Genomic DNA, 57,671 nt, shown 5'->3' on the forward strand with positions numbered 1-57,671 from the left:
AACATGGCTCAAGCTCAACGTCTTGCTGGCTTTAATTTTAACATCCTCAAAGACTTGTTTAGAATGAAATAGCCCTGCTATTATGCCAGCCATAACCGCGCTGTAAATTGCAATCCTCGGCAGCAAACTGGATACTGGCAATCTCGATTTTTTACTGACTTTAGCTACATTGACTGACATTTTTTTAACTGTCATAAAGTAAATTTGCCAAGCTTGTAGGGTGCGCCACAAGCACCCTACAAACTATAAATTATGCAGTTTCGTGCTGTTTGCGCCATGCGGGGTGCCACAGCAATTCGGCAGTCGATCGCTTCTCGACCATCTCAGGAGTAATCATACAGTGAGCCACATCCTTGCGAGAAGGCAACTCGTACATGACATCGAGCATTAACTCCTCTAAAATGCTGCGGAGAGCTCTCGCGCCAGTTTTGCGACGATAGGCCTCCTGGGCGATCGCCCGTAGCGCTTCCGGCTGGAATTCCAACTCCACGCTGTCCATCTTCAACAGCTTTTGATACTGCTTCACCAGCGCATTCCGGGGCTCAGTCAATATCTGCATCAAAGCTGCTTCATCCAGCGGCGAAATCACCGTCACCACCGGAATCCGCCCGACAAACTCAGGAATCAAACCAAACTTGACTAAATCGTCGGGCTGTACCTGCTGCAAAATATCAGCCGCCCGCTTGTCTTTCGCCGGCAAAGTCGAGTTGCTGTCGCTTTCTGTTGGCTGAATAAAGCCCAAGGATTTTTTACCCAAACGCTGTTCAACTATTTTTTCCAAACCGACAAAAGCACCGCCACAAACAAATAGAATTTTGCTAGTGTCAACTTGAATAAAATCTTGGTAAGGATGTTTGCGGCCGCCTTGTGGGGGCACGTTAACCACTGTTCCTTCCAACATTTTTAGCAGCGCTTGCTGTACTCCTTCTCCTGATACATCTCTAGTGATCGAAGTGTTTTCGCTTTTGCGAGCAATCTTGTCAATTTCATCAATATAAATAATGCCACGCTGCGCCGCTTCAACATCAAAATCCGACATTTGCAACAGCCGCAGCAAGATATTTTCTACATCGTCGCCGACATATCCAGCTTCTGTCAGAGTCGTCGCATCGGCTACCGCAAACGGCACTTCGAGCATTTGCGCCAAACTTTGCGCTAACAAAGTTTTGCCACAACCTGTGGGGCCCACTAGGAGGATGTTGGATTTTTGCAGTTCTACATCGCTGTCAGGGGAAGACTTGTCGCTATCTTTAGCTTGGTCAACGCTCAAGCGCTTGTAGTGGTTGTAAACTGCTACAGAAAGGACTTTTTTTGCTGAATGCTGGCCGATGACGTGGTTGTCTAAATGCTGCTTAATCTCTGTTGGTTTCGGAATTTGAGCTAAAACGATTTTCGATTTATTCGATCGACCCGGGCGCCGCGTTCCTTGTCCCTGAGACTCTCGCACCTCTGATTGGGGAATCTGTTGACCAATTGTTTTACTGGAGTCAAAGAACTCCTCCTCTAAAATTTCATTGCACAGTTCCACGCATTCATCGCAAATGTAGACGCCGGGCCCAGCGATTAACTTGCGGACGTACTCTTGCGACTTGCCGCAAAACGAGCATCTGAGATGGGAGTCATATTTTGACATATTTGCCTCTTACTTTACGGTTGCGGTTGCTTGTTTCGACTGGGGAAGTTGCCGCGGGAGCGACCTTAGCTTTGCCCTAGAAGGGTTTCCCGAGCGGACACCCAAGCCAGTCAAGCTTCGCGATCTCTATTTCTAAGTTAACACTTTTGAGGCTTCAGTCATTAGTCATGAGTCATTCGAGCAAATTTGAATTTTTATTTTTCACTTGAAAGTAAAGCGGCCCGGGCTTACCATTTTTTGTATTCCAAAAATTTTCCCGACATAATTATTTTCACTCGATCGCCTTTTGGGTCTGCTTCTTTCTCGACATCCATAGTAAAGTCGATCGCGCTCATAATCCCGTCACCAAATTTTTCCTGTATCACTGCTTTGAGCGGCATCCCGTAAACCTGAATTATTTCATAGAATCGATAAAGCAGAGGGTCAACTGGAACCGAGGCATCCAAAGAACCTTTTAACGGAGGTTCACAGAGAACCGCAGCCGTCTTGCTATCTAGTCCCAAAGCCGAGACAATTTTCTCGGCTTCCTCTTCTGATGCGGTAGCTTGACGGTAAATAACCGCAGCAATCCAAACTTCGTCGCGCCCCAAAACTTTTTCCAAATCTGCAAAACTAATTCCCTTAGCTTTTTTAGCCGCCAAAAGCTTTTCTGTAATTCCTGAAATTGCCATTAAATATTCTCCCTTTCACTTCAGTGTCAGATGTGCAATATGTCTCACATTTTGGTGATTTTGTCAATACTAATTTGAGAATAAAAATCGAATTGATAGCTCGGAACTTCAGCAAAAGTTGGTCTCGTTAACCCCCACAACTCATACAATTTGAGATTTGAGATTTGAGATGTTAGATTGGCAATGACTGATGACTACTAGGGTTGAGAGCTAGTCAACAGTTGCATTCTTTTTGCCAACTGGTACCACAACTGATACAACTGAGAAATCCTAAAATAACTCATAACAGCCCTGCGACAATGGTACAGTTGGCAGTATATGTAATAAAAGTTACACACGCAAAGGCCTTCGGCATTCGGCAAACGGCTGAATTTTGATCGTGCTAGCCTGAAGCTCAATCCTCGCTCACGCAGGCAAAGCCCCTTTACACTCAAAACCGGCAACTGACAAAAGTATGGAGATTCAGACCAAAGATTACACGCTCCAGTACGATCGCGCTACGCAAACAGTCACCTGTAGCGGCTCGTTCCGACTCAGCCAGGTGGAAGAATACGCACCGATCGTCGATCTGCTCAACGAAGTGGCTGACTCCTGCCCAAACACGGTGACTCTAGACTTGCGAAAGCTAGAATTTTTAAATAGTTCTGGAATGAATATTGTCTCAAAATTTGTGATCAAAGTGCGCCAGCAAAAAAATATTCAAATCGCCATCAAAGGTTCTAAACAGATCCCCTGGCAGATAAAATCCCTGAAAAACTTGCAGAGGCTGATGCCTTCCTTGCACTTAGAATTGGAATAGTAGCGAAAAAGGTAAAGATGAATCCCCGGCTAAGTCCGGGAACCAGGATGAGGGTGGCTGAAGTTAATCGGAATAAGTCATAGTTAAACTAGCACAAAACCGTAAAAAACTTCAGAACAGACTAAAAATTACCAATTTTCAATTGCTATGCAGGAAGAACCATCGACAGAACAGCTACTTTTCGACGTTCAGCGGCTGAGTGCGGAACTTGAAAACTTGAAGCGCGAAAAGGTTGACCTAGAACTTTTGCTGGAGACTACCACCGAACATTCAGATACGATGGAAGCTCACTTGCTGAGCAAAGCTGAGTTGGCGCTGCGTTCAAGCGAAGAGCAGTTTCGGGCGATCGCCTCGGCAACTCCCGTGCCGATATTAGTTTCTCGCCTCTGTGACGGCTTAATTATGTATGCGAACGCTCAATTGGCTTCTCTCCTGAACATACCCCTAGAAAAATTGATCGGCTGCAGCACTCCAGACTTTTACTTCAACCCCGCCGATCGCCCAAAGGTACTTGAGGCACTTGCTCAAAACGGATACCTCCAAAACTACGAACTCCACTGCAAAAAATCAGACGGCACCGCTTTCTGGGCGATGATCTCGGTTCAGTCGCTGGTGTTTAACGGGCAGCAGACGGCATTGTGCGCCTTGTACGACCTCACCCAGCGCAAGGAAGCAGAACAAACCCTCCAAGAGAGCGAAAAGCGGCTCCGCCGCCAGAGTTTGGCTTTGTTGCAGCTAGGTCGGCAGAGGACTCTCAATAGCGGTGCGCTGAATGTGGGAATTCGCGAAATTACCGAGGCTGCAGCCCGGACTTTGGATGTGGAAAAAGTCAGCGTCTGGCTTTACAACCAGGGAAGATTTGGAACTCGCTACCCGAGCGATCCCCAGCTAAATTTTACCGAGAGAGTGCTCGCCCACAGCCAAACAGGGCCACTCGATAAAGAGGCCGCTGCCCCAGAGCAAGACGAGGGGGTTAATCATTCTAAGTTTAAAACCCCCAACCTCAAATTAGTTTGTCTCGACTTGTACGATCGCACCCAGGAGAATCATTTGAGCCGGGAGTCCATATCGGCAAGCGATTTAAATTTATCAAGTTTAGATGTTGAAGGCGACGCACCGGGCGAAAATTTGCGATCGGACAATGCTTTAGAACCTACGACAAAGACTCAAAAATCTCTACAAACAGATTTGTCCCACTCATCTTCGGTAGCCGAACATTCCGCTGTGCTGCCAAATGCCAGCAAGCCCAATTCATCCATATTAAATGTAGCAATTAGGCTCGGCGGGCAGATCGTGGGCATCCTCTCTCTCGAACATATCGGCGCGCCCCGCCAGTGGGCTCTGGAGGAGCGCACCTTTGCTGATTCTTTGGCAAATTTGGTAGCGCTGGCGATCGAAGGATTTGAGCGCCAGCGGGCTCAGGAAGCACTCTCCAAAGCCAAAGCGCAGCTAGAAATGACCGTCGATCAGCGCACCGCTCAACTCACCACCGCCAATAAACTGCTCCGCATCGAAATTGCCGAGCGCAAAAGAGCCGAAATAGCCTTGCAAGAAGCCTTACACAAAGCTGAAGCAGCTTCCAGAGCTAAAAGCACTTTTTTAGCCAATATGAGCCACGAGCTGCGGACACCGCTAAACGCGATTATCGGTTACAGCGAAATGCTACAAGAAGAAGCACGGGAATCGGGACTCGAAGACATCATTCCCGATACCCAAAAAATTTATAACGCCGGCAAACATTTGCTGACTTTAATTAACGATATTCTAGACCTTTCTAAGATAGAAGCCGGTCGGATGGAGCTTTATTTAGAAAAATTTGACCTCAGTAATTTAATAGAAGAAGTCGTTGCAACTTTGCACCCTTTGGTCGAAAAAAATCACAATCAATTGCAAGTTTCTTGCTCTGAAAATTTGGGAGTGATGTATGCAGATTTGACTAAAGTCCAGCAAATTCTGTTTAATTTGCTATCCAATGCCCTGAAGTTTACCGAAGGTGGAACGGTGCTGTTGAGCGCGACTCGCGAACCAGCAGGCGGGAGCGATTGGGTTTATTTGCAGGTATCTGATACGGGGATTGGAATGTCGGCCGAACAGCAGCAGGGTTTGTTTGAACCTTTTATTCAAGGGGACGCTTCGACTACTCGCAAGTACGGCGGCACCGGTTTAGGATTGGCCATTAGCCGCTTGTTTTGTCAGATGATGGGCGGCGATATCACGGTTGAGAGTCAGTTGGATGTTGGCTCTACTTTTACTGTTCACTTAAAGGCAGAAGTTGATATTAGTTAAAAGTAAGTTTGGCAACTAGAAATGTAGGGGATTTAAGGGATTTAACGGGTGGGGTTTTGCCAGGAATTTTGTACCGAATTTAACGGATTTAACGGATGGCAAAAGAGGGAATAATTTCCCAATTACCCATTCCCCCCTTACCAATTAGCCATTACCAATTACCCATTCGCTTTTTAATTGTGACACCGATCGCGATCGACCTCTGTTGTCGATCACACAGTAGCATTTTTTTTCAGCCTAGAATACGTATATTATCCCAAAATTGTCCTGCAGGCACGATCGGGCGCCTCGCTGCATTTACAAATCCCACCTCAACCTAATTAAGGGGGTGGGGGGTTGCTTCCAGAAGGGCAATTTGGTAAAAGTAATGCTATGGTCGCGAAGCAGTAGAAGGCAAAAGTTAACAGGAAATCAGGAAGTTTCAAAAGTCTCTGGACGCAGAAACACAATTCTGCTTTTTACCTTCATACTGCTTCTACAGGCGAGATAGCACTGCTGCTGAAAGCAATGCACAATTTCTCAGAATCAAAGGAGTGCATCTACATGATTAAACCTTGCAGTCAACCGCTACAAATAAATCCTTTTACTTGTTATCGCGATCCGGCTACAGGCAGGTGGACTACTGTAGTTACAAGTGTTCCAAACACTTGCGAAACAGACTCTAGTTTAAAAGCAGAAGCCGAAGGCGAAAACGAAGGTAAAGCAGAAACGATCCTTTCTGCTCCGCCTGCTGTCTCGGTGTCGAAAAAAGTCCTTTCTTTCTCCGTGCCTCAGTTTAAACACCGTGCCAAAAAATCTGCTGTTAGTGTCAGCAGGTAGCTATCGCAGGGGTCTAATCTAGTTTCCACGGTTAGTCCCCGGCGCTCGTCAAACCAAACAAAACAAACTTATCCATAGCCTAAACAGCCAAAAAGCGATATACTGGCAGCAAACTTTCTCCTTCAATATCCGTGAAGTATTTGCTCGATCGCTGCCTCCGCTTTGTATGGACAGAGCGACCAATTCGCCAGCGGGGAACAGTCATCATTGCTATTCCCATGATTCTTCTGTTTGCTTCGCTGCTAGCAATTGCACGCCTCCGGGAGATTACTCTAGGGATAAGAGAGCGAGCAGATACTAATAGGGAAATACTTCAGGAAACTAACCGCTTGTTAACCCTCGTGGTGGATGCGGAAACGGGCATTCGAGGTTACGGGTTGACGAAGCGCCCCGAATTTCTCTCACCCTACTCAGAAGCCAAGAAGAGTTTGCCTCCGCTACTGGCTGAACTCAAGGTTATGCTTCAAGAAAACAAACTGCAAGCTCAGCGATTTGAAGGTATAAAAAAAAGTACCGAAGAGCATATAAATTTCTTGCAAAACACTTTGAATAAGCTCGACAGTTCGGCAACAAGCGTGCAGTCGCCGGAAATAATTGAGGTGTTCACTCAAGGCAAATTGAGGAGGGATAACCTGCGCGCAAGAATTAATACCTTTTATGAGGCCGGCGAAGCCTACCAGAAAGATCTAGATCAGCAAAGACGAGGTTTGATAGATTTCACTAATTTTGTGCAAGTTGCGGGTTTGCTTTCCGGCTGTTTGGGTGCAGGGGCTTCCTGGTATTTATTTGATAGTTTAGAGAAGGAATTGAGGAAGCGCGAAGCTGGCTTGCAAGAAAGTAAAACTCGCATTCAAGCTGTAGTAGACAATGCGGCTGACGGTATTATTACTTTGGACGCACAGGGAAATATTGAGTCTTTTAATAGGGCAGCAGAAGAGATTTTTGGCGAGAAAGCCGATCGAATAATTGGCTCAAACCTGCGGCGGCTGATATCTCAACCGCAGCCGTACAGCAGCGTGGGGGATTATTCAATCGAATATTTTGTGTTACATCCCGATACTACGCTGAAGACTTACCAGCAAGAAACAGTTGGACTTCGCCACGACGGAACTAAGTTTCCGATGGAATTGGCTGTCAGCGAAATGCGTCTGGCCGATCAACACTTGTTTATTGCAATTTGCCGCGATGCCAGAGGACGGAAACAAGCCGAGGAAACTCTGCGAAAGCAAGCGCAAATGCTGGATTTGGCAAACGATACGATCGCGGTACTAGACTTGAACGGGGCGATTTCTTATTGGAATTCGGGGGCGAAGTGGCTCTACGGCTGGCGGAAGTCGCAAGCCATAGGAAAAAATATTCACAAGCTTTTACAAACAGAATGGACTCAACCTTTTGAGGTAATTCAAAAAGTATTTTTCGAGCAGGGTTCTTGGCAAGGAGAACTGGTGCGAACCAAGAAAGACGGCACAAAAATAACGGTGGCAAGCCGATGGACTTTGCAGCATGACGATCAAGATCAACCCGTGGCTATTTTGGAAATCAGCAACGATATTAGCGATCGCAAACGCTCAGAAATTGCTTTGGCCCAAAGCGCGCAGCGGTTTCGCGCTACTTTTGAGCAGGCGGCAGTCGGCATGGTTCAAACCAGTGTGGAAGGCAAATTTCTGTTAGTCAATCAAAAACTTTGCGAAATTTTGGGATACAGCCGCCAAGAATTGGGGGAGAAAAGATTTCACGACATTACTTGGCCCGGAGATTTGGCAAGCGAACTGGAACTTTTGCGCCAATTATTAGCAGGAGAAATTGAAAATTTCTCTCTGGAAAAGCGCTACATCTGCAAAGATGGAGAGTTGGTGTGGGCAAACTTAACGGTTTCGCTGCTGCGAGAACAAGATGGCAGTCAGTTTCTGATGGGTGTGGTAGAAGATATTAGGGAGCGCAAAAAAGTAGAGGAATCCCTGCGGTTGCGCGCTCAAGAATTGAGGTTGACAGCCCAAAATCTGGCTCAAACCACGAATGTTTTAAGAAAGCGGAATCAAGAATTAGACCAGTTTGCTTATGTAGTTTCTCACGATTTGAAAGCGCCGCTCAGGGCGATCGCAAATCTCAGCAGTTGGATAGAAGAAGACCTCAGCGAGTCGATGACAGAGGATACTCTGCACCAAATGAACCTGCTGCGCGGCAGAGTTCACCGGATGGAAGGTTTGATTGAGGGACTGCTGCAATATTCCCGCGTCGGACGGATTCAAGTGCCTTCAGAAATGGTAAAAGTTGAGAATTTATTAGCAGAAATTATTGATTCGTTGGCGCCGCCGCCTGAATTTGAGGTGAAAGTTGAACCGGGAATGCCAACTTTTGTCACCGAAAAATTGCCGCTACAGCAGGTTTTTTCTAATTTAATTAGCAACGCAATTAAGCATAACCGAGCTGAATCGGGTTCTGTAAAAATATCGGTTAAAGAGTTAGATAATTTTTACGAGTTTTCTGTAGAGGATGACGGGCCGGGGATTGCTCCTCAATATCACGATAAAGTTTTTGTGATTTTTCAGACCTTGGAAGCTCGCGATAAAGTAGAAAATACTGGGATTGGTTTGTCGCTGGTGAAAAAAATTGTCGAAGGTCAAGGGGGCAGTATTTCCCTCGAATCTGCCGAAGGTGAGGGAGCAACTTTTCGGTTTACTTGGCCGAAGCAACCTATTAGCCAAGATGGAAAATAAAACAACTTTAAAGGTAGGATGTTTGCGGATCGCCGCGCTCCACAGAGTAAATGTAGGGTGTACCCGGACTGCCAAGAACCAGATAGCGACTGTTTAAACTGCATCACAACGGATTTCGATGATAAATCCATCAGGATCGTAAAAGTAAATGCCGCGTCCTGTAGCGCGAGTGACGGGGCCGCTGTCGATCGCAATTTGATTTGACTTTAGCACTTCCAGAGCGCGATCGAACAAATCCGGCTCTATATCGAAGGCTAAGTGGTTGGCGCGGGTAAAAGCTTTCTCCGGGTCTGGGTTTGGCGGTTCTAAGTCGGGCTGCCAAAATAAGTCAATAACTGTGCCGTCAGGGGTAACGAAATTCGCGACTTTACCAGCGGCTACCATTTCTGTTAAAGTTGCGGGAATTTCTGCACCTGTTAGTTCGTGCAGGCCGAGAATTGTACCGTAGAAGTGGCGGGAAGCTTTCATGTCGCGCACGTTTAAAGCGATATGGTGAACGCGGCGCAAATTCCCCGGCGCGAGGGCAATTTTGACGTTGTTTTGGGTAGTTTGCATGATTTTCAATTGCGAATGTTCAAATTGAATGTAGTTCGATTTATTCAGATCCTCTGCTGTAAAATAAGCATTTTAAGTGGGTAGTGAGGGCTGGAACCCTCCGATTTCTAGGAGGACTTCAGTCCTCGCTACAAAGACTTTTATTCAGGTCGTGCGATCGCACATCATATCGATTAGTATTATTTTTCTTTAGGAAACGATCCCACGCCTACAAATAGCATTGCCAGACCACCTGCCAGAATTGCGAAGGCAAGTAAACCTACCACTAAATCTAATCCCGATGTATTTTCCATTAAATTAAACCGTTCTCCAATTAAATACAATTATCGGTATTTGTTCATGGTTGAGTGCTTGCACACAATGGGGAAGATCGTAAGAAAAAAATTAGCTCTTAACTTCTTAGAAAAAAAGCCTATTAATTTCTTCCGTCTTCCCTAAACATCCATCCGTTAAATCCGTTAAATTCGGTACACTGCTTATTTGCCGAACTGCTTATTTTGCCAATTCTCGATCGATAGCAGCGATCAGTTCGGGCGAATCGGGGCCAACACTGCTGCGGAATCTAGCAACCACTTCACCCTGTTTGCTAACTAAGAATTTCTCAAAATTCCAGGAAACCTCACCCTTGGGATCGACTGCATTCGTAAGCTTAGCGTACAGCGGGTGCTGCTGAGTGCCTTTAGCGCGTACTTTGTCAAATAATTCAAAGGTGACGCCGTATTTTGTAGTACAAAAATTGACGATTTCTGGATTACTTCCGGGTTCTTGACCTCCGAAGTCGTTACAGGGAAATCCTAAAACACGGAGTCCAGCCGCGCTGTACTTCTGGCTCAATTCTTCGAGCCCTTTGTATTGAGGTGTATAACCACATTTGGAAGCTACATTAACTATCAAGAGTACCTGGCCAGCGTACTCTCCTAGCTGCTTGTCTTCGCCTGCGATCGTTTTTACTTTAATGTCGGAGATTGTGCTGGGCATTTTCAAATACTTTTAAATTTGACCACCACAATTTTACCGCAATTCGCTACAATTTTGTCTAGAGGTCGATTGCTAAAAATTTCAATATCCCTGTGGGGGCGGGTTGACGGATCTCGCACTTACATTACAGATATGGGTGAACCCGCCCCTACCAAAATTACGGTTAATTTACCGAACACGATCTCTTAGTAGAAGGCGGTGAACTTTCTCCCCAGCACGACTCGCCACAGTCCGCTCTTAGATTTAAGTTTCTCCCTAATAGCTAAAATCTACACCCAAAAGGACGAATATTTTAACTCTCTGAGTGGTGTTCCGTCATCCATTTTTGGTAAGTATCCTCAAGTTGCTTGTCTTCCAGAACGAGTTCTAGGCGGACTTTGACGCAACCGTGACGGGGTTGAGAGGCGATCGAATTTAAGATCTTGCTAGCTTTCTGGACAGAGGTAAATTCAGCCTTAACTGTCGGTTCTTGCCGATCGCTCTTAATCTCCGTCAAATCTATACCGGTGATGTTTCCCTCACCTAAATCTATTTCGGCCAACACCTTCGGATCGTCGCCGACTTGTTCGACAATCAGCTTTTCCCACTGGATGGGTACTTGGACCATCCTAGTTTCAATTTCTTTACGCACTATGACTTCGCCGACTTTGCGCTTGCTGCGATTGATCACCAATCGTTCTTCTAGCAGGCGAATTACTTCTTGATCGACAATATCGAAGTTTTCCTCATCCTGATCTGTCTCCAAATTTGCATCTGTGCGATCGGCATCTGTTAGATTTGACATATCTGTTGAGGGATTGGTTAATTCACTGTTGTTAAATTCACTAGGCGTTTCAGAGGCATTTTCTAAATACGGATTACCCCCATTTGCCGAAACTATCGGCAGCAGATCGACTTGATCCGAATTAATAGTTACAAACAGCGACTTTTGGTGATAATCGACTTTTTTGAGCAGCTTAATACTTAATAAAAAAGTGCGGGGATTTTCGCTACCTAGTCCGGCTACTACAAAGTTTAACTGACCTTTAGCATCAAAATAGACATCTTTAATTTTGCCTACCAAGTGACCTTTGTTGTCTTTGACGGTAAAACTTTTTAGCTTAGTTCTGACTTTTTCAGGCACCCGGTTGAGACGGGTGATTGATTTGGCAGTTGCTATCTTTTCTGCTGATGCTTGACCGTTCATTTTTTAAACTTTCCTGCTTAGGGATTTTTATTATGAAGTGGTAAGGGGAAATTGGTAAAGGCGGGGAAAGGGCATCAACTTTGCCAAAACTAGACAAGTGTTGTACCCCCGCCCCCGCTCACATAGGAATTGCGCGATCGCTACCCATCAAATCAAGCCCGCGCCCTGACAGAATTATGTCATTAAGGCGAAATTCCTATGCAATACCTGTTGCGGTTGGTTTAGATATTTTTATTATCTACAACCGCAGTTCCATCGGTCTTAACCTCTAATTCTTCACGACGCAAGGTTTCTTCGCCCTCAACAGTGGTGCGAACAACTTCTTTTCTGACGTTGACTTCTTCCCGGACGAAAGCTTCCTTGTGGATGTCGGCCGTTTCTTCGTAGACTTCCATGCGTGCAACTTCCCCTGATTGGAAGTCAGCCTCACCGACTGAAACTACTCGACCCGCTTCTACCGGGGTTACTCGATCGATTACGACTCGTTCTTTTTCAATGGGGACTGAAGCTCGCGCTGTTTCAGTTTCGACGCGCTTGCCCACTGTTACTTCGCCTGTTTTTGCGCGGTGTTTGTTGGCAATCAAGCGTTCTTCATAAAGCTTGAGATTTTGGTGCTGCTGTTCGTTGGTTTCGTAGAGGGGGCGGTCCATATCGTAGTTGTAGCTGCTGCGATCGTAGCTAGACGCAGTTGCAGTGCTTGGAGCGGCAGTTTCTTGATTGCGGTAGACGCCTCTTACCTGTTCTTCGCGATCGTAATCTACTGCTTCTAATTCATTGTAAGCCGGCAATTGTTCTGCTTGAGCTTTGTTGCGAAGGCCTGTGGCGTGGACGCGACGGGCTCCGTAGTCGAAGCGAGCCGAACCGATGGGCAACAATACTTTTTTGCCAAAAATCCAAATACCGGTATCAATTACCAGATAGCGGAAACGACCAGTGTCATCAACCAAAGCATCATAAACAGTGCCTACTTTTTCATCAGAGTCGCCAGCATAAACATCAAATCCCTTGATGTCGTCTCCAGCAAAGATCTCTTCCTGATAGTTAGGATAAAATTCTGCTAATTTTTGAAGTGCCATGTATTTTTTCCTCTTTGCTCTACTTACATTAATAGTAGAAATTAATTCGTTCAGTTCCCTCTCCCTAAAGTCAGAAGTGTATAATTTAGGTTGTTTAATACTATAGGAATACTACGGCATCTCTTCTGGTGTGGTAGCGCACTCAGCTATTTTAAATATTCTAAAACTTTACAATCGTCAATCTTATAACAAGTATTAAAACTCAAAGCCAACCGTAGGGACACCGCATTGCTGTGTCCTACTCCCCCTCCAGGAGACTCCTTCGCGGTGTACCTACTGTTAATAATTGTTAACTAGATGGTGAAAAATCAACATTACATAGTATTAGCCAAATATCAAAGCCCCTCATCTTGCAGGAGAGGGGCTTGCGGAAAGCTAGAAATTTTAAGTTCAGAGTTGATTGAATTGAGTTCTGATAGCTTCTATCCGACTGCGGTTAACTCCCATATCCGACTCTCCCAGACGCGAAGCCGATCGCACATGGATGACTTTTGCTTCATCATCTACCAAAAATTCAACGTCATCAACAAACCCCATCAAAGCACTGGTGAACTCCGCATAGAGGTAATTATCAGTTGCCGTGATAATTTTAGTTTTTCCATAGGAGTCGATCGCCCCTTGGAGCTTTACCATCGCTTCACTCTGGGACGAAGTGTATCCCAAAGGCTCAATTTTGTGTTCGGCATCTTGACTGAAGCTGCTGACGCAGTTGGGGGAACTCGGGCACGCTGCGAGTTTTCCTGACTGAATGCCGATATTGGCAGGTCTTGTTCCAGCAAACATTGTTTTTTCTCCTGGAATAGCGATAAAACTAGCGATCGACAGTACCGCTACTGCTAGCAGCGATATTAAAATAACCAGAACTTTTTTCCATGCTGTCGGGGATTTTGTTTCAAATGTTTGCAAAGGATTAGCCCTCCTAAAAGTATAAATGCGGTCTAATTTTCATCTTAATTTAAATTAACATCAAAAAATTAAAAAGATTTCTTTTGTTCTTCAATTAACCAGTAAGTCAGCATTCTTCCTTTACCTTTAATCGGGATATAACCCCGTTTTTCCAAAACAAACTGCTCTTTCAAACGCTCGTAAGTGGCCGCCGTCACTTGAATTTTACCAGGCAATCCGTTAGATTCCATGCGTGAAGCAACATTAACAGTATCCCCCCACAAATCATAGCTAAATTTACTAATCCCAATAATTCCAGCCACCACCGAACCGCTGTCAATTCCGAGCCTCAATTGAAAATTTTCTCCCATTTTGGCATTAAACCTCCTCAAAGCTGCCTGCATCTCCAAAGCTAAAAGTGCGATCGCCTCAGAGTGATCCTCCCGCGGCGTCGGCAAACCCCCAACCACCATGTAAGCATCCCCAATCGTCTTAATCTTTTCCAACCCGTGCAATTCAGATAACCTATCGAACTCCGAGAAAATCCCGTTCAAAATTTCTACCAACTGCGTCGGACTTTTGTGAGCCGAAAACTCTGTAAAACCCACCAAATCAGCAAACAAGACGCTCACCTCATCAAAATGATCCGCTATCAACTTTTGCTCTTTTTGCAAGCGATCTGCAATAGGTTTCGGTAAAATATTCAGCAGCAATTTCTCGGTTTGTCCTTGCTGCACTTTCAGCGCTGCTTCAGCTTGTTTCCGCTGAATCAACGAACCTAGCTGCGTAGCAACCGCGCTCACTAATTCCAACAAGCGCGGCTGACATTTCAGAACTTTTTCGCGATAGAAAATCAAAATAGCTAACACTTGGTTGTCCGCCAAAATTGGCACTCCAAAAGCCGCTTTCAATCCCACACTCACCGCAATTTCCGATCGTAAAAAAACTTGTTCCGGTGCAGTAGAAACATCATCGATCCACTCAGACTGCTGCGACTGCCAAATCCTGCCTGGGAGTCCCACACCGGGAGCAAAAATCAACTGCCAACTTGTTTGTCGGAATTGGGCAAACCTCAAGTCGCTGACGTACCTCCCTGTAGCGCATTTTAAAAAGCCCTCACTGCAAGGAATCCAAGCTTCGCCCAGATTCCATTCAATAGTTTTGCAAATTAAACCTAAAATCACATCTATAGCCGACTCAAAATCCTCAGATTTGCTAATAGCTTGAGTGGCCTGCAGCAGCAATCTTGTTTCCATTTCCACCTGGTGGCGTTCAGCGATTTCTTGGTGCAACTGGATATTTTGAGCGGTCAATTTTTGATTTTTTTGTTGCAATTGTATTTGCAATGAACGCACAGTAAGCTGATTGCTCACTCGCGCCAATACTTCTTTCACTTGAAAAGGTTTGGTGATATAATCTGATCCGCCCACTTCAAAAGCTTTTGCTTTATTTATTCCTTCTTCTAGCGCGCTGAGAAAAATGATGGGAATTTCCCTAAATTGCGGTTGTGATTTTAATTTTTTACATAGTTCGTAGCCGTCTATATCCGGCATCATAATATCGAGTAAAATCAAATCGGGTGCGCTAGATTGAATTGCATCTAACGCCGAAAAACCATTAGTAACTGGTCGAACTTTATAGCCATTTTTTTGCAAAAGTCTAATCAACAAACGCAGATTATCTGGCGTATCGTCAACTACTAAAATATCTGCTTGATAGTTTTCAGTTTGTTCCGCCTTCATCTGCATGATCTGATTCCTCCGCCTCGGCAATTAAATTGAGAATTTTCTGGTAATCAAAATTATCGAGATGACCCTGGAGGATTTCCGCCAATTCAGGATGAGGCTCCCTTATTTCGTCGATTGTCCTGACAATTAACTCAAAATCAGCACTGCGGATTACCTGCTTCATGTTGTCTATCCATTCTGCGGGAAGTGTAGGTAAATAAGCAAGCGCAGCATTAGGGAGGGAGTCAGATAAATTATTTCGATCGCCTGTTGAGATAAAGTCCGTTGAGTTAGAGTAGACATACTTCACCCCCAAGTGTTTGCTGAGGGTATCAAATATATCTGTTTTGCGGAAAGGTTTGCTAATAAAATCGTCGCAGCCGACTAATAAAGCAAACGATCGCTTTCCTTCAATTGTACTAGCTGTCAAAGCAATAATCTTCGGGAGCGCGGAGTCGGGATGGGAAATATCCATTTCCCCATTTCCTTGCTGCTCTTGCTCTCTCTGCTTGATTCTAGCCTTAATTTGTGTAGTAGCTTCGTAGCCGTCCATCACTGGCATTCGCACATCCATCAAAATTAAATGCGGATGCCAATTTTCCCACATTTCTATTGCTTCCTGGCCGTTGGTGGCTTGTTCCACCACGAAACCTAAAGGAGAAAGCATTTTGACTAAAAGTTGGCGGTTGTCTTCGCGATCGTCCACAATTAAAATCCGGTAGCACGGTTGATTGGGTTCCAACCCACTAACTTGGCGGTTAAGTTGCGGATCTGGAAGCTCAGCAGCATAAACTGCACCGACTGGAATTTCAAATTTAAAAGTGGTGCCGAGTTCCAGTTGACTTTCTACGACAATTTCTCCTCCCATCAGGCGGACAAATTGACGGCTGAGCTTCAATCCTAAGCCCGTACCTTTCTGATTTTTTTTACCGGAATCTGTTTGCACAAAAGCCTTAAAAATATTGCCCAATTCTTCTGGACTAATGCCAACTCCTGTATCTTCAATTTCAAACAGAAGGAAAAAAGCATACCCACTTGAATCCTCAGCCTCATCCCTCCATGGAAGCGTTGCCAAATCACTGCTACTTCTCGAAAAATCCCGAATACTTCTTGTGGTATCAAAGCAAGCTGTGGGACTATCCAATAAATCCAGAGATGCCGATTTTTCTAACTTTATAACTCTTAAGATGATTTCCCCTGTTTCCGTAAACTTAATCGCATTACTCAGAAGATTAATCAGCACTTGCCGCAGTTTAATATCATCGGTTCGCACGTACTGAGGAACGTCAGCATCGCGGTGGAAACGCAACTGCAACTCTTGATTCTCTACCCGCAGTTGAAACATATCTTGCAAATCGTCAAGCAAGCGGTAGAGGTCGAAGTTTTTCGGGTAGAGCGTCATCTGCCCCGCTTCGATTTTTGACAAGTCTAAGACTTCATTGATCAATGTCAGCAAGTGTTCGCCACTACGCCGAATAATTCTCATATTTTCTCGGTTTTCGACACTAAGATCCGGGCTGGGTTCCATGATTTGTGCAAAGCCGAGTATAGAATTGAGAGGGGTTCGTAACTCGTGGCTCATATTGGCCAGAAAGGTGCTTTTAGCTTTGTTTGCTGCTTCAGCAGCTAATGCGGCTTGTTGCAGTTGTTCTGTGCGTTCGTCAATTTGGGCTTCTAAGGTGTGGTGATATTCTGCTAGTATTTTTTCGGCTTGTTTGCGATCGCTAATATCTTGAAAAGCTGCGATCGCATAAACAATATTTCCGCTAGCGTCAAAAATCGGCGTGGTATTGATCTCGATCGCAATTCTTGTGCCATCTTGACGGATTTCTACATCGTCAACCTTGACAGATTCTCCTTTCAGTGTCCGCAAAATTGGCAGATTATGCGGCGGGTACAGCTCATCAGTATTGGCAACATAAAGTTGATAAGTGGCAGCTAATTGTTCCGCAGTGCTTTCCGGGATAGTGTCTGCACCCAGCAAATCCCGCGCTGCCTGGTTGAAATAGGCGATCGAGCCATCGGAATGATAAACAGATACCCCCACTGGCAAAGCTTCTAAAAATTGACTCAGGCGGCTTTCACTCGCAGACAGCGCCTCATTTACTAGCTTTAACTCCTCGTTTGCTTCTTGGCGCTTATGAATTTCATCTGTTAACTTTTGATCTTGCAAGTAACTGTGAACCGCTTCTACTACCGTTAATTTTAAGTCTTCATTTTGCCAAGGTTTAGGAATATAACGGTACAATTTAGCATACTTGATAGCATTACTCAGGGCTTCCAAATCTGCTTGCCCCGTGAGCATAATGGTCAGAGTTTCCGGCGAGTTCTCGTGAATTCTTCTGAGCAGTTCATCCCCTTTAATATCCGGCATGATATAATCGGAAAGCACCAAAGCAATCTCGTATTCATCTGCCTGCAAATCGGCCAGCAACTCTAAAGCATCAGCCCCCCCTTCAGCGGTTTCAATTATACACCGATCGCCGATCGCCTTTTTCAGTTCAATCTTTAAACTATTCAAAACGTCAGGTTCATCATCAATACAAACAATCACAGGTTTTTTCATAACTTAGCCAGCCCAGATTTTATAATCTCTATTAAGTCTTTGCTTTGCCAGGGTTTGTACAAACAACAGTATAAATCTGCTTCTTCTACTGCCCGCTGAACTGCCGCTGCATCAGCTTGTCCAGTCAACATCACTTTAATAATTTTAGGATACTTTTGGTGAACTTTAATTAAAAGTTCGTCACCTTTAATTCCCGGCATCAGCCAATCAGAAACAACCACAATCACCTGAGCTTTTTCTTGAAACTCCTCCAGTAAATCTAAAGCTTCATCCCCACTTTCAGCTAATTCATAAAAGTAATCATTTTTAAATTCATTTTTAAGCTGCATCTTGAGAGTATTCAAGATATCCGGTTCATCATCAACACAAAGAATTATAGGCTTATTCATCTTTTCTTATCTGCTTAAATTTTAGTAGGTTTACTGACATGACTTGCTTTTACATTATTTATTTCGGGCAAGGAAGCAGGATATCTGTCCCCTATCTTATTTTAATAGGACTTCCGAAGATCAACCCGGTTTCTTGTAATAAATCTTGTATTTGTCAGCGAGACAGCGACGAGTGTCACCGGGAATCAGCCCCCAGCAGGTAAGTTTTGTTTAATAAATAGGCAGCGAGACTGTAAAAGTTGTCTGCCCCGGTACAGAATCTACAGCAATTGTGCCTTCGTGTTTTTCCACAATTTTTCTCACAATATCCAATCCCAAACCGCTACCTTCGCCCGCAGCTTTAGTCGTAAAAAACGGCTGAAAAATTTTGGGAATAACTTCTGAGGGAATACCTTTGCCGTTATCAGTAAACTTGAGGAAAATAGTTGCCTCTTGTTGCCGAGTTTCAATCGTCAAAATACCTTTATAATCCATGGCTTGCAGGGCATTATGAACGAGATTAGTCCAAACTTGATTTAAGTCATCGGGATAGCACATAATTTGCGGTAAATCTCCATAGTTTTTAACTACTTCTATACCGTGTTTCAGTTGATTTTGATAAAGGGTTAACACCGTTTCAATGCCATCGTGCAAGTCCGCCTGGACTTTTTCTAGTTTGCTATCAAAATGAGCGTAGGTTTTTAAGGCAAATACTACTTTCCCAGACTTCGCTGTTGCTCTTTGGATCAGGCTAATACTTTTTTTAAAGCTCGCAAACTGGTAAGCACTATTTAAAACTACTTCCCAATCCGGCGATTGAAAAAGCGGCAAGAACTCTTCTATTTTTTCGTAGATTTCCATGTCAACTAAAGTATCCGCAATTTCCTCATAGTTTTCAACAGATTCTGCCATCAAATCCGCCGCCAACTGCTGCTTAAATTTCCGTTTCTCTCTGCTTGTGAATAAAACTTCTTGATGGGTGGCTCTGTACAGTAAAGCTAAAAAATAAGCTTTGCTTTCGGCAGAAAGTTGTTGATAAATTTCAGGGAATTTTTCTAAAAACTCGTCGGAAAAATTAGCTATATTATTAACAGAGGAACCTATAATGCCCAGGGGTGTATTGATTTCGTGGGCAATGCCAGCAATAAGTTGTCCCAGGGCTGCCATTTTTTCCGATTGAATCAAATGCTCTTGGGTGGCTTGCAGTTGCTGGAGCGCCGTTGCTAAATCTTGATTTTTCTCTTGCAAAGTTTGTTGCAGCGAACAAATTTTTAAATGAGTTTCTATCCGGGCTAAAACTTCTTCAACCTGAAACGGTTTAGTAATAAAGTCAACTCCGCCAACTGCAAAAGCTTTAACTTTATCCAGCACGTCATTAATCGCACTAATAAAAATAACAGGAATGTCTTTTGTAATTTCAGAAGCTTTGAGTTGCTGACAAACTTGATAGCCGTCCATTTCCGGCATCATAATATCCAGCAACACTATATCCGGGGGTATTTTTTGAGCAGCCGACAATGCTAGCTTGCCATTGGGTACGGGGCGAACTTGATAGCCTTTTTCGCTCAAAATTCCGGTCAGCAGCCGCAGGTTTTCTGGCGTATCGTCCACTACTAAAATATTAGCTCGATTGGTTATAGGTAAAGTTGAAGTCATCGGGTACTTACTGTTTTTCGCTAATATCGATTATGTTCAAAATTCTGTCATATTCAAAATTATTAATGCAATCTTGAAGCTTGCCCGCAAGAGAGGGATTGACAGTGCCGATTTGTGCGATCGAACTAGCGATCGCCTCCATGTCCACACTCAAAATACTTTGCTTGAATTGGGCCATCCAGTCTGGAGAAAGAGAGGCAAAAGCCTCCGGTGTCAGCACCTCCTGACTTGACTCCTCTACACCAGCAGCACTTACTGCGGTTGGATCTTCATAAATATAGCGTACTCCTAAATGTTTTCCCATTGCCACAAAGATATCCTCCTCTCGGAACGGTTTCCGCATAAAATCATCGCAACCCGCCGAAAGAATCACCGCCCGTTCTTCCTCCAAAACGCTAGCAGTTAGGGCCACAATCGCCGTTGCTTGCCCGCCAGTTGTAGTTTTAATCTGTTTCGTTGCCTCATAGCCGTCCATGACAGGCATTCTCATGTCCATCCAAATCAGATGCGGTTCCCACTCCCTAAAAATATCAACCGCTTCTTTACCGTTATTTGCTTCTCTCAACTCAAATCCGAGTGGACTGAGAAGTTTTACTAACAGTTGGCGATTCAAAGGTTTGTCGTCCACAATTAGCAAGCGATAACTCGGCTGATTCGGTTCGAGGGCAACAACTCGACGTTGAGTTTTTTTGCTTTCAATATCACTAGCTTCAACCAGATGAACTTGGATGTCAAACTGAAATAATGCACCCTTTCCGATGTCGCTGGTAACAGTAATTTCACCTCCCATTAATTGCACGAACTGGCGGCTAATAGCTAAACCTAAACCCGTTCCTTCCTGAGAATCTTTACCTGTTTTCGTCTGCACAAATGCTTCAAACAACTGATGGATTTCCTCAGCAGCAATGCCTGCACCAGTATCTTGAACTTCAAAATGCAGCCAGTAGCGGTCGGGCAATTGGTCAGTGCTGTTTTTATGTATATTCCGCCTTCCTCCTTTGACTTGCACCGACACTCCCCCTTCTGAAGTAAATTTAATTGCATTATTGAGCAAATTAATTAAGACTTGCCGCAATTTAACTTCATCAGTACAAATGTAATGGGGAACTTCTGCGTCTGTGTCGAAGATTAGTTGCAAACCTTTTTGCTCAGCTTTGAGAGCAAACATATCTTCTAAATCGTCGATTAGTTGGTACAAATCGAAGCTTTTTACATTAAGCGTCGTGCGTCCGGCTTCGATTTTTGACAAGTCTAAAACTTGGTTAATTAAAGCCAGTAAATGTTCGCCACTCCGCAGGATAATTCCGACATTTTCTTGATTTTCCTGAGACAAAGTTTGACTGCGGATCAGGACTTGAGCAAAGCCGATGATCGCGTTCAGGGGCGATCGCAATTCGTGGCTCATATTGGCGAGAAAGGTACTCTTAGCTTTGTTTGCTGCTTCGGCCGCTTCTTTCGCCTGCTGCATTTTGATTTCCGCTTGTTTGCTATCAGTAATGTCTTTAATAAAACCTTCGTAGTAAAGTAAATTTCCTGCTTCATCGCAGACAGCGCGACTATTTTCCGAAATCCAGATTATGCTGCCATCTTTGCGGTAAATTTCCGATTCAAAGTTTGATAGTATCCCGTACTCGTTCATCAGCGCTGCAAATTCGTCGCGGCGGTTGGGTTTCACGTAAAGCTGGTTATTGAAATTCGGCTGTGCTGCTATTAAATCGGCAGGCGAGTCGTAACCGTAGATGTTAGCTAAAGCGGGGTTAGCGCTGATGTATTTCCCGTCAACAGCAGTTTGAAAAATTCCATTCAAAGCATTTTCATAAATGTTGCGGTACTTTTCTTCGGCTTCCCGGAGGGCAGTTTCTGCTTTTTGGCGCTCGGTAATATCGCTAGACATCGACAAAAAACAAGCTTCTCCGTCAATATCGATGGTTTCTATAGACAGCAGTGCCGTTCTTTCTGTACCATTTTTATTGCGAAACGTCAGCTCATAATTGTGAATTGCTGTCTTGTCTTTTAACATTTGAATCATGCGGTCACGCTCTTTCAAACTCGCCCAAAAGTTGAGTTCGACCGCTGTTTTACCGATAATTTCTTCCTGTGTGTAGCCCATCATCCGGCAAAAACTATCATTAACTTCTAGGTGGCAACCGTCACGAATTCTTGTAATTGTAATCGCATTCGGACTCGAACGAAAAGCTTTAGAAAACTTTTCTTTTGCCTTAGCAAGATCTGCGGTGCGTTCTGCAACTTGCACTGCTAAATTTTGGTTGTATGCCCTTAATAATTTCTCCGCTAGTTTCCGTTTCGTAATATCTTGAAAAGCGCACATTCCGTAAATAATATTTCCTTGGGCGTCGTAAATAGGAGTTCCCCAAACTTGCAGGGGAACAGTTTTGTTATTGGAGGAGATTTCAATGTCATCAACAGTTACAGTTTTGCCCTGCAAAGCATTTAAAATTGGGTCGCGTTCCGCCGGGTAAATTTCCTGAGTTCCAGCTAAATAAACTCGGTAGAATTGGCGCAATTTTTCGGCATCTGCTGCCACAATTCCTTGAGATAAAAGTTTTTTTCCTGTAGGGTTAATGTAGTGAGGTTGACCGTTGGGCTCTGCAATAAAAATGCCTAGCGGTACTGCATTGAGAAATTGTTTGACTCGGCTTTCGCTTTCTGAGAGGGAAGTAAATGAATGCTGCAATTGCTCTGCCATGCTGTTAAAAGCAGTGGCAAGTTCTCCGAGTTCATCTTCGCGATTCAGAGTGAGCTTTGTATCCCATTCATTCCGCGCCAAAGCTTTCGCCGCTGCATTCAATCTTAAAATCGGCTGAACTACCCATTTCGCAGTAAGAATCCCCAGGATTGTCGCCCCCATCAACGCTGCAAGCGACAGTAAAAAAGTCGTGCGCGTGTTGAGGTTAATTTGCTCCATAAAGTCAGACTCGGGTACAACTACTACAATCAGCCAATCCAACCCTCGATCGTCTTTAAAAGGAGCTACCTGAATAAAATTTCGCTTGCCGTCAACATCAAAAGTAAGCTGTTGAGAATTATTGATTTTAGCTAAGCTGTCGTAGTGTTTATCTAAATGCTGTGCGGTTTGTCGAATTACCGGATTCTCGCTTTCTGAAGCTTTGATGCGTCTTGTTTCTTTACCTTCCACCACGAATTCTGCACTCGCCGTTGAAGTAGCAATTAACATCCCGGATCGCTCCATGACAAAAGTTTGTCCTGATTTGCCAATTTTGAGGCTGACGAGAAATTCTTTGATTCGGGAAAAGAGCAAATCGCTGCCCGCTACTCCTAACAATTTGCCAGCGTCGTCGTAGATAGGCAAAGCAGCAGTAATTGCCAGTTCCCTCGTCAAAAAATCTGTATAAATTGGAGTCCAAATAGGTTTTTTTGCCGCAGCCGCAGCTATGTACCAAGGGCGAGTTCGCGGATCGTAAATATCGGGTGAAATTTGCACTAATTGAACGCGGTTTCCCTGAGAGTCAGCAGTATATCGAGCTAATTTGTTGCCAGTAGAGCTGTCGGCAGCAGATATCAAAATCCGCTCTTTAGTGCGGATTGCTCCCGAATGTTCTCCATTTTCTTTACCTGTGTAAATGATGCTGATCGAATCAAAATATTGAATTTGTTCTAGGAAATGATGTTCTAGTTTTTGGTTGTCTTCTAGGTTCAACTGCCCCAATTTTATGCCTTGAACGTTCAGGTGATTGACAATGTGGGGAATTGACATATAATTTTCCATGCGGTCTTTGATGCGATCGCTAATTTCTCCCCGCAACTGAGCGGCAACCTCGTTGACTGCCCGCTGACCGTTTTGAAAAGATAGCCAGCCTACAACTCCTACCGTGCCGACAATTTGCACTAAAAAAGGAACCACGAGCACCGTTTGTAATGGAGCTTTGCCGATAAATTTTGTAGCCAAACGATTGAGGGGTTTAGGAAACATATTCATCCTCAAAGTAATTAAAAGTGGCAGTTTAAATTAGTAGATGTTAAAATGTTGGAGCGAGAGACGAGCGAGTAATATCAAATCCGGTTAATCACTCAGGGTCAAATTGTTTGATCTCGACCTTTAAGAGTTTTGAGGACTTTCGTCGTCACTAAGTAAGTGCAAATAAACGTTACATGGTTCGGGCGGGTGAGAAGACTCTTCTACTCGCTTCGATCGTGGATCTTAACTAAACCCTCTCTGATAAGATACTATGGTTATTTTGCGATGACCTACTTACAAACTTACAGTTGGCGATCGCACTCCGACCCAAGACAGCGGGTTTTGGCTTCGCTCAACCACCGGGTTTTTTACTGCATCTGCTGGATCGAACGAAGTATTGCTGTGAAAAAACCAAGCTGAGGATTACTCCTGGCATCGCGAACTAACTTAATCAGGGCTTACGCACTCAAGGGCGTTAAATCAAGGGTTTGAGAGTGCTTCCCTACGTTCGCCACGACACAAAATCTTAGTACGTGCGTAAGTTTTATTAATGAGAGTACGATCGCCCAAATGTTAGCACGATCGCACTATCCACTGCAGCACACAACCCAAAAATCTGTATTTACCTGCGATTCAACTCCATCCTTTCGCCGTAACGTAACAGCATATCCAAACTCTCCAAACGATTTTGCCAAGTTTGCACCTGATAGCTATTTTCGGCAGAATGCAAGCGCATCGAAGATTGAAATTGAGATTGAAAACCCCTTAACAATCTTTTAGCAGTTGCTAAACTTTCCGTAGAAGGATTGGCCGCCAATGTGCTCAAAGCTTGCGCCAATTCCTCCGATCGACTTTGCAAAACTTTTAGTTCAGATTCCGACACCCGCAACTGATTGTTAGCCAACAAAAAACTCCATTCCTGCTTGAGAGCAGTATACCGCGAAGCCGCCGCCGCAAACGGCTGTCGGTAAGGAATCGGCTCCGCAGCAGAAGTGGAACGCACCGGCGGGCCTTGAGTGCGGTTAAAAAACCCCTGCATCCCGCTGCTGATACTTTCCACCGCAAAAATAGCATAGCCCCCAGTCGGCAAATCGCGCAAAGCTTGAATTTGGTCGATCGCCACAACTTCCGGGAGAGTCAACAACTTAACCGACGGAGAAATCAAAGCCGAACCCAGAATTTGTTCCTTTACCAAGGGTTCGGTGATGCGCTGAAGTCGGTTCGTATCCAAAGCATAAGTCATCGGCACAATCAAATCTACTATGCCCTGACGAGCCCAAACTTCCCAATTTTGCTGAATTTTGTAAATCCGCTGACTTTCCGGGTGCGGAAACACCGCCACCGACAGAATTGTGCGCGGATAATTCTGCCGCAAAAGCTGAGAAACTTCAGCTACAAAACTATTAATTTGATTAGTTTTAAACTCAACCCACTGCCGCCACAAACTGCCGTCCCTGGGGGAAATATTCACCGGATCTGCACCAGTCAACTGCCTAAATTGCTGCCTCGCCGCAATACCGTAACCGTAAGTAAAATTCGCATTGTCATCTTGAAAAGGATAGCGAATATAGTCTAATTGCACCCCATCTACTTTGTAGTTTTTGGCAATTTCGCTGACAATTTGCAGCAAATAATTACGCGCTTCCGGGTTCGCCGGATCGAGATAAAATTTACCATCGTTAGGATTTTGGGTGCGTCCTTTATTGTCAATATTCGCCCACTGTGGGTGAGCGGAAAGTACCGGCCCGGGATAAGAACTAGGCTGACCAATTAAAGTATTGTGTCGCTTATTTCCTGTGGCAAAAACCCAAACCCAAGCGTGCAGTTCCATGCCTCGCTCGTGAGCTAATTTAACCGCAGATGCCAGCGGGTCCCAGCCAACTGTTAGGGGATTTTGTTGCGGTGCAACTTGACTGGGATAAATCGTATATCCGGCATTCAAAGTTTCAAAGAAAACGGTATTGATACCGGCGGCGGCGAGCCGATCGAACACTGCCGCCAAACCCTGTTCCGATCGCGCTGCGACGATCGTACCGCGATCGAGCCAAACCGCCCGAATTTCCGCCCCTACGCGCTGTCCTTCCTTCGGGTAATTTTGCCACAGCAACTGCCGCGCTTCCACCCACTGCTTTCTAGCCTCCGCGTAGTTTTGCTCTTGCAGGAGTTGGTCAAAAGTTTGCAAAACCTGCCGCGCTTGGGCGATCGCCCCCGTCCTGCTAGCTTGCAGAATAGTCAAGCGACTGGCTCCCGGGCCGCCGCCCCCCTGTTCTGCAGCCACCAGTTGAGGGGTGGTAGCAGCATTGAGATTGACGGCGGTATTGGCTGAATTAGATGCTGTCAGGGCGCTCTCAAACCGGCCGAGGAGGTTGGTGAGTTCTTGGCGCATCAAGTACGCTTCAATGCTGACGATCGGCTTATTGGAATTTGCCTGCACGTCCAAACCCGCCGCCGCCACCTGATCCGAAGGATCTGTAAAAGTTGCAGGAACTGGATCGGGAACCGAGCCAGAGGGAGAAAGTCGGCTCAGCGGGTTACTACGCGGCGAACTAGGGCTGTTTCTAGTGACTCGGGAGGGGGGAGTTGGCAGTGGGGTCGCGGCAGCAGTGGGCGGCGCAGAGGGCTGCGAAGCGATCGTGCCTCCCCAGCGGGCGATCGAGGCTTGCAGCCAAGCCTTATCTACATTTCCCGAACCGTCGCTACCCCAGCGCCAGCCGAGATAGGTAGCGCGATCTGTGGCGATGGCTGCGGAGGAACCGGAACTATCTTTCCAAGTAGCAATTGTTTGACTGTTCGCATCAGCCGGAATCAATACACCACCTTGGACGGAGCCATTTTGTTGTGCAGTCGGCACCCAATTGCTAGAAGTAGTGCAAGCAAGATCCCGACAGCGGCTGCGCGGTTGCGGAGTCGCCGGCTGGGTTAACGGAAAAGCCCAATAGGCCCCGAGGAGCGATCGCAAAGATTGGCGCACCAAAGCCGGGGAACTGCGGCCGACTGGGCCCGAAGCAATCAAGCGGCCGCCCTGTTTTGTCCAAGCTTCTAAAACTTTAATTTGCGCCGGACTCAAAGTTTCAATGTTGGGCAAAAACAGCACGTTAACGCCTGCTAAATCCGCCAAATTTTTGATTTCTTCCAAATTGATTGGTTTGTAAGCAATGCCGCTTTCCCAGAGGCGCGTGGTAATCTTCACCCAATCGGGAGAATTTTCGGAACTGCGAACAACGCCCAGAACTACTTCTGCGAAACTCGGAGAGGGAAATAAAATAAAGAGATTGAGTAATGTACTTGCTAGAGTGCCAATTAAGACTCTTTGCAAGAAAGTGAAAAAGCGAATTTTTTGAGCCTGAGAGCAGGCATCAGGCATTTGATGAGGCTTATTGATTTGTTGCATAAATATGAGAATTACCCACCACACCGCTAGAGAAAAATTCAATAACAATAAAGAGCGATCGATCCGCACCATACAATTTTCTATCCTGTTCTGCAACCTGAATCAGGAAAATGTGCGATCGCTCGATTTTAGATTTTGGATTTTAGATTTTGGATTTTAGATTTAAATCTGGGTCTATTCCTCATGACAGTTGACTGTTGAGTGTTGAGTGTTGACTGTTTGGACATTTGAACAATACCGATGCAACCGGAAACGATTTTAGATTAAAATCTGCCTGCATTTGGGTTGAAAAACCAAAAATACAATTTAGATGCCGGACAGTCAACAGCCAACACTCAACACTCAACAGTCAACAATTTTCTAACTTGCAGCTTCATTCACGGGGAATCGATCGATTAACTGCATCGCCCGACAAGCATTCCTCCGCAAAGAATCTGAAACATGAGGAACATGAGGAATCTGAGACAAGAAATCCAAAGTGCGGCGCAAAATCCGCACCACATCCCCTTCATCCAAACTCGTATGGCTAATCAGTTCCAGCCATTCAACGCCCAGAGCCCACTGCTCAACCAAAGTCACTAAATCCCGTTCCAGCCAAATCGGGATTGCAGCTTCATGACGGTACTGCACTTGAAACAACCGGCGGCGCAAGCCTTTTTGCAGATTGTCCAAAGGTGCCAAAACTTCTGGCGACAGCGAGTAGTGAGTCCAACTGTCGGGCCGAGAAACTTCTGTAACTAAGGCCGCGCAAGCAGCAGCGAGGTGGTGGGGGTCGAGTTCGTCAAACTCGGCAGACATCAGGGACAAACCCAGCCACAGTTCGTTATCGCCGCGAATGGCGGCGCAAGCTTGGCCCAAGATTGTGGGCACCAACCTGTCGGAGGAGTCATCTCGGTTTCCAGTTGCCGAAACTACTCTTTCCAAGCAGCCGAAATTCAGCAAGATGTCGATTAAGTTGAGAAATTGCTCCCAGTAGCGAGCTCGCTGCTTTTCTAACTCTTGTTCGCTTTTGCGGATTTCTTTTTTCAATTCTTCCCGGCGGCGCTGGCGTTTGAGCAAAGTACCGGGATTGCCCCATTCTAGAACCGGGTGAATTTCTAGCTGAGCTTCTAGGGCTGCGATTTTCTGCTGTTGCTCGATCGCCTCTGGGCTCGGTTCCGGTGTCGGCAATTGTGGGATCGATGCAGCAATTGAAGCAGTTTCTTCATTTCCCAAGCGGCACTGGCCCAGTCTCAGGGGCATTTCCGGCGGCGGGTTCAAGGTATCTGCAACACTCAAGCGAGGTAATTCGGCGTGCAGGGTAGCGACATCGCTAATGGCGACGACATACCAGCGGTTATCTTTGCCCAAGCACACCAAATTTGGTGCTTGGCCGGAACCTGCGATTTTGGCAACCAATACGGCGGGTACAGGATTTGTGTGCGATCGTTTGGCTGTCGGAACGTGCTTGCCTTTGAGACTCAGAACCGTGCCGAGCACTGCAAAAGCGACAGCTACGGACATCTCCTTAAATCTGGCTTCTTCAGCTTGCTGCAATAGAATTTTGAGCAAACGTTTGTCTTCTTTGAGTCTTGCCTGCAATTTTTCGTAATGGGCGAGGTTTTTTTCCAGGGTGGAGACATTTCCTCCGGCCGCCAGGGACTGTTCAAGCACCGCCAATTCTGTTTGCAATCGGTCTAATTCTTCTTGCTGCGGCTGCAAGTACAAGGTTGACAGGTATTGACCAAAACTCCGTTCTACCAACTCTTGAGCTTCGTCGAGAGTGTGTGTTTGCAGCAAATTCAGCACCATGCCGTAGCTGGGCGTAAACTGACTGGCGAGGGGGTCGGCTTTGGCTGTTGCCAAATAAGAGGCTTCTTTTGCGCCTTCAAAGCGCGTCTGAACTGCGACGACGTGCCCCAGCTTGTCCATGCCCCGCCGACCAGCCCGACCGGCCATTTGCAGGAATTCTGAAGCGTTTAGCAGTCGGTGTCCCTTGTCGGTGCGCTTGGACAGGGTGGAAATGACTGTGGTGCGGGCGGGCATATTAATCCCGGCTGCTAGGGTTTCGGTGGCAAATACGACTTTAATCAAACCTCTGCCAAAGAGTTCTTCTACTAAACCTTTCCAAGCGGGCAAAATGCCTGCGTGGTGGGCGGCGATGCCTTTTAAAAGTGCTTCTTTTTGACCGAAGCGTTCTGCTTCTGGGTTTCGCTGTAAAAAATCGTCAATGATGCGTTTGAGTTCGGCTGTTTCGGCTTCGTTAACCAGGGAGAAATTGCCGACTTCTGCGACTGCTTGGTCGCACCCGCGACGGCTGAAGATAAAGTAAATTGCTGGTAGCATATCTCGATCGTCCAACCGCGCCAAAACATCGGTCAAACTCGGAGTGGGAATGCTGCCTCTTTCTACTTTTTGCCCCTTCTTTTTGGGGACTAACCGGCCATTAACTCTTTTGCCGGTCTCGTCTAGCAGGGGAAATATCCCTTTTTGGTTGGCGAAGTGAAATTGCAGCGGCACTGGCCGAAAGTCTGAGTAGACGAGCTCTGTGGGCCCGTGGACTTTGTTAATCCAGTCTGTGAGTTGCTCGCTATTGGCAACAGTTGCTGAGAGGGCGAGCAGTTGAATTTCGCTCGAACAGTAGATGATGGATTCTTCCCAGACGGTACCACGCTGGCGATCGTTCATGTAGTGACACTCGTCGAGCACCACGGTTTCTACTCCGGTGAGCGAAGTACCGACTTCTCCGATCGGCGTACCGTAGAGCATATTCCGAAATATTTCGGTAGTCATCACCAAAATCGGCGCATCTCGATTGACGGAGATGTCGCCCGTGAGCAAACCTACGTTGTCGTCTCCAAATTGACTGCGGAAGTCGCGCAGCTTTTGGTTAGAGAGTGCTTTGAGGGGAGTGGTATAGAAGACGCGCCGCCCCCTGGAGAGTGCTTGATGGATGGCGTATTCCCCGATTAACGTTTTCCCAGAGCCTGTGGGAGCACACACGACAACCGATTTACCTGCATCGAGGGCGGCGATCGCCTCTCTCTGAAAGTTATCTAGCTCGAAGGGAAATATGGTCTTCAGATCCAGCTCTGGGCGGTTCTGGGCAGTGTCTGACACAAGGATTATTATAAGGTTGCAGGATAAGTATGCTTAAATCTTGCTGAAAGCAAGTCAGCAGAGGACTGTATTGATTTTAGACCTTCGTCAGCAAATCGGCTATTAAGGAATAAGTCAGTTGGCAGTTGGCAGTTGGCAGTTGGCACAATAAAGAAAAAAATTTTTGCCTTCTTCCCTCTTCCCTCTTCCCTCTTCTCTCTTCCTTCTTCCTTCTTCCTTCTTCCCTCTTCCCTCTTCCTTCTCTATGATTCCTGTTATTTCGACTATTCCTGTGGTGCAGCTTGCTTCGGGCGATCGGCTTTCACTGCAAGTCTATCAGTTCCAAGGTGCGATTCCCGGCAAAAAAGCTTATCTCCAATCTAACCTCCACGGCGCTGAGATTAGCGGTAATGCTGTGATTTACCAATTAATTGAGTTTTTAATGTCTTTGGACAGCAGTCAGTTAAACGGGGAAATTTGGCTGGTTCCTGTTTGCAATCCTGTGGGTGTCAGCCAGCGATCGCACCATTTTTCCCCTGGTCGCTACAATCTTTATGATGGGGTAAATTGGAACCGAATTTTCTGGGATTTTGAAAAACAAGGGGAAGATATTCTGGGTTTTGCTAAGTCTCACATCCATCTCAATGCGGATACTGTCAAAGTTAATTACAGAAAAGCGATTGCTTTGAGTTTTGCCAAAGAGTTGGAAAAAATTAACGCTCCTAGTTGCCGCCCCTACAGCGAACTTTACCGATATCAGCTACAATCTTTGTGTTTGGATGCTGACTATGTGCTGGACTTGCACAGTTCTACGAATCAAAGTTTAGATTACCTTTACTGTTTTAATTCCCGCGAGGAGAGTGCGAAAGCTTTTTTGCTCGATCGCGCAATCTTGATGGACGAGTACGACGGCGATGCTTTTGACGAGGCGTTTCTCAAGCCTTGGCTGGCTTTGGAGAAGATTTTGGCCCAGTTGGGAAGTGCGATCCAATTTGACGTGGAAGCTTGGACTTTAGAATTAGGTTCGGGGATGGAAATGAATCCCGAGTCGGTGGCGAATGGCTTGCGGGGCATCAAAAATTACTTAGCAAGTAAGGGTTTATTGAAAATAGATGGATTTCCCCTGCCGGAAACAGAGGCGCATCAAGTTATTTTCACTCCCAAGAATTCAGCGCTCAAATACTACGCGCCGGCGGGCGGGATGATTCAAAATCGAGTGGAGTTGGGGAGTTATGTCAAAAAGGGCGATCGGCTTTATCAAATTCTCAGCTTTAATAAGAATGGGGAATTTCCCAGTTTGGTTGATGTTTGTGCTGAGTCGGATGTTTTCATTTTTGATGTTTCGACAAATCAGTCAGTAAATCAAGGAGAGTATGTATTGTCTGTGATGGCAGATTGAGAATACCAAGAAACCCGGTTTATTGAAGAAACCGGGTTTCTGAAAACCTATGGGTAGTCGAACCATAAATTACGATATACTATTGAATAGGGCTTGTTTAAATTCCGCTGCACTTTTATAATAAATATCAGGATTGTCAATTAAAGCGCGATCGATAACGGTGGCTAGCGGTTGAGGAATCGCAGAAGTGCGATCGCGCACAGGCACCGCATCATTTTGTAAAACCGCCAAAAACGGGTCTTGACCCTGCAAATTTCGCGGGGAATATCGCGTTATCATCACATACAAACAAGCCGCCGCCGCCCAAACATCAACATCCGGTTGGGCGTACTTATAATCTACTACCTGCTGTCGGGGCATAAAATACGGCGTACCCACAACATTACCAGTCATCGTTTGGCCGCTTAAACCCGCTTGGTCAAAAGCCTTTGCTAACCCATAATCCCCAATTTTGGCAACTTGTTTCCCACCCACATTAGCCAGAAAAATATTCCCCGGTTTCAAATCCCGGTGAATCAAACCTTGTCCCTTTGCAAAACTACCATCAGCCAATCTGACATTGGGAATTTCCGCATTATGGGTGTAAGTCAAACCATCTAAAACTTGCAAAATAATAGCCACACCCTCACCAATCGGCAAAGTGCTGAAACCGCGTTGTTCCATCAAATCCACAACACTGCCGCCGTCGCAGTATTCCATCGTGAAAAAGAAAGTTTCATCAGCATAACCAAACTCTTTTAATCCTACCACATTGGGATGTTTTAAAACTTTCATATTTTCAACTTCCCGCAAAAACCAATTAACAGCCCGCTGATTTGCCGCTACTTTTGGCAGCATGACTTTCAGCGCCACTTGTTCGTTAGTCCGCTTGTGTCGCGCCAAATAAACTAAACTAAAACCCCCCCTACCCAATTCTTTGAGCAAAAGGTAATCGCCGAGAACTCCGATATGGGTTTCATTAGCCACTGCTTTCAACAGAAAAGCTTGCAGCATTTCCCACAGATTTGCTTGATTTGAGGGAATGACAGGGGGTGTTTGGTGTTGGAGAGTTTTGACAATTTCCGGGTCAAGGGCAACGCCAACTCGAAAAGAAGTATCGCTGAGTGTAAATTCATCTCCCTTTTGCAAGTCGTATTCTGGGAATTGAATTTGAGCAGCTTCTTTGGGAGTTTGATGAGCTTCTCGTTGACCGATTTTTTTGCCATTAACAAAAGTGCCATTTTTGCTACCGAAATCGCGCACCCGGATATCGGGAGGATTGATATCCAGCAAGCAGTGATAGCGGGAAATCGTGCGGTGTTTTTCGTCGTCGGGAATCTTGGGATAGCAATCTTTGGCGCGACCAATAATGCAAGTTGTGCGGGTGTCAAAGGTAAATTCTCGGCCTTTGAGATTCCCGGAAGTGATGGTGAGGGTAACTTTTGAGCTCATATCGATTTCGTATTTGGGATTTTGGACTATCGAAACTCTTACTCCCGCCCTTAGCAAAGGAATTAACTCTTACTCCCCCCCTTAGCAAGGGGGGGCTGGGGGGGGTAAAATACCCGATGTTATAAACGATTAAATCTAATTTACCCTCCTAACTCTTACTCCCGCCCTTAGCAAGGGGCTAACTCTAACTCCCCCCCTTAGCAAGGGGGGGCTGGGGGGGGTAAAACACCCGATGTTCTCAGCGATTTAATCCCCTCAACAATAACCTCTAAAACCCCATCCAAATTATGATAAACATCCTCATTAGTAAACCTCAAAAAATTAATCCTTGCCGACTCAATAAACTCTTGCCTTTCTGCATCATATTCTACAGCGCCATCCACAAAATGACTGTCACCATCAACTTCTAGTGCTAACTTGATTTCGGGCGAGTAGAAATCTAGCACAAATGCTGCTACGCTATATTGTCGGCGAAATTTACAGTTTTCAAGCTGTCTGTTTCTTATTTGTTTCCATAGTCGCTTTTCAGCTTCTGTCATTTCTGCGCGAAGCTTCTGTCGCTTGAATTTTTCTGAGCTTTTGTTGTAGAGTTTTGTCATTGTTATATAGGATTTTAACCCCCCCCCAGCCCCCCCTTGGTAAGGGGGGGAGTAAGAGCGTTTTTTTAGTTTGTTCGTTGGTTGTTTAGATTTTAACCCCCCCCAGCCCCCCCTTGGTAAGGGGGGGAGTAAGAGCGTTTTTTAGTTTGTTCGTTGGTTCTTTAGATTTTAACCCCCCCCAGCCCCCCCTTGGTAAGGGGGGAAGTAAGAGCGTTTTTTTAGTTTGTTCGGTGGTTGTTTGGTTTTTTAACTGCCGAAACCATCCGAATGCTTCGCCCAATTCACGCGAGTAAACTCGAATCTTCAGGGTGATTACTAATCAGCGCGGGTTTACCAATATGTGCGTTGGGAAATCAGATCAATCAAATTCTGAAACATCGGAATTGTATCTGGCGCAGAGGCCTGGGCGAAGCATTCGGGCAATATATTGTCGGTTTTGAAGCTCATATTTTTCGCCGAATGCTTCGCCCCCACAGTTAATAATAAAGTTTATCTTAGAGTCATGGTAACTCGGGGTTTTAGGCATTAGCTTAGAAGTGGCGATCGTGGAAAAAGTTGGGTTCGCAAGTCTTAATAAAAATCTGAAACGCTTAGATGTTACACTTTACAAGTCTCGACGCGAGAGAAGAACCACCACATCCAACCACTCCCCCTCACCTCTCCAGCTTTTGAGCGACACCAAGCTGCCGGGAGGTGAGCTTCTGGTGCTTTCTCGGAAAAAATGAGGTCGGTGTAGTACAGGCATTGGTTGTTTTTTCTCCAGCCTACACGATCGCAAAAATTCACCCACTCATGATATTCCCTAGTTCGCCGCAAACTTGAATAGATGCGCTTCTGCACCGAAAAGCCGAAGCGTCCATCGCTGTATTTTAACCAAAGTTGGTCAATGGTTCGCAAGTCTTCACAAGGAAATTTTTCAATACTTTCTGGACCCAGCCATCCTTCTTGCTCCCTACCCGCCACCTTCAACATCACTCTCCAGGTTTCTTCATCGGCTTCTTGCCACTTTTGAGCTGCTAATAAATTTTGCAAGTTTATATAATTAATCCCCACGACTGAAATCACCCGCGCAGTATCAGGAGGCGCTGGTTTCTGCGGCGTTTCAAAAGATTTTTGTGCTGGCTGAGGGCTAACTTTTGGTGATGGCAATACCCCAGGTTTCGGCACCAGCAAATCCAACCATTCCTGTACCGACTGCGGGCGATTTTGCGGTTCCAACTCCATTCCTTTCATAATCGCCACATTCACCCTGTCACTAATCTCCGATTTGAATTGCTTTGGCGGAGTTAAAGGAATATTTTGCTTCCTGAATTGCGACGGAAACGGCAACTCACCAGTCAACATGACATAAAGCGTTGCTGCTAGGGAATAAACATCTGTATAAGCGCCCAGTTCAGCGCGTCTTTCTAATAGTTCGATGGGTGCGTAACACTCAGTCCCGGAATTGCTATTTGTCCTCAACTTCCCCGGTGCCGTCACCTGTCGCGCTATGCCAAAATCAATCAAAACTGCACCCCCCTGACCGCCCTTATTAAGGGGGGAAGAAGAGAAGGGGGTATTTTCTCTTACTCCCCCCCTTACCAAGGGGGGGCTGGGGGGGGTTCTTAGCATAATATTTTGGGGTTTAACATCGAGGTGAGTAAATCCTTGCTGGTGAACAAAACTCAGCGCGCTTCCCACTTCTTGAATAATTGGCAAAGCTTTGGCTTCCGACAAAAGGCCGTTATCTTCGAGATGGCTAGCTAAGTCAATTCCATCGATTAATTCCATCACCATGCACCACAATTCGATATTTCCCACCATTTCGGGAAATACTTCGTAAACTTGGACGACGTGAGGATGGCTGCACCGGGCTAAAGATAAAGCTTCGTTGACAAATTTGGTTTGGAATTCGCGAAAGTTTGGCTTACCTTGAACGTTGGCATTTAGGGTTTTGATGGCGACTACTTTACCTTCTTTGCGGTTTTGAGCGCGGTAGGTGACACCGAATCCGCCACCGCCGAGGATTTCTTCGATTAGGTATTTGCCTTGGTGGAGTTGTTGTCCAGGGGGCCAGTGCCTCATGATGGGTATGTGAGGATGTGGAGAGGATGGTTTTGATTATAGCTGAGACGGGGGAATTATGTTGAGTTTTTTCTTTCTTGTACAGTCTTCTCGATCGCCCCTAGCCCCCCTTAATAAGGGGAGGACAAGAGTTTGTAAGGTGCGTCAGTGCGGAGATTCTCAATTTTTGAGAAGATAACGGACGCTGACGCACCCTACAATTTAACGTGACGGTCTATGGTTGGATGAAAATACCGATCGCATTATGAACTCTCGCAGCAGTTGACGGAGGTCGATCGAGCAAACTACCTCCCAAATACAAACTCGTCGAACTTCCCCCATCCAAATTTAAAGCCTCCACAGCACCCATTTGCTGCAATATCTGCGCCAGTTCTGCGAAATTTGGCCCCGCCCCGCCCGCACGATTGTGCACCGCTACAATCAGCAAATTCCCCGCAGCATTTCGCCCGATCGCACTTCTAATTGCTGTCTGTCTAACATACGCATCGCTAAACCCTTCCGCCTTCGCATCCAGCACAACTCGACTGTTTTGAACTAACACCGGCCCGCCGCCGAGAATGTAAGGAAAACGGTTGAAATCAGCAGGAAAAGTGTTAGTTTCTAAACGCAATAAAGTGCCGATGGATAGTTCAGATGCAGGGAATAAATCCGAACGCAAAGCCAAAATATAACCGTTAGCTGGAATGGGAAAAGTTGTTGTTGCCGCCGCACCTCCGGGGGATTGGCTGACAACTCGATCGGCCGCAACTGTCACAACTATTTCATTGCCAGACAACGGAGTATAAGTTGTTCCCCAATCAGAATTGTAGCGACAGATTCCAGGTTGTACGTAGGCACTATTGAGATGAGAAACGGGCAAAGGTTGATTGGCCGGAGTTATCAAAGTTTCTTGCAAAGTCAAACGATCGATCGCAAATTCTCCCCGATCGTTCCAGGCGATCGCCCCCCGGTTCAATATCGGCCCGGAAAGCCATTTATTGTCACGCCGAATTGCCCCTAAAGCTAAGCGATTAATTCGATTGAAAAAACCTGCATTAATCGCCGCAGCCGCACCCGAAACTTCTGCTGTTTGCAATAGAGGTGCAGTCCCTTGATCTGTCGGCGGATTGCTGAGAATTGGTCGAATTTTTACACCGGATTGACGCGGATTAACTTCTAACCAAACTACTGGAAAACGAGCAGTTCCTAAATTTTGATACTGCTGCCGCCACTGCACACCGGGCGCCCAAACAATATTTTTTTCTACTAACGAATCTGGCCGAATGTCGATAACTAATCGATTGGGGTTTCCCAGGCTGAAAACTTGCGGCCGCCAACCTAAAGGAATCTTTACCTTGACTTTAGTTTGAGCGCCGTCAGGTTCGACTTTTAGTGATAGCAATTGTTGGCTGGTTTGAAAAGTGTCCTGAAGTAAGGCAGGAGCGACTTTGGCATCGATCGCGATCGACCATTCTTGACCGGCGATCGGCGCTGCGGGCGTTATTTGCAGCGGGAGGGCGGGTTTAGTCGGGTCGTCTGGTGTTTCGAGGTTTGGCGCTGCGCGGAGGTTTGGCAGTGGGATAGCGGGCTTTGTGGGGTCGTCCGGGGGGTTGGGTGTGGGTGTCGGCGACGGGATCGGCGTATTGACAAAGTTAACTTGCCAAGGGGCGGGCCGATCGAGATCTACAACAATGCGATCGCCCGATTCTATTTCTGCTTGCCGAATTCCGGTAACACTTGCAGTTTGAGAAGTAATTTTTAGAATATTCCCATCGGCAGATATCTCCCAGCCCGCAAGTCTAGCAAAATCTGTAACATCTAAGTAACGATACGGGCCTGTTGCCCGCGCTGCTAAGCTTTGATCGGCGGTTAAAGATACCGAAAACCACTGCACCGGTTGTTTGGCACTGTCGGCGCTGCTGAGCAAATCCACTCCCGCACTTTGCATCAATCCAACATCAGCAATCCAAGTTCGGAAATTCGCAGAAGTGCTGTTTGCCGGCTGCTGAGTCCAACTTAGGGGGAGAATGCGACCGTTTAGAGACACTTGGCTGCCTTGTCTAATTCTCGAAGATGGCGGTACAGATTGAGCCAAAAACCTATATTCCGACAGGGAATGAATTCCCTGTCTCATAGCTGAAGTTCTCTCAAGAGGACTATAGGTCAATATTTCAGTCGGTTTTAACTGAGATGTTGCACCATTCTCCAGAACAGGCAAGATGCCTGTTCCACAATAAAATTCATCTCTTGTGGAACAGGCATCTTGCCTGTTCCTAAACAAGTAATTGACAATGGTGCAACATCTCTGTTTTAACCGACTTTCGCTATCAGCCAGGGAATTCATTCCCTGGCGGGAGATCGAAGCATGAATCAGCCCAGCCCTCTCCCCCTGTTGCGATCTTCCGGGTTGATTCCAGAGCAAAGACGGGGCGATCGCCAGTACGGGTAAAATCGAAACTGACAATATTGGACGCCAAGAGGACAAATTACGTTTCACAGCTTACAACTCACAATTTCACTTCTAAACGCATGGGTGTCTAGAAACCCGGAATATCCGTATGTTTCTTCCTACTAAACCCGATATTTTTGACGATGACTGCGATCGGCATGAAGTTGTCGATCGAGTCTAGGTTAGCCGATGGCGCTAATTGCGCTAAAGACCTACTACGAACTGCTCACCCCGGAATACAAATAACAAACTCCGAACCCTGCCCTAGCGAGGAATTCACTGTTAACGTACCTCCATGTTTTTCCACAACAATTTGGTGGGCGATCGACAATCCCAATCCGGTTCCTTGACCCACAGACTTAGTTGTGAATAAGTGGTTAAAGATGTTTTCCTTGACTTCGTTAGACATCCCCACTCCATTATCCTTAATGCGAATCAAAACCTGATTTTGGTCTTCGCTCAGAACAGTTTGAACCGTTATTTGATTAGCTAGGGCTTTAATTTCACTAAAACGGAGCCCCTTATTTGACTCCTCCAGAGCGTCAATGGCATTAGCCAGTACGTTCATAAATACCTGGTTTAACTGTCCGGGAAAGCATTTCACGAGGGGCAAGTTACCATACTCTTTCACAACTTCAATGGCAGGGCGAAACTCGCTCGCTTTTAAACGGTGCTTGAGAATCAGGAGAGTGCTTTCGAGTCCGTCATGAATATTGAAAGCAACTGGTCGATCGCTATCAGCCCTCGAAAACGTTCTCAAACTTGTACTGATATTGCGAATGCGCTCGACTCCCTCCTGCATCGAGCCAATCAATTTGGGCAAATCTTCTCGCAAATACTCCAAGTCTATGGCCTCGATTTTTTCTTCAACTTTAGCTCCTGGCTGGGGAAAACTATCTTGATATACATCGATTAGCTCGAACAAATCTTGTAGGTATTCTTGAGCCGGTTGCAAGTTGCCGGCAATAAAGCCTACGGGATTGTTAATTTCGTGGGCTACTCCTGCGACTAAATTTCCGAGAGCAGACATCTTCTCATTCTGTACCAGTTGCAGTTGCATCTGTTTGAGATCCTTGAGATAAAGCTCTAGTTTTTGGGCATACTCCTGGGATTGCTGATACAGTCGGGCGTTCTGTAAGGAAATTGCAGCTTGGGAGCACAGGATGTTGAGGATGGCGACGCGATCGCTCGTGAATACCCCTGTTGCTAAATTATTTTCCAAATACAAAATCCCGAGCATTTTCCCTCGCTCGCTGATCGGAGTGCAAAGCAGGCTCTGAGGTTGCTGTTGGATAATGTAGGGGTCAGATGCAAATCTTGGTTGACTGCTAGCATCATCAAAAATCAGGGTTTCTTTTGTACGTTTGACGTAGTTGATTATGGTTAGAGGAACTACATCGCTCTCCTCAACCGGAATTGATTGCAGAAGGCAGTCTTGACGGTTTGTGCAGTGAACGTTTATCGTCCAGTTTCCCTCTTCATTCAAAATTAATGCTCCGGTTTGTGCTCCGGCATTCTTCACCGCCACTTGCATGAGGGTAGTGAGCAATTGATCGAGTTGAATTTCGCTAGATAGAGTTTGAGAAGCTTTGATAACTGTCGGCAAATCTACTAACCCCCAACTGGTGGTGCTACCGATAATTGTTCTAGTCGTGTTAGATAGGGATGATTCACTATGGGTGGATGTGTGAATTGTTTCGCTCGGATTCTGGCGAGTTCGCTCCTGTTGCAGGATCACAGCAAGCAATTGGGGATAACGCTGTTCTAGATAATCAATCTTTGCTTTTGCTCCCCAACGAGCGTAAGCATAGTAAGCATCAATTAAATAGGGTTTGGCAATTTTTTCTTTGCCCCATTCCAAATAGAATTTGGCGGCGAGTTCGTGAGCAAGAGCTTCTTCGTTGATGTACTCGTTTTCTTTAGCAACATTGATCGCTTTGTCGTACATCTCGATCGCTTCTATTTTTTGGTTTAAAACCCGATGCCGTTCAGCCTCCACTAGATAGAATTTATGCAGATGATTCATGGGGGCATGATGCGCCCATTTCTGCATTTTTTCTTGATTAGCTTGTACTCTGTCAAGAATCCCCTGTTGCTCTGACTGTGGAGCATCAGAATACACCGCCAACCTCACTAGAGAATCGTAGAAATAGAAGATAACAACAACGGGCATTCCTACCACTGCATCTAAATACTTCTCTGCTATTGCGATATTCTCAATGGCTTCTGAGTAGTTTTCAAACCAATAACAAAGTAAAAATTTGTTTAAATATATGTATGCAACTCCCACTTTATCGTTCGCTTGCTGGTAAAATGGCAACTTGATCTGCTCATCGCAGCCTTCACCCTTTAGAAGGCAGTAATTCTCACTTTTTCCCAGCAAATTCAAGATAGCCTGCCAATAGATTTCTATATAATTAAGCGCTGTTTCTTGCTTAATTTTATGAAGAGCATCTCTGTTTCTTGCTATCTCTCTTTCCAGGACAGTCAGTTCTTTGCCACTATAGTAAGCTGAACAGGAGGACTGTAATAAATTATAGCCTGCATATTCTAAATCTCCTGCCTCCATTCCGCTAGAGTAAGCTGACACCAAAGGCTCTAAGGTTTCTCTGAGATGCTCTTTGCAATGTCGGATAAATAAATTTACTATGAAGGCTGTCTTGGCTTTGATTTCTTGAGAATTTAACTTTGACACTAGACTTAAAGCCAATTGACCGAACTCATAACCTGACTCAATATCTCCCACAACTCCACAAAGAAGAAAACCATAATTGGCGTAAGCAAAGGGAGAAACAGAAGCATTCCCATATTGGACGGATAATTGTACTTGTTTGCACACCGTCAAAGGCAACAGTGCAGGAGCAGCAATGTAGGCAGGCGCAAAGATACTTGATAAAAGTCTCATAGCTGCTAGTTTATAGGAATCGCTCATTTGAGGCAGGTCAACTAAATCTTCAATTCGCAAGCCATTCAAAATTACCGAAGTTTCCCCTAGTGCCTGCCCGATATCTGACGAGTTTGGCTCCGAGGGAAACTCTACCCCCAACTGCTTTAAAAATAGTAGTCCCGTATTCAGTGCTTCCTGTAGATTATTTTGCGCCATATAAGCTTGCATCTGTACTTCATATACCTTCACTTTGTCCAGTAGCGTTTTGGCGCAGTTTTCCACGACAGATGCTAATTTTTCCATCAGGTCAAAGTCACCGCTTAGATATGCCGCATCTGCTGCTTCGGTATGGAGCGCTAATGTTAGTTCGTATTGAGGGAGCCAACTATTTACTGCCAGTAATTCTATGCCCATATTGAAATATTCAACCGCAGCAGAATAGGCAGTAGCAGCTTTGGCTTTCTTTCCAGCAACTAGATTCAATCGTGCTAATTGTCCCCGTTCTACTTCCTGGGTAATTAGCCCTACTCCCACATTTAAGTGGTTTACAATATCAAAAATTCTTTCTTCTCGATCTGCTTCTGGCGTATTCTCTAACAGCAGTTGACCGATTTTTAAGTGAGTCGATCGCTTTTGCTCCTCGGGAATCAGGGAATAGGCTGCTTGTTGAACCCGATCGTGTAAAAACTTATATTTGGGTAATTGGTCATGAGTAATTGGTAATTGCTCATATTCCTTTCCATTACCCACTACCGATTCGCTATTCCCCTCTGCTTGATAAAACTTATAAACTTCGCTAATGGGTAAAATTAGCCCGTCTTGTAGTGCCTTCCATAAAGCGGATGCAGTTTCTACGGCAACTTTTTCATTAATAATTGCCAGGGTCGCCAAATCGAACTGATTGCCAATACAGGCTGCCAGCTTCAAAACTTCTTGCGTTTGAGTTGGCAACTTTTGCAACTGAATCGCCACAAATTTAACCACATCATCGGTGATCGCTAGCGATCGCACTCGTGCAATATCGCACTGCCAATAGCGGGTATCTAAGTTAAATGTGATCGATCCATCTTCGTGTAAAGACTTGAGGAATTGAGTTACAAAAAATGGATTACCTTGAGTTTTTTGATAAACCAATTCTGTCAAAGGTTCCGCTAACGGTTTAGAACAAGCTAGAGTATCGGCCACTAAACAATTTACGCCCGCTCGATCGAGCGGCGCTAAGGTAATAGTGTTCACCTTTGCTTGAGTTTTTTGAATCTCTGCTAACGTTAGCATGAATGGATGTGCTGGAAAAACTTCGTTATCCCGATAAGCTCCTATTAATAATAGATAGGCGTTATCAGTAGCACTTATCAGCAGTTGAATTAATTTTAACGATGCTGAGTCTGCCCATTGCAAATCGTCTAAAAAAATCACTAAAGGATGTTCTTTTCTTGCGAAAATTTGAATAAATTTCTCAAACAATAAATTGAAGCGATTTTGAGCGGCACTGCCAGAAAGTTCTGGGACTGGCGGTTGCGAGCCGATAATACGTTCTAGTTCGGGAATGACTTCAATTATCGCCCCAGCGCTATCGCCCAAAGCTGCCAAAATTTCCAACTTGCATTGTTCAACTTTAGCATCTGTTTCCGATAGCAATTGTCCCATAAAGTCGCGAAAAGCTTGGACAAATGCTGAAAAGGGAAGATTACGTTGGAATTGGTCAAATTTGCCTTTAATAAAGTATCCGCGCTGTCTCACAATTGGTTTGTGAACTTCGTTGACAACAGCGGTTTTGCCAATGCCGGAGAAACCGGCAACGAGCATCATTTCGGCGCTGCCTCCACTCACGCGCTCAAACGCCGCTAGCAGGGAGAATACTTCGCTTTCTCTACCGTATAATTTTTCGGGTATGATGAAGCGATCGCACAAATCTCGCTGCCCTAAATCAAAGTTAGCGAGCGTCCCTGTCTCTTGCCACTGGGATAAGCAAGTTTCTAAGTCGTACTTGAGTCCTAGGGCGCTTTGATAGCGAGCTTCTGCATTCTTCGCCATCAGTTTGCTTACCATCTCAGACAGCACCAATGGAACGCTTTTGTTGACAATTGAGGCTGCCAGTGGCTGTTTGGCGAGGTGGCAGTGTACCAAATCTATTGGGTCATCCGTTTGGAAGGGCAACTTTCCTGTTAGTAATTCGTAGAATGTTACTCCTAGCGAGTAGAAATCTGTGCGGTAATCAATGCCTCGGTTCATTCGCCCAGTTTGTTCGGGAGATATGTAAGGTAAGGTGCCTTCAAGGACGTTGGGATTTTGAATTTCTTGGGTTTCGCGAGGCAGCAGGGAAGCGATGCTGAAGTCAATCAGCTTCACTTCTTTGCTGGTGGGGTTAATTAGAATGTTGGCCGGTTTGAGGTCTTTATGGATGACGTGGTGGCGATAAAGTCCGTCAAGGGCGTTGGCAATTTGAATTGCAATGGGAAGAAACTCGTTAACGGGCAAGCCTTCTAGGGGCTCTTTACTCTCGACTGCTAGACGAGCGAGGTAGCTACTCAAGGAGATTCCGCCAAAGTCTTCCATTACCAGAGCATAGTGGTTATGGTAGTTTTCCAGGCTGTATGCCTTGACACTGCCGGGGATCTCTAAGTTTTTAGCAATGACGTACTGGTTGCGGAAGTGAACTAGCTCGTTGAAGCGCGGAAAGTCATTCCGCAGCAGTTTGATCACGACGGGCTCCCCATTTGAAGTGCGAAGACCGCGATAAACTAGAGTGCGATTACCTACATATATTTGCTCGTTAATGTGATATCCTAGAAAAAGATTTGTTATGCTAACCATATCTACGTATTCCTACTGCTTCTTTCAAGCCTGAAGATTCTTAGAGTTCATATCTACTATTTTCGCTCTATCTGCGGTGCTATTCATTAATTACATTTTTCTTAATATATTTTGAACAACCAATTATGAAAGAGCGATGTTAAGAGCAAGACTTAATATTTTATGTAAGAGATGTTGAGACGGGAGTTGAGACTTAGTAGAAAATGACTCCGCGAACGCTGATGGAACCACAGCAGTTCATTGAAGAGGAAGTTAAGAAGCTAATTAAGAGGGGTGGCATCATTATGGATAGAAAGGAAATGTCCCAAATGCCAATCCCCTCAAATCCGTAAGAACTGCCACCGTTGAGCTAAACAAAATTACTACTGCCAAGTTTGTGGGCGTCAGTCGATTTGAGATTTGAGATTTACTGCACAAATGAATCTGGGAGATTCAACAAGAGTCTAAAATTTTTGCCTCTCCACGACTCGTGTCAGCAAGTAAGTATCTGTTTTTGGGCGCGGTAAAAAAGGCTGCGCTGGCTCTACCAGATGCTCCCAAGGTGTCAGAAATCCTTGAAATAGGCTTCGTTGATGAGTTACAAACGTTGGTGGCTCAAAAAATACAAATTAGGGTTATGCACAACTGTCAACATTTTTCGGCCAGGCATCTTAGCGTGAGTTCTGGACGATCGCTTACAAGACTTGCGCGCAAACTCTGACTGTAATCGGTGAAATTTTATCAATTTCTTGATACAATTGATGTTCGCGGTTCGAGAGTTGACTGCACAATAAGACAGGTTTCACCAGTTGTGAACCGCGCGGCTACATTGCACCTACCGACTGAGCGGGCAGGTGGCTTTTGTGTATGCGGGCGCTGACGAAAGCAACTCAACAGCGCAGCAAGCAAAATAACGCTAAAGTTACTATCTACCTGTGTTCGCTGCAAGGCTACCCTTGCGGACTCAGGAAAAAAACACACAAAAAACTCGTGAAGCGCAGCTATCCCGTAGGGAATCGCCTGCAATGTATCTAGTTGCAGGGCGGCAATTTCCCAAAGAATCACTGCCTTTTAACAGCAGGGTATTCTAGGAGACATCTCCGAGACGATGCGAGCGAGATAATTTAAAATCTGCAAACAGGGTTTCAGTGCTAAGTAGAGGCAGTAGCGAGGTAAATTTTTATCAATCAGCTTCCAATATGCTGTTTTAAAGTTTACTAGGCTCCCACCGCTCGGCAGCCTTCTCTCTCCGAGCTCTAAAAACGCATCCACCACACAATCACGGAAATAACATTCAATCAACATGGGTAACACGATCGATCCAAACAGAAACAGAAACGTGCATCAGACTGAGCGAGGAACTCCCTATGCCGGCCAAAGCTGGTTAGTGGAAGAAAGAGATGCCTGCGGTGTGGGGTTTATTGCCAACCAAAGCGGGGAAGCTACGCACTCGATTATTGAGAAAGCGCTGCCAGCTTTAACTTGTCTGGAACATCGCGGCGGTTGCAGCGCCGACCAAGATTCCGGCGACGGTGCGGGTTTAATGACCGCGATTCCTTGGGAATTGCTGGATGCTTGGTTTGCCGAACAGGGAATTGTGCCTCCCGCACGGGAAAACTGCGGCGTGGGAATGCTGTTTTTGTCTCAAGATAAATTTCAAGCGACTATAGCGCGGCAGGTGGTTGAGCAAGTTCTGACCGATCGCGGGCTGACACTTGTGGGATGGCGCAAAGTTCCCATTGTACCGTCGGTTTTGGGCGAGCAAGCGCTAGAAAATCAACCTCAAATCGAACAAGTAATTGTCAGTTCACCGCAATTAGCCGGAGACGAACTCGACAGACATCTATTTCTGGCGCGCCGCACGATCGGACACGCGCTGTCAAATCGCCCCAACTTCACCCGCGAAGACTTTTATACTTGCTCTTTCTCCTGCCGCACGATCGTCTATAAAGGCATGGTGCGATCGGCCGTACTGGCAGAATTTTACCCAGACCTGAAAAATCCCGCTTATAAAAGCTCCTTTGCCGTCTATCACCGGCGCTTCAGCACCAACACCCTGCCCCGCTGGCGCTTAGCCCAGCCGATGCGCTTGCTGGGACACAACGGAGAAATTAACACGCTGTTGGGCAATATTACCTGGATGAAGGCGCGGCAAGCGAATTTAGCTCACCCGAATTGGAGTCAAGCTGATATCGACACGTTCAACCCAATTGTCAATCCCGAAAGCAGCGATTCGGCAAACTTGGACAACGTGATGGAATTGTTGGTGCACTCCGGCCGCACCCCCCTAGAATCCCTGACAATTCTGGTGCCCGAAGCCTACAAAAATCAGCCGGATTTGGCTGACTATCCAGAAATTGTCGATTTTTACGAATATTACAGCGGCATTCAAGAACCTTGGGACGGCCCCGCACTGCTGGTGTTCAGCGACGGCAAACAAGTAGGTGCTACGCTCGATCGCAACGGTTTGCGGCCGGCCCGCTACTGCATTACTAAAGACGGTTTGGTAATTGTGGCTTCCGAAGCCGGAGTTGTCGATATTCCCGAAGCAGATATTGTCGAAAAAGGCCGTTTGGGGCCAGGACAAATGATTGCAGTTGACCTGCAAACTCAAGAAATTCTCAAAAATTGGCAACTCAAACAGCGAATTGCTAAGCGGCATCCCTACGGCGAATGGCTGCAACAAAACCGCGAAACCTTGGAACCGCAGCCTTTTGCCGAAACAGCAACCCTCGACTCGCAAACGCTGTTAGCAACCCAAACTGCTTTCGGTTATACAGCCGAAGATTTGGACATGGTGATCGTCGAGATGGCGAGTTCTGGGAAAGAACCGACTTTCTGCATGGGCGACGACGTTCCCTTAGCTGTGTTGTCAGAAAAGCCTCAGTTGCTGTACAACTATTTCAAACAGCGGTTCGCTCAAGTGACAAATCCGCCGATCGACCCCCTGCGCGAGGGGATGGTGATGTCGCTGACGATGAATGTGGGCCTGCGGGGCAATTTACTGCAAGCAGTACCAGAAAATGCCAAGCGCCTGAAAATTGATTCCCCCGTACTCAACGACGCTGAACTGTCTGTCTTGAAAGACCAAAAGTCTTTCCTAGCTACCGAATTGTCAACGCTTTACAAAATTGCTGCCGGGCCTGGAGGTTTGAAAACCGCAGTCGAGCAACTTTGTCAAAACGCGGCTCAAGCGGTGCGCGAGGGTTCGAGAATTCTGGTTTTGAGCGATCGAGTCTCGAAGCAAGAAGGCGAATCTGCTGCTGGATTGAGTGCAGAATGCACTTATATTCCGCCCTTCCTGGCAGTTGGCGCGGTTCACCACCACTTAATTAGGGTCGGCCTGCGGATGCAAACTTCGCTGGTTGTGGATACCGCCCAATGTTGGAGCACTCACCACTTCGCTTGTTTGATTGGTTACGGGGCGGTGGCTGTTTGTCCTTACTTGGCTTTGGAAAGCGTGCGCGCCTGGTGGTCTGATGCCAAGACTCAAAACTTGATGCAGCACGGCAAAGTTCCCAATATTACCGTGACGCAGGCTCAAGCTAGATACCGCACAGCGGTGGAAAACGGCTTGCTGAAGATTATGTCGAAAATGGGGATTTCGCTGCTGTCTAGCTATCAGGGGGCGCAAATCTTTGAGGCGATCGGCATTGGCGGCGATTTGCTCGATTTGGGCTTCAAAGGCACGGTTTCTCGGATCGGCGGTTTGAGTGTCGCGGAACTGGCTAACGAGGTAATGTCTTTCCACAGTCAGGCTTTCCCAGAATTGGTTCTCAAAAAGCTGGAAAATTTCGGCTTCGTGCAGTACCGCCGGGGCGGCGAATATCACATGAACAGCCCGGAAATGGCCAAGGCTTTGCACAAAGCCGTGACTACTTTTAAGGCTCAAACTAACAGTAATGGCAACGGGGCCGAACCAAAAATGACACCAATTGGTGACAAAAATGGTGAAAGTGCCTACGATCACTACGAGGTTTACAAGCAACAGCTCGAAAATCGCCCGGTAACGGCTTTGCGGGATTTGCTGGATTTTGCGAGCGATCGCCCTCCCATTGCAATCGAAGAAGTAGAATCTGTAGCAGATATTGTCAAACGCTTCGCCACGGGCGGGATGTCTCTGGGCGCTTTGTCCCCGGAAGCCCACGAAACGCTAGCGATTGCCATGAACCGTATCGGCGGCAAATCCAACTCCGGCGAGGGCGGCGAAGACCCGGTGCGCTACAAAGTGCTAAACGATGTGAGCGAAGCGGGTTTCTCACAAACGCTACCTCACTTAAAAGGTTTGCAGAACGGCGATACAGCTTCTTCTTCCATCAAACAAGTAGCTTCGGGACGCTTCGGGGTGACTCCCGAGTATCTGATGAACGCCGAACAAATCGAAATTAAGATCGCACAAGGTGCGAAACCGGGTGAAGGCGGTCAATTGCCAGGGGCGAAAGTGAGCGAGTACATTGCTTATTTGCGCCGATCGAAACCGGGTGTCACGCTGATTTCGCCTCCTCCTCACCACGACATTTATTCGATCGAGGATTTGGCGCAGTTGATTTTTGACTTGCACCAAATCAATCCGAAAGCAGGAGTTTCGGTGAAGTTGGTGTCGGAAGTCGGCATCGGGACTGTAGCCGCTGGTGTCGCCAAGGCAAATGCTGATGTGATTCAAATTTCCGGCCACGATGGCGGCACTGGTGCTTCGCCACTGAGTTCGATTAAGCACGCAGGTTCTCCGTGGGAACTCGGTTTGACAGAAGTTCACCGGGTGTTGATGGAAAATAAATTGCGCGATCGAGTTTTGCTGCGCGTTGACGGTGGCTTTAAAAGCGGCTGGGACGTGATTGTAGGCGCTTTGATGGGCGGCGAAGAGTACGGTTTCGGCACGGTGGCAATGATTGCAGAAGGCTGCATTATGGCTCGCGTTTGCCACATGAATAGTTGTCCGGTAGGGGTGACAACTCAACAAGAACACTTGCGGAAACGGTTCCCCGGTACACCGGAACACGTTGTTAATTTCTTCTATTTCGTAGCGCAAGAAGTGCGGAGTTTGCTGGCGAAATTGGGTTATAAGTCGATCGCAGATATCATCGGCCGCGCGGATTTGCTGAAAATGCGCGATGGGGTGCAACTAACTAAAACTCAAGCGATTAATTTGGATTGTTTGACCAAGTTACCGGATACTAAGAGCGATCGATCTTTCTTGATCCACGGCGACGTACACACCAACGGGCCAGTGTTAGACGATGATTTGCTGGCGGATGCTGAGATTCAAAGTGCGATCGCCAATCACGGCACTGTTAGCAAGAATGTAAAATTGGTGAATACCGATCGCACTGTAGGCGCACGTTTAGCAGGTGCGATCGCACAGCAACACGGCAACACCGGCTTTAGCGGTCACATCACCCTCAACTTCACTGGTAGCGCAGGCCAAAGCTTCGGCGCGTTCAATTTGCCGGGGATGACGCTGGTACTGTCAGGCCAAGCCAATGACTACGTTGGTAAAGGGATGCACGGTGGCGAAATCGCGATCGCACCCCCGGCTGGTGCGACTTATGATGCTTCCGAAAATGCGATCGTCGGTAACACTTGTTTGTACGGTGCGACGGGGGGAACTCTGTTGGCTGCGGGTAAAGCTGGCGAACGGTTTGCGGTGCGTAACTCGATGGCGAAAGCAGTCATTGAAGGTGCGGGCGATCACTGCTGCGAGTACATGACTGGCGGCGTGATTGTCGTGTTAGGAAAAGTCGGCCGCAACGTCGGCGCTGGAATGACTGGCGGCTTGGCTTATTTCCTCGATGAAGATGGGACTTTCCCGGCTCATGTCAACGGGGAGATTGTGAAGATGCAGCGGGTTTGTACGGCGGCTGGGGAGGCGCAATTGAAGGAGTTGATTGAGGCTCAGTGCGATCGAACGGGTAGCAAGAAAGCTGAGAAGATTTTAGCAAATTGGTCGGAATATTTGCCTAAGTTCTGGCAAGTTGTGCCGCCAAGTGAAGCGAATTCGCCCGAGGCTTCGGAACAAAAGATTGCTGTGGAAGTGTAATTTTGCAGTTGGTTAAATAGATGAGGGGCGACGCGAGTTGCCCCTTTTTCAATCTTCATATCAAATCCGTTGATATCGAAATTCTTCATCTCTCTCTTCTCTTCCTCTGCGCTCTCCGCGCTCTCCGCGCTCTCTGCGGTTTAATAATTCCTAAACATTGGCTTTCCTCTTTTAACCGTTGTTTTATTAATCACCAGATAACAGAAATTACACCGGAAGCCGTAATATTTCCATCGCACGTCAACAGCGCAACAGTTTCACCTTGATTTTGCAAAATCATTGCAGTTGCTACAATTTGACGATCGTGCATTTCATGGATGCTCAATAAGCTGAGCGTTTGATTGATGATAGTTCGATCGAGTGGATAAACTGCGATTCTAGAATCGCTATTAATCGCATTGAACAACGCATTAACAGATGGAATTGATGTTTTTCCTCGTTCTACAATCCATGCAGCTTCAGCCAAGGCGATCGCAGGTAGAACAAGCTGACTGTCCAAATTGGAGAGAATGGCTTGGACTTGAGTCCCCAATCTTTGATTTCCTTCGAGAAACCAAATCAGCGCGTGGGTATCAATGACATATTTCATCGGCAGCTATGACCAATCTAATTCATCGTCAGCATCCCCTTGAAATTCGGCAATCTCGAAATCAGCTTCGGTGGATTGATGAGAACCTGCAAACATTCCAAACTGGATAAATTTAGGGGTTCGAGGAATGGATGGCGCAGCCAAAAAAGTAATCACCACGCGACTTTCATAAATGTTTTCAGGAAATTCTAACAGTTCGATGACTCCATTTCTGTAAATTCCTTCAAATGCTTGGAGCATAATGATTCACCTCGCGTACAATATGGTCTATCGACTCGCTAGCTAACAATCCCAGTCTAACAAATCTTCCCCCACAAACACATTTTTTTGATATGATATAGTCCGGTACGCAAAAACAACGTGTTTCTGTCATTACGAGCGTAGCGCCGAGTAATTGCAACCTTTTTGTTTTTAGGCTTATAGTGCATCCAGGACTGAAGGAATTCCTGATGACGAGGTTCTGCAGTTGGCTAGGTTTGCTGTTGGCTAAACGTCACATTGGCGATCGATCGACCTCCCAATTCCTGCCGGTTTTGTCTAACATACACATAACCCACACTCATAACATCTCTTATGCAAAGTTACACCCTCGCAGAAGCCTGCAACCCACAGGGAACAGTCTTTAACCAAGCTGCTGTCGAGCCAGTTTTACTCACTGATAAATCGCAGCCCAGTCACGTAATTATGTCCGCTGATGCCTATCAGCGCTTGATAGAGCGACTGATGGAATTAGAAGATATGCTTTTAGGCAAAGCAGCAAAATCCGCCCTGAGTCAGTCTCAAATGGTGGGTGCTCAAACCTTTCTAGAAACACTAAAACAACTGGCAAATGGCGAAACTTGATGGTTTACAAACAGTTCTCGACTTTCTCAAGGGTTTGCAACCTAAAATAGCGGCTCAAATTGCTAAAAAAGTCTTAGCGCTGAATGTCGAGCCTTTACCTAATGATAGCAAGCAATTAATAGGATATCCGGGTTATTATCGGGTAGATAGTGGCGAGTATCGGATTGTTTACAACTTTAATCCAGATGAAGATTTGGTAGAAGTTATTCTAGTTGGCAAGCGTAACGATGATGAAGTGTACAAAAAATTAGAGCGCCTTTTATAATAAACTCATTCTCAGTGATGCTGCTTTAATATTAGCTCAAATCGGTCGGGCGATCGGCATTCGCGGAGGTGCTGTTTTCCACATCAAATCTATTTCTTCCGGTGTCAATCCGTAAGCTTGATTAACTAAGTCAGATAAACGGTGTTCGAGTCTCAACGCCTCAGCTTTGCGAGATTGAATGGCCGGTGCATATTCATTATAAGTTTCGCGGACTGCTTTTAGTCCAGCCACGCCGAGAGGATCGGAGGATTTAGTTTTCGGCATTCGCTTTCTGATTTCTGCTACGAACTCTGCAAAGGAAAGGGCAGAAAAATCTTCGAGTTTTTCTCCGAGTTTATCAATTAAATAAGTGATTTCTAGCCATTGCAAGACATCTCGGTGAGTTTCTTGATTAGTTTTGGCGATTTCAATTAAACGGCTGACAATTGGTTCTACTTCGGCACGAATTGAGTCAGTTGGTGGTGCGATCGGAAGCTTTTCCATCAATTCGCCAACCGGAGTCAGTGCTTCATCTTTCATGTGCGGTAAATACCGCCAATTGTGCCACCACATAAGTGCTGAATTAAGCACTCCCAAAATATACAATTCCGAAGTCGGAATAATGAAACATTTATTGTTTGTCAAATAACCCCGATTATCATAACTATATGCTGGATGAAATTGAATTTCCTGATAGCTCAGTTTAGGCTGTTGAAATAGGTTACAAAAAGAGGGCGATGCTTGCCACTGCCACCATAATTGTTTGCCTGCTCTTGCTTCTAACTTAGTTCTATATTTTTCCAGATGAGATTTTATTATAGGATAGTTTTCTATCTCAATATCTCTATGAGCGAAGATTATCCAAACTTCATCCCATTGAGGATACCAGCGTTTTAGATCCTGACCTCGCAATAATGGCTTGATGATTTCAGCGGATTTATGGTCTGCTTGAACCAGACTATTTTTAGTAGCTTCATCAATCAAAAAAGCTTCGTTAAATCCTGTTTTTATGCCATATAAAGGCTTAACCCCTGCAAAATCTTTGAGCGGAACACCCACTTGTTTTATTTTCTGCATCAACTCATCAACAGCAGGAGGTTCCAGACTCCAAGCACTCGCAGTGAAACGCGATCGCGAAATTTGATAGCCGTGTTGTTGAACGTATTGTGTAAGGTTGATATTAGCAAGTTCCTCGCGCGGAACCGGACAAACAATCACAGGCGAATTAGGTTCAGATTTACCTTGCTCAATCTCGCTTTCAGTTTCAGAGATATATAGAGAAGTGTTAGGTTTTCTTACTGCGACAATACAGGGAAAAGTATCAGCATCCTCAAAAATTGAGGCGTGTCCGAAATCAACAATTTGATCGAGTAAACCTTGACTGACAAAGAACTTGCGTAGAGGTTCGCCATATCCCGACCTCAGCCATTTATTTGTAACAATATACGAAAGCACTCCCCCCGGTTTGAGAATCTTTAACCCGAGTTCATAAAAGTAAGTATAAAGGTCTGCTACGCCGTTATATGATTCATAATTGGCTTGCAAGTATGGTTTAATTGGAGATAGCAATTCCTGTCGCACGTAAGGCGGATTGCCAATGACTACATCAAAACCGCCATCAGCAAAAATCTGGGGAAATTCAGCTTTCCAATCAAACGCTGTATCTGCTACATTACTGTCAGCGACGATCGAGTTTCCCGCTTTAATATTATCATCCAAATAAGTCAGCGTTTTACCCGGTTCCGCCGTCTTCAACCACAGCGAAAGCTTGGTAATTTCCGCCGATTCCGGCAGCAAATCTACGCCGTACAGGTTGTTGCTTAAAATGCTTCTGTCAAATTCCAGCGAGTTGCCGTTTTTTGGCTTATACCCCAAAGCATTCAATTCTCGATCGCCTCTTTCATACTGCTGCATTAAATAATCAAAAGCCGCAATCAAAAAAGCACCAGAACCGCACGCCGGATCGATGACGCGCGTTTTTTGCAACACTTCGTCTCGATACGCTTTCCAAAACTTAATTGCAGTTTTCTTTGGTGGCTGAACCGACTCTTCAGCAACTTCGCCCATTAGGAAGAAATCGCGCAACTCTTGCTCTCGCCGATGCAAATAGCCGCCGAGAGAAACCTCGACAATATATTGAGTAATATAAGCTGGCGTGTAAAACACACCTTGAGTTTTCCGCTTGCCTTTTTTAGGATTGTATTCCTGTCCGGTAGTTTCAGCATTTAATTCTTCCAAATCTGTAACAGACTGCTCAAAAATATGCCCCAAAATATCGACGGAAACTTCGGTATCAAAATCAAATCTGGTCAGCTTATTAAGCAGACTGCATAAAGGATTTGGCACTGTCAATTGTGCGTCTAAAACCGGATCGAATTTAAATAAGCCGCCGTTGTATCCCGGTACAGGAGGGTCATCATTTCCCACATCAACCCAGCGAAATACAGATTGATAATTTTCCCAAATTAATCTAGGATTGTATTGGTCTTTGTGGTCGTGAGCGTTGCTGAGGGTGTTTCGCGGCAGCAACCCTTTATCTTCACAAAAAGCAATGAATAAAACGCGGTCTAAAGTTTTTTGAGCTTTTTCGATGAGTACGCGATCGCGGTTGGGGATATCCGGCGGCCCAGAAAAGCGAAAATGCTTGACGAGAGCGAGTCGAATTGCTTTGTACTCTTGATATAATTTATTGGTAATTTCTTCTTGAGCTTCGTCAGAGTCTTTTAACAGTCTGTCAATAACAGAAACTGTTTGAGCTTGGTTTTGAGGCAAAAAATTGCGGCGACACAGCAGAAAGTAAAACCGCTTAAAAGCTTCAATATCCGCCAAGTCAGTCAGAAAAAATTGTTCGTAATAAGCGGGAGTTTTATTGGTATGATAAAGTCGCAATTCTCGATAATTCGAGACAATAATCCAGCGACAATCTGGTGTATAATTAGCGTAGCGCCAACCTTGGTCAACTGCTGATTCGATTCGCCCGGATGCGGGACGGTCTAAATCATTTTTCGCTCCCTTGAGTTCGATCGGAGCAATCACTTTACCTTGCAGGGACACGGCTTTACCTTTAGGATTGTCAGCAGCAGTAAAAAAGCCGATCGCCCCATCAGCAGAACCGCCGCCATCAGATATCGTTTGTTCGGCGTTAATTTCCCAAGCTTTCCCCGCACCTTGAATTACCGAGCAATATCCCAAAACATCCTGAAAAATATCATTAATAAAACTGCCGTGCAGCGAAACTTCTTTAACTTCGTCTAACGTACCAGTTTTAAGTGTAGCAATCCACGTTCCCAATTTTTGGTGGCGCACTTCCATATCTTGCGGAAAGCTAAAAGCACGCAAAGCAGTGTTGAGTGTTTTGCTGTGAAAAAGGGCGCGAGTAGAGCGATTTGTCATCTTTTCAAGCAAGTTAATAAAGTTAATTTTACAGCATCCAAGTGCAACAGCGGCTCAGACCTTCTGCTATCAAATCAGTTATACTCAAAGGTCGATCGCACCCTACCCCCTCAAAAAAGCCTGTGAAACGCGGCTATCCCCTAGGGAATCGCTCGCTCAAGAGTCAAAAACGCCACCTCTAAAGCTGAGCTAGCTCTCATTTACTTTGCATATTGTAATTATCACCAAAAGCTATAATTTTTTCTCAGTAGCTTTCCGCTGCTCCCTTCGGGTTTTACAGCAAAAGTTAAATACGCCTGAGCTTATCTGCACGGAGCGAAAAGTTTTGTTACAATAGGTAAGCTGTTACAAATCGTAACTTATGCTGGTTTCTATTTTAATAATTGACGTTGCCCTCGTTGCCTGGTCTTTGCACTTAATGCAGGAGGCGATCGCGCAACGGGAATTTTCACTAATGCTAGCCGGCACCCTAGTTGCGGTTTCAGCCGCCGCCCTGCTAGTCGTCTACTTCCTCATGGGGTCTTGTTTGAGCCATTTGACGGAAATATCCCAACACACTTACTAAATCATAGTAGGGATTGACCATTGTCTAGAAGCGATGAGATTTTTGGAAAAAAAAGCCGAAAGCCTTGCCAATCCAGGGTTCAAAACTAATTTGCCCAAAAAGCTTGACAAATATTGGTCAGTTAAGGCATGATTGAGAGCGCGAAAAGAAAGGGGAATTAGCTCAGTTGGTAGAGCACTACAATGGCATTGTAGGGGTCAGCGGTTCGAGCCCGCTATTCTCCATAAAGAAGATTAGGGAAAGGGTCCTGCTGTGTCCTTACTCGTAGGGAAACGGCACTGCCGTGTCCTCATCGCCGTGTCCTTACTCGTAGGGAAACGGCACTGCCATGTCCTTAATTTCGATCGCGACTTGTACCTAAACAGCATTGCCGCGCCCTTAATTTCGATCGCGCTACACACCGCGAAAACCAATTTTCCCGTAAAATCAAAACAGTCTACCCGCAACCAAAGCGCTACCTGTGGCAAAGTCAACTGAATCCAGCAATCCAGAGAGTCCGAGCCAACTTGCCCGCACGCCTCTGTACGACCTATCATTAGAACTCAAAGCCCGGATGGTACCCTTTTCCGGATGGGAGATGGCGGTGCAGTACGCAGGCATCAGCAGCGAACACCAAGCAGTACGCCAGCAAGCAGGAATGTTCGACATTTCCCACATGGGAAAATTTGGTTTGAGAGGGAAACAAGTAATAGAAAAATTTCAACCCTTAGTACCCTCAGACTTGAGCCGCTTGCAACCCGGCCAAGCTCAATATACAGTCTTGCTAAATGCCCAAGGCTGCATCTTAGACGACATTATTTTCTACTGCCAAGAACCAGACCCTATCACTAGCGAAGAACGTGCAGTAATTATTGTCAACGCCGCCACTCGCATCGCCGACAAAGCATGGATCACCACTCACTTAGAATTGAGCGAACTCAGTTTTACAGACCTCTCCGAAGATAAAGTTTTAATTGCAATTCAAGGGCCAGAGGCTGTTAACTATCTCCAGCCTTTTGTGGAAGACAACCTGGCACCAATTAAGGCTTTCGGTCACTTAGAAACAAATCTGTTGGGACAGCCAAGTTTTATCGCCAGAACTGGTTACACCGGCGAAGATGGGTTTGAAATCATGGTGGATGCCGAAGTAGGAAAAGAACTTTGGCAAAAATTGGTAGCGGCTGGCGTTGTACCCTGCGGTTTGGGTGCCAGAGATACCTTGCGTTTAGAAGCAGCAATGGCTCTTTACGGTCAAGATATCGACGACAATATCACGCCTTTAGAGGCTGGATTGGGTTGGGTAGTTCACCTCGACACCAAAGGCGATTTTATTGGTCGCGAGGTTTTGGAACAGCAGAAAGCGAGTGGAGTATCAAAGAGGTTGGTAGGGCTAGAAATGCAGGGGCGGCACATTGCGCGCCACGGCTATCCGGTAATATTTGAAGGCGAAACAGTAGGCGAGGTTACTAGCGGTACATTATCGCCTACTTTGAATCGGGCAGTAGGCCTCGCGGTTGTTCCGGCAAAATTAGCGAAAATCGGTCAGCAATTAGAGGTCGAAATTCGCGGGAAAAACTATCCGGCTAGTGTGGTAAAAAAACCATTTTATCGATCGCCAAATCGCCCCAGTTAAATTAAGTAGGTAAACCTTAATTCAAGGGCGTTGCTCATAGCAACGGTTCACAATAAAGTATAAGTGTATGTGTTGTTGTGGAACGGGCTTCTAGCCCGTTGCTCATCTTGGTCAAGAAGACTTATCTACTAGCTTAGCAAATGTTCGCAAAGTTGCAGCATAGCGCTCGCCCGCCACATCTATCAAATCATTATGACCGGCCCCATCAACCCAAAAATTAACTTTCGGCTCGTTGGCGGTGGCAAACAACTGCTCTCCATGCCAAAAATGAACCACCTCATCAGCCTTACCATGAATCACCAAAACAGGCGATCGAACTTTGCCAATCTTATTAATATTTACAAACTTATCAAAGGGTAAAATCGGAATCCGCGTCAACACCCGAAAAGCCGAAACAAAGGAACTTTCAACCACCAAACCGCCGACTTTTTGCCGGGAAGCCAAATCAATTGCCGGCCC

The 57,671-nt window shown here is 45.9% G+C and carries 33 protein-coding genes, 1 tRNA gene and 1 pseudogene (1 of these 35 running past the window's edge); 11 read left to right on the forward strand and 24 right to left on the reverse strand.

Translation table 11 applies throughout. The features are described 5' to 3' along the window. The 3 genes and pseudogenes from QUA71_RS11710 to cynS form a co-directional block, all read right to left on the reverse strand. Window positions 1-195, reverse strand: a pseudogene (locus QUA71_RS11710) (hypothetical protein); the annotation flags it as partial. Window positions 196-250: 55 nt separating this feature from the next. Next, window positions 251-1,633, reverse strand: coding sequence for an ATP-dependent protease ATP-binding subunit ClpX (gene clpX, locus QUA71_RS11715; protein ID WP_333285050.1), 1,383 nt, complete (start codon window positions 1,631-1,633; stop codon window positions 251-253). A gap of 227 nt (window positions 1,634-1,860) precedes the next feature. Further along, entirely contained in the window at window positions 1,861-2,304 is a 444-nt protein-coding gene (gene cynS, locus QUA71_RS11720) for a cyanase (protein WP_190662463.1), read from the reverse strand. A gap of 454 nt (window positions 2,305-2,758) precedes the next feature. On the opposite strand from cynS, the gene QUA71_RS11725 reads away from it, so the two are divergent. From QUA71_RS11725 to QUA71_RS11740, 4 genes are all read left to right on the forward strand, one after another. Next, the gene (locus tag QUA71_RS11725) at window positions 2,759-3,103 is read left to right on the forward strand and encodes a slr1659 superfamily regulator (RefSeq protein WP_190662465.1); all 345 of its coding nucleotides are present in this window, start codon (window positions 2,759-2,761) and stop codon (window positions 3,101-3,103) included. A 147-nt stretch (window positions 3,104-3,250) separates the two neighbouring features. Then, entirely contained in the window at window positions 3,251-5,389 is a 2,139-nt protein-coding gene (locus tag QUA71_RS11730; protein WP_333285053.1) for an ATP-binding protein, read from the forward strand. A gap of 507 nt (window positions 5,390-5,896) precedes the next feature. Further along, on the forward strand, window positions 5,897-6,208 hold the full coding sequence (locus QUA71_RS11735) for a hypothetical protein (RefSeq protein WP_333285055.1): 312 nt from the start codon (window positions 5,897-5,899) through the stop codon (window positions 6,206-6,208). A gap of 131 nt (window positions 6,209-6,339) precedes the next feature. Then, entirely contained in the window at window positions 6,340-8,925 is a 2,586-nt protein-coding gene (locus tag QUA71_RS11740) for a PAS domain S-box protein (protein ID WP_333285057.1), read from the forward strand. Window positions 8,926-9,018: 93 nt separating this feature from the next. Here the strand turns inward: QUA71_RS11740 and QUA71_RS11745 are convergent, their stop codons facing one another. The 12 genes from QUA71_RS11745 to QUA71_RS11800 all read right to left on the reverse strand — a co-directional run bounded on the left by QUA71_RS11745 (window position 9,019) and on the right by QUA71_RS11800 (window position 30,349). Then, on the reverse strand, window positions 9,019-9,480 hold the full coding sequence (locus QUA71_RS11745) for a VOC family protein (protein WP_190738598.1): 462 nt from the start codon (window positions 9,478-9,480) through the stop codon (window positions 9,019-9,021). A gap of 492 nt (window positions 9,481-9,972) precedes the next feature. Beyond that, complete coding sequence (locus QUA71_RS11750; RefSeq protein WP_333285059.1) at window positions 9,973-10,458, reverse strand: glutathione peroxidase; 486 nt, start codon at window positions 10,456-10,458, stop codon at window positions 9,973-9,975. Between the two features lie 292 nt (window positions 10,459-10,750). Beyond that, window positions 10,751-11,644, reverse strand: coding sequence for a DUF2382 domain-containing protein (locus tag QUA71_RS11755; RefSeq protein WP_333285061.1), 894 nt, complete (start codon window positions 11,642-11,644; stop codon window positions 10,751-10,753). A gap of 221 nt (window positions 11,645-11,865) precedes the next feature. Then, on the reverse strand, window positions 11,866-12,720 hold the full coding sequence (locus QUA71_RS11760) for a DUF2382 domain-containing protein (RefSeq protein ID WP_333285063.1): 855 nt from the start codon (window positions 12,718-12,720) through the stop codon (window positions 11,866-11,868). A 390-nt stretch (window positions 12,721-13,110) separates the two neighbouring features. Beyond that, on the reverse strand, window positions 13,111-13,626 hold the full coding sequence (locus QUA71_RS11765) for a DUF1499 domain-containing protein (protein WP_333285066.1): 516 nt from the start codon (window positions 13,624-13,626) through the stop codon (window positions 13,111-13,113). 68 nt (window positions 13,627-13,694) lie between these two features. Continuing rightward, complete coding sequence (locus QUA71_RS11770) at window positions 13,695-15,353, reverse strand: adenylate/guanylate cyclase domain-containing protein (RefSeq protein WP_333285068.1); 1,659 nt, start codon at window positions 15,351-15,353, stop codon at window positions 13,695-13,697. After that, window positions 15,328-17,898: a response regulator gene (locus QUA71_RS11775; protein WP_333285070.1), complete on the reverse strand. Its 2,571-nt coding sequence runs from the start codon at window positions 17,896-17,898 to the stop codon at window positions 15,328-15,330. The genes QUA71_RS11770 and QUA71_RS11775 overlap by 26 nt, the downstream gene beginning before the upstream one ends. Next, entirely contained in the window at window positions 17,895-18,287 is a 393-nt protein-coding gene (locus QUA71_RS11780; RefSeq protein ID WP_190662486.1) for a response regulator, read from the reverse strand. Before QUA71_RS11780 ends, QUA71_RS11775 begins: the two co-directional genes overlap by 4 nt. Before the next feature lie 210 nt (window positions 18,288-18,497). Next, the gene (locus tag QUA71_RS11785; RefSeq protein WP_333285072.1) at window positions 18,498-19,922 is read right to left on the reverse strand and encodes a response regulator; all 1,425 of its coding nucleotides are present in this window, start codon (window positions 19,920-19,922) and stop codon (window positions 18,498-18,500) included. 7 nt (window positions 19,923-19,929) lie between these two features. Next, window positions 19,930-23,874: a PAS domain S-box protein gene (locus QUA71_RS11790; RefSeq protein WP_333285074.1), complete on the reverse strand. Its 3,945-nt coding sequence runs from the start codon at window positions 23,872-23,874 to the stop codon at window positions 19,930-19,932. A gap of 607 nt (window positions 23,875-24,481) precedes the next feature. Next, window positions 24,482-27,223 (reverse strand): family 10 glycosylhydrolase, encoded by a 2,742-nt coding sequence (locus QUA71_RS11795; protein WP_445243776.1) that lies wholly within the window; start codon window positions 27,221-27,223, stop codon window positions 24,482-24,484. A 387-nt stretch (window positions 27,224-27,610) separates the two neighbouring features. After that, the gene (locus QUA71_RS11800) at window positions 27,611-30,349 is read right to left on the reverse strand and encodes an RNA helicase (protein WP_333285078.1); all 2,739 of its coding nucleotides are present in this window, start codon (window positions 30,347-30,349) and stop codon (window positions 27,611-27,613) included. A 244-nt stretch (window positions 30,350-30,593) separates the two neighbouring features. Between QUA71_RS11800 and QUA71_RS11805 the strand changes: the two genes are divergently transcribed. Next, window positions 30,594-31,727, forward strand: coding sequence for a succinylglutamate desuccinylase/aspartoacylase family protein (locus QUA71_RS11805; RefSeq protein WP_333285080.1), 1,134 nt, complete (start codon window positions 30,594-30,596; stop codon window positions 31,725-31,727). Between the two features lie 69 nt (window positions 31,728-31,796). On the opposite strand, the gene QUA71_RS11810 is transcribed toward QUA71_RS11805, so the two are convergent. From QUA71_RS11810 to QUA71_RS11830, 5 genes are all read right to left on the reverse strand, one after another. After that, entirely contained in the window at window positions 31,797-33,158 is a 1,362-nt protein-coding gene (locus tag QUA71_RS11810) for a protein kinase domain-containing protein (protein WP_333285082.1), read from the reverse strand. Between the two features lie 197 nt (window positions 33,159-33,355). Next, on the reverse strand, window positions 33,356-33,697 hold the full coding sequence (locus QUA71_RS11815; protein WP_333285084.1) for an endonuclease domain-containing protein: 342 nt from the start codon (window positions 33,695-33,697) through the stop codon (window positions 33,356-33,358). A 657-nt stretch (window positions 33,698-34,354) separates the two neighbouring features. After that, complete coding sequence (locus QUA71_RS11820) at window positions 34,355-35,821, reverse strand: serine/threonine-protein kinase (RefSeq protein ID WP_333285086.1); 1,467 nt, start codon at window positions 35,819-35,821, stop codon at window positions 34,355-34,357. A gap of 214 nt (window positions 35,822-36,035) precedes the next feature. Further along, a complete protein-coding gene (locus tag QUA71_RS11825; protein ID WP_333285088.1) occupies window positions 36,036-38,297 on the reverse strand; it encodes a phosphodiester glycosidase family protein in 2,262 nt (753 codons plus the stop codon). A gap of 178 nt (window positions 38,298-38,475) precedes the next feature. Then, window positions 38,476-43,950 (reverse strand): AAA family ATPase, encoded by a 5,475-nt coding sequence (locus QUA71_RS11830; RefSeq protein ID WP_333285090.1) that lies wholly within the window; start codon window positions 43,948-43,950, stop codon window positions 38,476-38,478. A gap of 1,282 nt (window positions 43,951-45,232) precedes the next feature. Between QUA71_RS11830 and QUA71_RS11835 the strand changes: the two genes are divergently transcribed. After that, window positions 45,233-49,966 (forward strand): glutamate synthase-related protein, encoded by a 4,734-nt coding sequence (locus QUA71_RS11835; RefSeq protein WP_333285092.1) that lies wholly within the window; start codon window positions 45,233-45,235, stop codon window positions 49,964-49,966. A gap of 190 nt (window positions 49,967-50,156) precedes the next feature. On the opposite strand, the gene QUA71_RS11840 is transcribed toward QUA71_RS11835, so the two are convergent. Together QUA71_RS11840 and QUA71_RS11845 are read right to left on the reverse strand one after the other, a co-directional pair. Then, complete coding sequence (locus QUA71_RS11840; RefSeq protein WP_333285094.1) at window positions 50,157-50,555, reverse strand: PIN domain-containing protein; 399 nt, start codon at window positions 50,553-50,555, stop codon at window positions 50,157-50,159. Window positions 50,556-50,561: 6 nt separating this feature from the next. Beyond that, window positions 50,562-50,795: a hypothetical protein gene (locus QUA71_RS11845; RefSeq protein WP_333285095.1), complete on the reverse strand. Its 234-nt coding sequence runs from the start codon at window positions 50,793-50,795 to the stop codon at window positions 50,562-50,564. A 333-nt stretch (window positions 50,796-51,128) separates the two neighbouring features. On the opposite strand from QUA71_RS11845, the gene QUA71_RS11850 reads away from it, so the two are divergent. After that, entirely contained in the window at window positions 51,129-51,398 is a 270-nt protein-coding gene (locus tag QUA71_RS11850; protein WP_333285097.1) for a type II toxin-antitoxin system Phd/YefM family antitoxin, read from the forward strand. Further along, entirely contained in the window at window positions 51,385-51,663 is a 279-nt protein-coding gene (locus QUA71_RS11855) for a type II toxin-antitoxin system RelE family toxin (protein WP_006631614.1), read from the forward strand. Before QUA71_RS11850 ends, QUA71_RS11855 begins: the two co-directional genes overlap by 14 nt. Before the next feature lie 36 nt (window positions 51,664-51,699). On the opposite strand, the gene QUA71_RS11860 is transcribed toward QUA71_RS11855, so the two are convergent. After that, window positions 51,700-55,035: an Eco57I restriction-modification methylase domain-containing protein gene (locus QUA71_RS11860; RefSeq protein WP_333285099.1), complete on the reverse strand. Its 3,336-nt coding sequence runs from the start codon at window positions 55,033-55,035 to the stop codon at window positions 51,700-51,702. Window positions 55,036-55,396: 361 nt separating this feature from the next. Between QUA71_RS11860 and QUA71_RS11865 the strand changes: the two genes are divergently transcribed. From QUA71_RS11865 to gcvT, 3 genes are all read left to right on the forward strand, one after another. After that, window positions 55,397-55,600, forward strand: a complete 204-nt coding sequence (locus tag QUA71_RS11865) for a hypothetical protein (RefSeq protein WP_190659577.1) — start codon at window positions 55,397-55,399, stop codon at window positions 55,598-55,600. Between the two features lie 151 nt (window positions 55,601-55,751). Beyond that, window positions 55,752-55,824 (forward strand) — tRNA-Ala (locus tag QUA71_RS11870). 236 nt (window positions 55,825-56,060) lie between these two features. After that, window positions 56,061-57,212 (forward strand): glycine cleavage system aminomethyltransferase GcvT, encoded by a 1,152-nt coding sequence (gene gcvT / locus QUA71_RS11875; RefSeq protein ID WP_333285101.1) that lies wholly within the window; start codon window positions 56,061-56,063, stop codon window positions 57,210-57,212. Window positions 57,213-57,323: 111 nt separating this feature from the next. On the opposite strand, the gene QUA71_RS11880 is transcribed toward gcvT, so the two are convergent. Then, on the reverse strand, window positions 57,324-57,671 hold the 3' end of the coding sequence (locus tag QUA71_RS11880; RefSeq protein ID WP_333285103.1) for an alpha/beta hydrolase. 486 nt of this gene lie beyond the right edge of the window; only the last 348 of its 834 coding nucleotides appear in the window; the start codon falls outside the window, past its right edge; its stop codon occupies window positions 57,324-57,326.

It is taken from the genome of Microcoleus sp. MON1_C5 (assembly GCF_036701875.1).
In the GTDB taxonomy this organism is placed as follows: domain Bacteria; phylum Cyanobacteriota; class Cyanobacteriia; order Cyanobacteriales; family Microcoleaceae; genus Microcoleus.

Coding starts and splice junctions, on each gene's coding strand:
- QUA71_RS11835 (WP_333285092.1), top strand. CDS start 45,233: ATGGGTAACACGATCGATCCAAACAGAAACAGAAACGTGCATCAGACT.
- clpX (WP_333285050.1), bottom strand. CDS start 1,633: ATGTCAAAATATGACTCCCATCTCAGATGCTCGTTTTGCGGCAAGTCG.
- QUA71_RS11790 (WP_333285074.1), bottom strand. CDS start 23,874: ATGTTTCCTAAACCCCTCAATCGTTTGGCTACAAAATTTATCGGCAAA.
- QUA71_RS11850 (WP_333285097.1), top strand. CDS start 51,129: ATGCAAAGTTACACCCTCGCAGAAGCCTGCAACCCACAGGGAACAGTC.
- QUA71_RS11750 (WP_333285059.1), bottom strand. CDS start 10,458: ATGCCCAGCACAATCTCCGACATTAAAGTAAAAACGATCGCAGGCGAA.
- QUA71_RS11780 (WP_190662486.1), bottom strand. CDS start 18,287: ATGAATAAGCCTATAATTCTTTGTGTTGATGATGAACCGGATATCTTG.
- QUA71_RS11855 (WP_006631614.1), top strand. CDS start 51,385: ATGGCGAAACTTGATGGTTTACAAACAGTTCTCGACTTTCTCAAGGGT.
- QUA71_RS11830 (WP_333285090.1), bottom strand. CDS start 43,950: ATGGTTAGCATAACAAATCTTTTTCTAGGATATCACATTAACGAGCAA.
- QUA71_RS11730 (WP_333285053.1), top strand. CDS start 3,251: ATGCAGGAAGAACCATCGACAGAACAGCTACTTTTCGACGTTCAGCGG.
- QUA71_RS11725 (WP_190662465.1), top strand. CDS start 2,759: ATGGAGATTCAGACCAAAGATTACACGCTCCAGTACGATCGCGCTACG.
- QUA71_RS11860 (WP_333285099.1), bottom strand. CDS start 55,035: ATGACAAATCGCTCTACTCGCGCCCTTTTTCACAGCAAAACACTCAAC.
- cynS (WP_190662463.1), bottom strand. CDS start 2,304: ATGGCAATTTCAGGAATTACAGAAAAGCTTTTGGCGGCTAAAAAAGCT.
- QUA71_RS11770 (WP_333285068.1), bottom strand. CDS start 15,353: ATGCAGATGAAGGCGGAACAAACTGAAAACTATCAAGCAGATATTTTA.
- QUA71_RS11810 (WP_333285082.1), bottom strand. CDS start 33,158: ATGAGCTCAAAAGTTACCCTCACCATCACTTCCGGGAATCTCAAAGGC.
- QUA71_RS11840 (WP_333285094.1), bottom strand. CDS start 50,555: ATGAAATATGTCATTGATACCCACGCGCTGATTTGGTTTCTCGAAGGA.
- QUA71_RS11845 (WP_333285095.1), bottom strand. CDS start 50,795: ATGCTCCAAGCATTTGAAGGAATTTACAGAAATGGAGTCATCGAACTG.
- QUA71_RS11815 (WP_333285084.1), bottom strand. CDS start 33,697: ATGACAGAAGCTGAAAAGCGACTATGGAAACAAATAAGAAACAGACAG.
- QUA71_RS11865 (WP_190659577.1), top strand. CDS start 55,397: ATGCTGGTTTCTATTTTAATAATTGACGTTGCCCTCGTTGCCTGGTCT.
- QUA71_RS11775 (WP_333285070.1), bottom strand. CDS start 17,898: ATGAAAAAACCTGTGATTGTTTGTATTGATGATGAACCTGACGTTTTG.
- QUA71_RS11795 (WP_445243776.1), bottom strand. CDS start 27,223: ATGCCTGATGCCTGCTCTCAGGCTCAAAAAATTCGCTTTTTCACTTTC.
- QUA71_RS11760 (WP_333285063.1), bottom strand. CDS start 12,720: ATGGCACTTCAAAAATTAGCAGAATTTTATCCTAACTATCAGGAAGAG.
- QUA71_RS11745 (WP_190738598.1), bottom strand. CDS start 9,480: ATGCAAACTACCCAAAACAACGTCAAAATTGCCCTCGCGCCGGGGAAT.
- QUA71_RS11755 (WP_333285061.1), bottom strand. CDS start 11,644: ATGAACGGTCAAGCATCAGCAGAAAAGATAGCAACTGCCAAATCAATC.
- QUA71_RS11820 (WP_333285086.1), bottom strand. CDS start 35,821: ATGAGGCACTGGCCCCCTGGACAACAACTCCACCAAGGCAAATACCTA.
- QUA71_RS11735 (WP_333285055.1), top strand. CDS start 5,897: ATGCACAATTTCTCAGAATCAAAGGAGTGCATCTACATGATTAAACCT.
- QUA71_RS11805 (WP_333285080.1), top strand. CDS start 30,594: ATGATTCCTGTTATTTCGACTATTCCTGTGGTGCAGCTTGCTTCGGGC.
- QUA71_RS11785 (WP_333285072.1), bottom strand. CDS start 19,922: ATGACTTCAACTTTACCTATAACCAATCGAGCTAATATTTTAGTAGTG.